At 41.5% G+C, this 57,041-nt stretch carries 69 protein-coding genes, 1 rRNA gene, 1 pseudogene and 2 other annotated features; of the genes and pseudogenes, 1 reads left to right on the top strand and 70 read right to left on the bottom strand.

Annotated elements, in window-relative coordinates; translation table 11 throughout:
• Window positions 1-314 precede the first annotated feature (314 nt).
• The gene (locus AC3WLU_RS23375) at window positions 315-845 is read right to left on the bottom strand and encodes an ECF transporter S component (protein ID WP_492598000.1); all 531 of its coding nucleotides are present in this window, start codon (window positions 843-845) and stop codon (window positions 315-317) included.
• 294 nt (window positions 846-1,139) lie between these two features.
• Window positions 1,140-1,688 (bottom strand): TetR/AcrR family transcriptional regulator, encoded by a 549-nt coding sequence (locus AC3WLU_RS23370; protein WP_411739340.1) that lies wholly within the window; start codon window positions 1,686-1,688, stop codon window positions 1,140-1,142.
• 169 nt (window positions 1,689-1,857) lie between these two features.
• On the opposite strand from AC3WLU_RS23370, the gene AC3WLU_RS23365 reads away from it, so the two are divergent.
• Complete coding sequence (locus AC3WLU_RS23365; protein ID WP_492597999.1) at window positions 1,858-3,306, top strand: DHA2 family efflux MFS transporter permease subunit; 1,449 nt, start codon at window positions 1,858-1,860, stop codon at window positions 3,304-3,306.
• A 125-nt stretch (window positions 3,307-3,431) separates the two neighbouring features.
• Here AC3WLU_RS23365 and rpsI read toward each other — a convergent pair whose 3' ends face one another.
• From rpsI to rrf, 68 genes and pseudogenes are all read right to left on the bottom strand, one after another.
• The gene (gene rpsI, locus AC3WLU_RS23360; RefSeq protein ID WP_057915234.1) at window positions 3,432-3,824 is read right to left on the bottom strand and encodes a 30S ribosomal protein S9; all 393 of its coding nucleotides are present in this window, start codon (window positions 3,822-3,824) and stop codon (window positions 3,432-3,434) included.
• A gap of 20 nt (window positions 3,825-3,844) precedes the next feature.
• A complete protein-coding gene (rplM, locus tag AC3WLU_RS23355; RefSeq protein WP_034304960.1) occupies window positions 3,845-4,282 on the bottom strand; it encodes a 50S ribosomal protein L13 in 438 nt (145 codons plus the stop codon).
• Between the two features lie 267 nt (window positions 4,283-4,549).
• Window positions 4,550-5,290 (bottom strand): tRNA pseudouridine(38-40) synthase TruA, encoded by a 741-nt coding sequence (truA, locus tag AC3WLU_RS23350; RefSeq protein WP_034304963.1) that lies wholly within the window; start codon window positions 5,288-5,290, stop codon window positions 4,550-4,552.
• A gap of 14 nt (window positions 5,291-5,304) precedes the next feature.
• Window positions 5,305-6,102, bottom strand: a complete 798-nt coding sequence (locus AC3WLU_RS23345; RefSeq protein WP_413023766.1) for an energy-coupling factor transporter transmembrane component T family protein — start codon at window positions 6,100-6,102, stop codon at window positions 5,305-5,307.
• Window positions 6,102-6,968 carry an energy-coupling factor ABC transporter ATP-binding protein gene (locus AC3WLU_RS23340; RefSeq protein ID WP_053537046.1) on the bottom strand — a complete coding sequence of 289 codons (867 nt, stop codon included), beginning with the start codon at window positions 6,966-6,968 and terminating at the stop codon, window positions 6,102-6,104. The genes AC3WLU_RS23345 and AC3WLU_RS23340 overlap by 1 nt, the downstream gene beginning before the upstream one ends.
• Entirely contained in the window at window positions 6,944-7,783 is an 840-nt protein-coding gene (locus AC3WLU_RS23335; RefSeq protein WP_034304970.1) for an energy-coupling factor ABC transporter ATP-binding protein, read from the bottom strand. The genes AC3WLU_RS23340 and AC3WLU_RS23335 overlap by 25 nt, the downstream gene beginning before the upstream one ends.
• 365 nt (window positions 7,784-8,148) lie before the next feature.
• Window positions 8,149-8,511, bottom strand: coding sequence for a 50S ribosomal protein L17 (gene rplQ, locus AC3WLU_RS23330; protein WP_034304973.1), 363 nt, complete (start codon window positions 8,509-8,511; stop codon window positions 8,149-8,151).
• 82 nt (window positions 8,512-8,593) lie between these two features.
• A complete protein-coding gene (locus tag AC3WLU_RS23325; RefSeq protein WP_034304976.1) occupies window positions 8,594-9,538 on the bottom strand; it encodes a DNA-directed RNA polymerase subunit alpha in 945 nt (314 codons plus the stop codon).
• 177 nt (window positions 9,539-9,715) lie between these two features.
• Window positions 9,716-10,105, bottom strand: a complete 390-nt coding sequence (gene rpsK, locus AC3WLU_RS23320) for a 30S ribosomal protein S11 (protein ID WP_028390438.1) — start codon at window positions 10,103-10,105, stop codon at window positions 9,716-9,718.
• Between the two features lie 22 nt (window positions 10,106-10,127).
• Window positions 10,128-10,493 carry a 30S ribosomal protein S13 gene (gene rpsM / locus AC3WLU_RS23315; RefSeq protein ID WP_034304978.1) on the bottom strand — a complete coding sequence of 122 codons (366 nt, stop codon included), beginning with the start codon at window positions 10,491-10,493 and terminating at the stop codon, window positions 10,128-10,130.
• Between the two features lie 22 nt (window positions 10,494-10,515).
• Window positions 10,516-10,629, bottom strand: a complete 114-nt coding sequence (gene rpmJ, locus AC3WLU_RS23310; protein WP_003156543.1) for a 50S ribosomal protein L36 — start codon at window positions 10,627-10,629, stop codon at window positions 10,516-10,518.
• A 40-nt stretch (window positions 10,630-10,669) separates the two neighbouring features.
• Entirely contained in the window at window positions 10,670-10,888 is a 219-nt protein-coding gene (gene infA / locus AC3WLU_RS23305; protein ID WP_028390440.1) for a translation initiation factor IF-1, read from the bottom strand.
• Between the two features lie 177 nt (window positions 10,889-11,065).
• Window positions 11,066-11,283: pseudogene (locus AC3WLU_RS23300) on the bottom strand (M24 family metallopeptidase); the annotation flags it as partial.
• A 170-nt stretch (window positions 11,284-11,453) separates the two neighbouring features.
• Window positions 11,454-12,107 (bottom strand): adenylate kinase, encoded by a 654-nt coding sequence (locus AC3WLU_RS23295; protein WP_048677894.1) that lies wholly within the window; start codon window positions 12,105-12,107, stop codon window positions 11,454-11,456.
• A 58-nt stretch (window positions 12,108-12,165) separates the two neighbouring features.
• The gene (gene secY, locus AC3WLU_RS23290; protein WP_400451107.1) at window positions 12,166-13,461 is read right to left on the bottom strand and encodes a preprotein translocase subunit SecY; all 1,296 of its coding nucleotides are present in this window, start codon (window positions 13,459-13,461) and stop codon (window positions 12,166-12,168) included.
• Window positions 13,461-13,901, bottom strand: a complete 441-nt coding sequence (gene rplO, locus AC3WLU_RS23285) for a 50S ribosomal protein L15 (protein ID WP_034304982.1) — start codon at window positions 13,899-13,901, stop codon at window positions 13,461-13,463. Before rplO ends, secY begins: the two co-directional genes overlap by 1 nt.
• Before the next feature lie 32 nt (window positions 13,902-13,933).
• The gene (gene rpmD / locus AC3WLU_RS23280) at window positions 13,934-14,116 is read right to left on the bottom strand and encodes a 50S ribosomal protein L30 (protein WP_034304984.1); all 183 of its coding nucleotides are present in this window, start codon (window positions 14,114-14,116) and stop codon (window positions 13,934-13,936) included.
• A gap of 16 nt (window positions 14,117-14,132) precedes the next feature.
• Complete coding sequence (rpsE, locus tag AC3WLU_RS23275) at window positions 14,133-14,633, bottom strand: 30S ribosomal protein S5 (protein WP_034304987.1); 501 nt, start codon at window positions 14,631-14,633, stop codon at window positions 14,133-14,135.
• Between the two features lie 22 nt (window positions 14,634-14,655).
• Window positions 14,656-15,018, bottom strand: a complete 363-nt coding sequence (gene rplR / locus AC3WLU_RS23270; protein WP_034304989.1) for a 50S ribosomal protein L18 — start codon at window positions 15,016-15,018, stop codon at window positions 14,656-14,658.
• Between the two features lie 32 nt (window positions 15,019-15,050).
• The gene (gene rplF / locus AC3WLU_RS23265; protein WP_048677892.1) at window positions 15,051-15,587 is read right to left on the bottom strand and encodes a 50S ribosomal protein L6; all 537 of its coding nucleotides are present in this window, start codon (window positions 15,585-15,587) and stop codon (window positions 15,051-15,053) included.
• Window positions 15,588-15,617: 30 nt separating this feature from the next.
• Window positions 15,618-16,016 carry a 30S ribosomal protein S8 gene (gene rpsH, locus AC3WLU_RS23260; protein ID WP_034304995.1) on the bottom strand — a complete coding sequence of 133 codons (399 nt, stop codon included), beginning with the start codon at window positions 16,014-16,016 and terminating at the stop codon, window positions 15,618-15,620.
• Between the two features lie 30 nt (window positions 16,017-16,046).
• On the bottom strand, window positions 16,047-16,232 hold the full coding sequence (locus tag AC3WLU_RS23255) for a type Z 30S ribosomal protein S14 (protein ID WP_034304998.1): 186 nt from the start codon (window positions 16,230-16,232) through the stop codon (window positions 16,047-16,049).
• Between the two features lie 25 nt (window positions 16,233-16,257).
• Window positions 16,258-16,797: a 50S ribosomal protein L5 gene (gene rplE / locus AC3WLU_RS23250; protein ID WP_063235797.1), complete on the bottom strand. Its 540-nt coding sequence runs from the start codon at window positions 16,795-16,797 to the stop codon at window positions 16,258-16,260.
• A gap of 29 nt (window positions 16,798-16,826) precedes the next feature.
• On the bottom strand, window positions 16,827-17,138 hold the full coding sequence (gene rplX / locus AC3WLU_RS23245) for a 50S ribosomal protein L24 (RefSeq protein WP_034305002.1): 312 nt from the start codon (window positions 17,136-17,138) through the stop codon (window positions 16,827-16,829).
• Between the two features lie 43 nt (window positions 17,139-17,181).
• Window positions 17,182-17,550 carry a 50S ribosomal protein L14 gene (gene rplN / locus AC3WLU_RS23240; protein WP_034305005.1) on the bottom strand — a complete coding sequence of 123 codons (369 nt, stop codon included), beginning with the start codon at window positions 17,548-17,550 and terminating at the stop codon, window positions 17,182-17,184.
• A 41-nt stretch (window positions 17,551-17,591) separates the two neighbouring features.
• Window positions 17,592-17,855, bottom strand: coding sequence for a 30S ribosomal protein S17 (rpsQ, locus tag AC3WLU_RS23235; protein WP_400451103.1), 264 nt, complete (start codon window positions 17,853-17,855; stop codon window positions 17,592-17,594).
• 18 nt (window positions 17,856-17,873) lie between these two features.
• Entirely contained in the window at window positions 17,874-18,077 is a 204-nt protein-coding gene (rpmC, locus tag AC3WLU_RS23230; protein ID WP_034305010.1) for a 50S ribosomal protein L29, read from the bottom strand.
• Window positions 18,067-18,501 carry a 50S ribosomal protein L16 gene (gene rplP / locus AC3WLU_RS23225; protein WP_034305012.1) on the bottom strand — a complete coding sequence of 145 codons (435 nt, stop codon included), beginning with the start codon at window positions 18,499-18,501 and terminating at the stop codon, window positions 18,067-18,069. Before rplP ends, rpmC begins: the two co-directional genes overlap by 11 nt.
• Before the next feature lies 1 nt (window position 18,502).
• A complete protein-coding gene (rpsC, locus tag AC3WLU_RS23220; protein WP_063235795.1) occupies window positions 18,503-19,159 on the bottom strand; it encodes a 30S ribosomal protein S3 in 657 nt (218 codons plus the stop codon).
• A 3-nt stretch (window positions 19,160-19,162) separates the two neighbouring features.
• Window positions 19,163-19,504 (bottom strand): 50S ribosomal protein L22, encoded by a 342-nt coding sequence (gene rplV / locus AC3WLU_RS23215; RefSeq protein WP_034305017.1) that lies wholly within the window; start codon window positions 19,502-19,504, stop codon window positions 19,163-19,165.
• A 17-nt stretch (window positions 19,505-19,521) separates the two neighbouring features.
• On the bottom strand, window positions 19,522-19,800 hold the full coding sequence (gene rpsS / locus AC3WLU_RS23210; RefSeq protein ID WP_034305018.1) for a 30S ribosomal protein S19: 279 nt from the start codon (window positions 19,798-19,800) through the stop codon (window positions 19,522-19,524).
• 60 nt (window positions 19,801-19,860) lie between these two features.
• Entirely contained in the window at window positions 19,861-20,691 is an 831-nt protein-coding gene (rplB, locus tag AC3WLU_RS23205) for a 50S ribosomal protein L2 (RefSeq protein ID WP_034305021.1), read from the bottom strand.
• Window positions 20,692-20,717: 26 nt separating this feature from the next.
• Window positions 20,718-21,002: a 50S ribosomal protein L23 gene (rplW, locus tag AC3WLU_RS23200; RefSeq protein WP_057915217.1), complete on the bottom strand. Its 285-nt coding sequence runs from the start codon at window positions 21,000-21,002 to the stop codon at window positions 20,718-20,720.
• Window positions 21,002-21,625 (bottom strand): 50S ribosomal protein L4, encoded by a 624-nt coding sequence (rplD, locus tag AC3WLU_RS23195; protein ID WP_034305025.1) that lies wholly within the window; start codon window positions 21,623-21,625, stop codon window positions 21,002-21,004. Before rplD ends, rplW begins: the two co-directional genes overlap by 1 nt.
• Window positions 21,626-21,651: 26 nt before the next feature.
• Complete coding sequence (rplC, locus tag AC3WLU_RS23190; protein ID WP_048677885.1) at window positions 21,652-22,281, bottom strand: 50S ribosomal protein L3; 630 nt, start codon at window positions 22,279-22,281, stop codon at window positions 21,652-21,654.
• Window positions 22,282-22,321: 40 nt separating this feature from the next.
• Window positions 22,322-22,630 (bottom strand): 30S ribosomal protein S10, encoded by a 309-nt coding sequence (gene rpsJ / locus AC3WLU_RS23185; protein ID WP_019244375.1) that lies wholly within the window; start codon window positions 22,628-22,630, stop codon window positions 22,322-22,324.
• A gap of 409 nt (window positions 22,631-23,039) precedes the next feature.
• Window positions 23,040-24,227 carry an elongation factor Tu gene (tuf, locus tag AC3WLU_RS23180; protein WP_048677883.1) on the bottom strand — a complete coding sequence of 396 codons (1,188 nt, stop codon included), beginning with the start codon at window positions 24,225-24,227 and terminating at the stop codon, window positions 23,040-23,042.
• A gap of 122 nt (window positions 24,228-24,349) precedes the next feature.
• Window positions 24,350-26,428: an elongation factor G gene (fusA, locus tag AC3WLU_RS23175; RefSeq protein ID WP_061440380.1), complete on the bottom strand. Its 2,079-nt coding sequence runs from the start codon at window positions 26,426-26,428 to the stop codon at window positions 24,350-24,352.
• Between the two features lie 44 nt (window positions 26,429-26,472).
• Complete coding sequence (gene rpsG / locus AC3WLU_RS23170) at window positions 26,473-26,943, bottom strand: 30S ribosomal protein S7 (protein ID WP_048677878.1); 471 nt, start codon at window positions 26,941-26,943, stop codon at window positions 26,473-26,475.
• 41 nt (window positions 26,944-26,984) lie between these two features.
• Window positions 26,985-27,407, bottom strand: coding sequence for a 30S ribosomal protein S12 (gene rpsL / locus AC3WLU_RS23165; protein ID WP_034305038.1), 423 nt, complete (start codon window positions 27,405-27,407; stop codon window positions 26,985-26,987).
• Between the two features lie 104 nt (window positions 27,408-27,511).
• Complete coding sequence (locus tag AC3WLU_RS23160) at window positions 27,512-27,760, bottom strand: 50S ribosomal protein L7ae-like protein (RefSeq protein ID WP_034305040.1); 249 nt, start codon at window positions 27,758-27,760, stop codon at window positions 27,512-27,514.
• A gap of 294 nt (window positions 27,761-28,054) precedes the next feature.
• The gene (gene rpoC, locus AC3WLU_RS23155; protein ID WP_328131461.1) at window positions 28,055-31,651 is read right to left on the bottom strand and encodes a DNA-directed RNA polymerase subunit beta'; all 3,597 of its coding nucleotides are present in this window, start codon (window positions 31,649-31,651) and stop codon (window positions 28,055-28,057) included.
• 185 nt (window positions 31,652-31,836) lie between these two features.
• Window positions 31,837-35,406 (bottom strand): DNA-directed RNA polymerase subunit beta, encoded by a 3,570-nt coding sequence (gene rpoB, locus AC3WLU_RS23150; RefSeq protein WP_048677874.1) that lies wholly within the window; start codon window positions 35,404-35,406, stop codon window positions 31,837-31,839.
• A gap of 238 nt (window positions 35,407-35,644) precedes the next feature.
• Complete coding sequence (locus tag AC3WLU_RS23145) at window positions 35,645-36,250, bottom strand: class I SAM-dependent methyltransferase (RefSeq protein WP_369316752.1); 606 nt, start codon at window positions 36,248-36,250, stop codon at window positions 35,645-35,647.
• Window positions 36,251-36,444: 194 nt separating this feature from the next.
• Complete coding sequence (gene rplL, locus AC3WLU_RS23140) at window positions 36,445-36,804, bottom strand: 50S ribosomal protein L7/L12 (RefSeq protein WP_048677872.1); 360 nt, start codon at window positions 36,802-36,804, stop codon at window positions 36,445-36,447.
• Between the two features lie 61 nt (window positions 36,805-36,865).
• Window positions 36,866-37,366, bottom strand: coding sequence for a 50S ribosomal protein L10 (gene rplJ, locus AC3WLU_RS23135; RefSeq protein WP_048677870.1), 501 nt, complete (start codon window positions 37,364-37,366; stop codon window positions 36,866-36,868).
• 39 nt (window positions 37,367-37,405) lie between these two features.
• Window positions 37,406-37,556: a sequence feature (ribosomal protein L10 leader region), on the bottom strand.
• A gap of 50 nt (window positions 37,557-37,606) precedes the next feature.
• Window positions 37,607-38,299, bottom strand: coding sequence for a 50S ribosomal protein L1 (rplA, locus tag AC3WLU_RS23130; RefSeq protein WP_048677868.1), 693 nt, complete (start codon window positions 38,297-38,299; stop codon window positions 37,607-37,609).
• Between the two features lie 104 nt (window positions 38,300-38,403).
• Entirely contained in the window at window positions 38,404-38,829 is a 426-nt protein-coding gene (gene rplK / locus AC3WLU_RS23125; protein WP_034305057.1) for a 50S ribosomal protein L11, read from the bottom strand.
• Between the two features lie 174 nt (window positions 38,830-39,003).
• A complete protein-coding gene (gene nusG / locus AC3WLU_RS23120) occupies window positions 39,004-39,537 on the bottom strand; it encodes a transcription termination/antitermination protein NusG (RefSeq protein ID WP_048677866.1) in 534 nt (177 codons plus the stop codon).
• A 258-nt stretch (window positions 39,538-39,795) separates the two neighbouring features.
• Window positions 39,796-39,978 (bottom strand): preprotein translocase subunit SecE, encoded by a 183-nt coding sequence (secE, locus tag AC3WLU_RS23115; protein WP_034305062.1) that lies wholly within the window; start codon window positions 39,976-39,978, stop codon window positions 39,796-39,798.
• Between the two features lie 50 nt (window positions 39,979-40,028).
• Complete coding sequence (gene rpmG / locus AC3WLU_RS23110) at window positions 40,029-40,178, bottom strand: 50S ribosomal protein L33 (RefSeq protein WP_072273931.1); 150 nt, start codon at window positions 40,176-40,178, stop codon at window positions 40,029-40,031.
• Between the two features lie 193 nt (window positions 40,179-40,371).
• Window positions 40,372-41,004, bottom strand: coding sequence for an RNA polymerase sporulation sigma factor SigH (gene sigH / locus AC3WLU_RS23105; protein WP_094246690.1), 633 nt, complete (start codon window positions 41,002-41,004; stop codon window positions 40,372-40,374).
• Window positions 41,005-41,089: 85 nt separating this feature from the next.
• The gene (locus AC3WLU_RS23100) at window positions 41,090-41,599 is read right to left on the bottom strand and encodes an NYN domain-containing protein (RefSeq protein ID WP_034305067.1); all 510 of its coding nucleotides are present in this window, start codon (window positions 41,597-41,599) and stop codon (window positions 41,090-41,092) included.
• Window positions 41,600-41,603: 4 nt separating this feature from the next.
• Window positions 41,604-42,347, bottom strand: coding sequence for a 23S rRNA (guanosine(2251)-2'-O)-methyltransferase RlmB (rlmB, locus tag AC3WLU_RS23095; RefSeq protein ID WP_034305069.1), 744 nt, complete (start codon window positions 42,345-42,347; stop codon window positions 41,604-41,606).
• Entirely contained in the window at window positions 42,344-42,766 is a 423-nt protein-coding gene (locus AC3WLU_RS23090) for a Mini-ribonuclease 3 (protein WP_034305071.1), read from the bottom strand. Before AC3WLU_RS23090 ends, rlmB begins: the two co-directional genes overlap by 4 nt.
• 3 nt (window positions 42,767-42,769) lie before the next feature.
• A complete protein-coding gene (gene cysS, locus AC3WLU_RS23085; RefSeq protein WP_057276472.1) occupies window positions 42,770-44,167 on the bottom strand; it encodes a cysteine--tRNA ligase in 1,398 nt (465 codons plus the stop codon).
• 1 nt (window position 44,168) lies between these two features.
• A complete protein-coding gene (gene cysE, locus AC3WLU_RS23080; RefSeq protein ID WP_034305073.1) occupies window positions 44,169-44,819 on the bottom strand; it encodes a serine O-acetyltransferase in 651 nt (216 codons plus the stop codon).
• A gap of 85 nt (window positions 44,820-44,904) precedes the next feature.
• Window positions 44,905-45,153: a binding site (T-box leader), on the bottom strand.
• A 42-nt stretch (window positions 45,154-45,195) separates the two neighbouring features.
• Complete coding sequence (gene gltX / locus AC3WLU_RS23075; RefSeq protein ID WP_053537039.1) at window positions 45,196-46,653, bottom strand: glutamate--tRNA ligase; 1,458 nt, start codon at window positions 46,651-46,653, stop codon at window positions 45,196-45,198.
• An 89-nt stretch (window positions 46,654-46,742) separates the two neighbouring features.
• Complete coding sequence (gene ispF / locus AC3WLU_RS23070) at window positions 46,743-47,222, bottom strand: 2-C-methyl-D-erythritol 2,4-cyclodiphosphate synthase (RefSeq protein ID WP_057276469.1); 480 nt, start codon at window positions 47,220-47,222, stop codon at window positions 46,743-46,745.
• 14 nt (window positions 47,223-47,236) lie between these two features.
• Window positions 47,237-47,926, bottom strand: a complete 690-nt coding sequence (ispD, locus tag AC3WLU_RS23065; RefSeq protein ID WP_106028123.1) for a 2-C-methyl-D-erythritol 4-phosphate cytidylyltransferase — start codon at window positions 47,924-47,926, stop codon at window positions 47,237-47,239.
• 21 nt (window positions 47,927-47,947) lie between these two features.
• Window positions 47,948-49,045: a PIN/TRAM domain-containing protein gene (locus tag AC3WLU_RS23060; protein WP_057276467.1), complete on the bottom strand. Its 1,098-nt coding sequence runs from the start codon at window positions 49,043-49,045 to the stop codon at window positions 47,948-47,950.
• A 223-nt stretch (window positions 49,046-49,268) separates the two neighbouring features.
• Window positions 49,269-50,342, bottom strand: coding sequence for a DNA integrity scanning diadenylate cyclase DisA (disA, locus tag AC3WLU_RS23055; protein ID WP_034305085.1), 1,074 nt, complete (start codon window positions 50,340-50,342; stop codon window positions 49,269-49,271).
• A 2-nt stretch (window positions 50,343-50,344) separates the two neighbouring features.
• On the bottom strand, window positions 50,345-51,733 hold the full coding sequence (gene radA, locus AC3WLU_RS23050) for a DNA repair protein RadA (RefSeq protein WP_053537036.1): 1,389 nt from the start codon (window positions 51,731-51,733) through the stop codon (window positions 50,345-50,347).
• Between the two features lie 198 nt (window positions 51,734-51,931).
• Window positions 51,932-54,373 carry an ATP-dependent protease ATP-binding subunit ClpC gene (gene clpC, locus AC3WLU_RS23045; protein WP_034305090.1) on the bottom strand — a complete coding sequence of 814 codons (2,442 nt, stop codon included), beginning with the start codon at window positions 54,371-54,373 and terminating at the stop codon, window positions 51,932-51,934.
• 130 nt (window positions 54,374-54,503) lie between these two features.
• Complete coding sequence (gene mcsB / locus AC3WLU_RS23040; protein ID WP_034305092.1) at window positions 54,504-55,580, bottom strand: protein-arginine kinase McsB; 1,077 nt, start codon at window positions 55,578-55,580, stop codon at window positions 54,504-54,506.
• Entirely contained in the window at window positions 55,577-56,128 is a 552-nt protein-coding gene (gene mcsA, locus AC3WLU_RS23035) for a protein-arginine kinase activator protein McsA (RefSeq protein WP_034305093.1), read from the bottom strand. Before mcsA ends, mcsB begins: the two co-directional genes overlap by 4 nt.
• Before the next feature lie 21 nt (window positions 56,129-56,149).
• Entirely contained in the window at window positions 56,150-56,611 is a 462-nt protein-coding gene (locus tag AC3WLU_RS23030) for a CtsR family transcriptional regulator (RefSeq protein ID WP_034305095.1), read from the bottom strand.
• Window positions 56,612-56,969: 358 nt separating this feature from the next.
• A 5S ribosomal RNA gene (gene rrf / locus AC3WLU_RS23025) occupies window positions 56,970-57,041 on the bottom strand; the annotation flags it as partial.

Raw genomic sequence — 57,041 nt, 5'->3', positions numbered from 1 at the left:
CCGTTAATTTAGGATGCTACCCGAGGCGGACCTTGCGACTTGGGCAGCTCACTGCGCATGCCTTACAGTGATCACACCTGATTATTCATGTCGTGTTCTTCCTTAAATTCAAGCAAGCTTTGTGATCTATCGATAAAAAGGACATCCGTGGTAAACGGATGTCCTTTTCTAACATGATATTACTTTTTATAATAGCGAATTTATTTAAATACATACCTACTTAGCAGGATGAACTGCCAGAGGTTCATAAAGCATATTATATCCAGTCGCCGGTACTACACAAAGTTTGAATGGCTTCCTATATTCATTTCACTTTATATCTGTCCAGCCCTCTTCTTTAATCGGCCAGCTAGAGGCACGACGATTATTCCGGCTATTACGACCTGCATTACGTTTCCGGGGATGGAGCCGAATGGCTGGATCCAGTTACCGTAAAGGATAACTTCAGTAAAATAATAGCCCACGATTTTTATGATCAATGCAACGGAAACGGCCAAAGTGTATACAAGTTCTCTTTTGCCCGGTACCTTTTCAGATATAAGGCCGGCTAGAAAGCCCATTGCTCCGACGATGACGAATGTAAACGGTGCCCATGCTGCCCAACCAGAGAATAAATCGAAGAAGGCCATACCGAAGGCGCCTGCTATCGCCCCTGTTTTTTTGCCATATACCAAGGCTGCTATAAAAAGGGGAACGTTGCCCAAATGGACCAGGCCGCCGTTACCCATTATTGGGAGCTTGATGTTGATGAACATTGTCGCTACAAGGGTTAACGCAATGAATAGTGCATTGATGACCAAGGCTTGTGTTTTAGTTGTTTCAATCGGTGAGTATGTTGAATTCATATGAAGTCCTCTTTCTTTTTTTAAGTATTATCATACTCCTAAACAGAGACTTAATAAATATCGATTTTACAAATAATTCTGTATTCCACAAATAAACTCATGTGTAAACAAATGGGACCTACCATCCCCAATATCCGAAGCACCCTCCCCACGGCGTTAAATCGCTTTGTGGCTGGAGGCTGGGAAGGATTTATATCATGACGCAGAAGGGTTCATGGAGCGTGATGTGGGTCATATTATCCCGGTCATTAAAAGGACTTAATGAAATTCGAATTCATTCTAACGGATTAAGAATCATTGCACTCTGTACATTAAATAAATTTGATTGGCAATATAATCCGAACTAAAATGAAGCCCCTTTCTTAACCACCATATTATAATGCCTACCAATGAGGCCGTTTTAATGTCAATATCAACATAATCAGCAGGTAAATCCTTCTTGGTATTCTTCCTTCTTATTTCTACTAATTGTTTTAATAATGAAAACAATTGTTCTTCAAACTGATTCGTTTTAAATAAAATAAGTAAATAATTTCGATGGATATATAAATAATCAAGCAATTGTGTAAGCTGTTGTTTTTCCGATAAGTCTTTTGCATGTATTAAAGCAAAAATTTTCTCAGATAGCTCATTCAGAATCTCATCGGTGATTTGCGTTAATAAATCATGAATATCCTGATAATGCAGGTAAAAAGTTGTCCGATTCAGCCCTGCTTTGGCTGCGATTTCCCGGACCGTTAAATTCGAAATAATGGGGTCCTCGCATAAGAGAGCAATGACAGCGTCTTTAAACATTTCCCTTGAGCGAATTGTACGAGGATCTTCTTTTTTAGGTATGGACATTTTAATCTCCTTTATAGATTTTCTTTAACTTTCTCAACAGCATATATTTCTATGTCGATTAGTGAACATTTTCAAGAAAACTGTTCATGGTAAGTAACATATATTTTTGTTACCATCGATTTTATCGACACGGTGTTGAGAATGCAAGTCAAAAATGAAGGGGTTTACGATGGACATTACTGAAAGAAATAAAAAAGTTTTATTAATTGTACTGATTGCCGGCTGTTTTTTATCAACATTAAATCAGACTTTATTAAATGTTGCATTGAGTGGATTAATGGAAGTATTTGATGTAACGCCTGCAACTGTACAATGGTTATCTACAGGGTTTATGCTAGTGAACGGTGTTTTAGTGCCAATCACTGCCTTTTTAATGCAACGGTTTACAACAAGGCAGCTTTTTATTAGCTCGATGTTCTTTTTGTTCATCGGTTCTGTACTTTGCGCATGTGCGGGGAATTTTGGCGTGCTGTTAACGGGCAGAATGATTCAAGCAATCGGTGCCGGGATTATTATACCTCTAATGATGACGGTTATTTTATATTTATATCCTAGCGAAAAGCGCGGAAGCATCATGGGGACAATCGGCTTTGCGATAATTTTTGCCCCGGCCATAGGCCCGACCTTATCTGGTTTTATCATGGAATATGTTTCATGGAGATGGCTATTCATTGGGTTAATCCCATTCTTACTAATCGTCATCGTTCTAGCGTTCAAATATTTAGTGAATGTTGCAGAGACAACAAAAGCAAAATTGGATATCACAAGTGTCATTTTATCAACGATTGGTTTCGGCTGTATATTATTTGGATTTAGTAGCGCAGGAAGCAAGGGATGGGATGATCCGGTTGTCATCACTGCAATAATCGTCGGAATGATCGTGTCGACTCTATTCTGTTTACGTCAAATGAAATCGAGCGATCCACTATTAAATTTAACTGTATTCAAGTATAAAGTTTTCACACTTACATCCTTCATCAATGCACTAATTACGATGATCATGTATGCGGATTTAATCCTTTTACCAATCTACTTGCAAAATGGACGAGGTTTTACAGCATTTGAAGCAGGTTTACTGCTATTACCCGGAGCTGTGATTAATGCCTTCTTATCCCCTGTCACAGGTAAAATGTTTGATAAATACGGTGCTAAACCTCTCTTTATTACAGGTTTGGTATTCATCATTGTTGCGATGTGGGGAGTCATAGATATAAGCGAATCAACGACGTATATCTATATCATGATTCGTACCATAATATTACGAATTGGTTTGAGCTTCATTACCATGCCATTAAATACAGCAGGGTTGAATGCTTTACCAAGAGAATTGGGTTCCCATGGTTCAGCTATAAATAATACCATTCGCCAATTGTCAGGTGCCATCGGAACAGCAGTTATCATCACAGTATATACAATGCAGGCAACATCACACGCCACTGAGCTATCAATGGAAAATGAAAACATTACAGCTATACGACTAGAGGCATTAGCTTCCATCCTTGGCTCAAGTGATGCCTATGTTTTCATGCTAGCCTTATCTTTTGTGGCATTAATAATTACATGCTTCATGCCGAAAAAAGCCAGAATCAAAAAAAGTGAAGGTGAATCTCAAAACTAAGATTGTTAACTGAAATATTTAAAATAAAGCATATCCGGGAGATCACGGATATGCTTTATTAATATTTCGGTCAAAAAAAGACCCCCAACCAATATGGTTGAGAGCCTTTCGAAACGGTAATAGAATTAACGTTTTGAGAACTGAGGTGCACGACGTGCGCCTTTAAGACCGTATTTTTTACGTTCTTTCATACGCGGGTCACGAGTTAGTAAACCAGCAGTTTTAAGAGATGGACGGTATTCTGGATCAACTTGTAGCAATGCACGAGCGATACCGTGACGGATTGCTCCAGCTTGACCAGTATATCCACCACCGCTAACGTTTACTAGAATGTCGTAATTTCCAGTAGTTTCTGTTGCAACTAGTGGTTGGTTAACAACTTCACGTAATGCTGCAAAAGGAATATATTCATTGATGTCACGACCGTTAATAACGATGCGACCTTCGCCTGGTACTAAACGTACACGAGCTACTGAGCTCTTACGGCGACCAGTACCATAATATTGAACTTGTGCCAAGATAGTAACCTCCTTAGTAATTATCCGCGTAATTCGTATACTTCTGGTTGTTGAGCAGCGTGTGGGTGCTCAGCTCCAGCGTATACGTGTAATTTTTTGTAGATTTGACGACCAAGAGAATTCTTTGGAAGCATACCTTTGATAGCAAGTTCAAGCATTCTCTCAGGGTAGTTTGTACGCATTTCAAGAGCAGTTCTAGTTTTAAGGCCGCCTGGATGCATAGTGTGACGGTAATAAATTTTGTCAGTCAATTTTTTACCAGTCAAATGGATTTTTTCAACATTGATAAGAATTACATGATCACCAGTGTCAATGTTCGGTGTAAAAGTTGGTTTATGTTTACCACGTAAGATGGATGCTACTTCAGTAGAAAGGCGACCCAAAGTTTTGCCTTCAGCGTCAATCACATACCATTTACGTTCTACTTCATTAGCTTTCGCCATAAATGTCGTACGCATGGTTAACCTCCTAAAAAACTTTTTAATTTTTTATATTTATTTTCAATCACAATAAACTTCCGGGGCTTATCGTGGGATTAAAATACATACCATATTATATTAACTTCTCCCATATTCATTGTCAAGGGAATGTTACACTAGGATAAGTTGTCTATAAAACCCTTTCTGCAACTCCAGGAAAAGGTCAGTATCGCATCAAACCGCTCCATTACTGAGTTCATCTCGTTTTCCAGTTGTAAAAAAACTGGTATCACTTCGAAAATAATTTTATTTGTAAAATACTTTCCATAAATATAGGCCTTGGGCTGGTGCTGTTTTCCCTGCAAAGCTGCGGTCCTTCTTGTCCAAAATCCCGCTCATATCATGGGGTGACATCTTGCCGCTGCCGACATCCAGGAGCGTCCCAACCAAGATACGCACCATATTATATAAAAAGCCTTCGCCAACGAAGCGGAAAACCAGGAAATCATCGCTCTCTTCAAAATCCATTTCTTTTATGGTTCGAACTTTATCGACCACTTCCGTTTTTGCCGAACAAAAACTTGTAAAGTCATGTGTCCCTATCAAATAGGAGATTGCTTCCCTCATCGCCTCCACATTTAAAGGGTATGGATAATGATAGGCGTAATTCCGCTTAAACGGATCCCGCAGTTTCGAACGGGCTACGATATAACGGTACTCTTTCCCAGTAGTATGGAACCTCGCATGAAAATCGTCAGGCACGATATCGACCTCCAGAGCGATGATATCGGTCGGGAGAAGCGCGCTGAACGCCTTTATCCAATTTTCAGTAGGGAATGTAAGTGGAGACTCAAAGTGAAGTACCTGCCCCTTTGCATGGACCCCTGAGTCTGTCCTGCCTGAAGCAGTCACTTTTATAATTGTGCCTTTATGCATTTGGGCCAAGACTGCCTCGAATTCACTTTGTATGGTGCGTTTCTCAGGCTGCACCTGATAGCCAGCAAAATCCGTGCCGTCATAAGCGATCACACATTTATATTTTGGCATAGTTCTCTTCCTTATTATGAACGTAATAAAAATAACATGATCGTTAGAACACCAATTGAGACCATCAAAAGACTATCACTCGTCTTCCAGTTCAATTGGCGATATTTCGTGCGGCCTTCCCCGCCACGGTATCCTCTTGATTCCATGGCAGTTGCCAATTCCTCGGCCCGTTTGAACGAACTGACAAATAAAGGAACCAGCAGAGGTACAATCGATTTAACCCTGTCCTTTATCGGGCCAGATGAAAAGTCAACGCCCCTTGCAGTTTGGGCCTTCATGATTTTTTCCGTTTCCTCCATTAGCGTCGGGATGAATCGAAGGGCAATGGACATCATCAATGCCAGTTCATGTACAGGCATCTTCCACTTTTTCAAAGGTCCCAACAGCTCTTCCATCCCGTCTGTAATGGATATCGGGGATGTCGTCAAAGTTAAAAGTGACGTAACAAGGATTAGTAAAGTAAATCTAATGGATATGAAAAAACCTTGAATCAAACCGCCTTCATAGATTTCAAACCAACCGTATTCAAAAAGCAATTCCCCTTCCTTCGTAAACAATATATGGAGAAGGAATGTAAATACGATCAAGAAAAAGATTGGCTTCAACCCATTATAAAGATAGCGAAGCGGTATTTTGGAAAGACTGATCATAAGGATGGTGAATACAGCAAGCAAACCGTAAGAAACGACATTATTCGCCAAAAAGACGACACAAACAAACAGGAACACGAGGAGCAGTTTAGCCCTTGGGTCCATCTTGTGCATCAATGAATTTGCAGGGACATAACGCCCGATAATCATTTTATCCAGCATCAGCGGTTCCCCCGTTTCATGGCTTTATCTATTTCTATCGCTAAATCACCGATATTAAGACATGGATGATCAAATCGAACACCAAGTTCCTTCTGGAGCTTTAGCTGAAAGCGGACCGTATCAGGAACATCCAGGCCTAGCTCCATTAATTGTTCCGGCTCTGAGAAAATTTCCTGGGGGGTTCCTTTTTTGAACACCGTACCCTTATGCATGATGATGATGTCATCCGCGTACTTGGCTGCATCCTCCATGCTATGGGTCACCAGAATTGTTGAAATGCCCCTTGCTTTATGCAGATCATAAAACATATCCATGATTTCTTTGCGTCCTCGCGGATCCAATCCCGCTGTGGGCTCATCAAGCACCAATACTTCCGGCTCCATGGCAAGTACCCCAGCGATGGCCACCCGTCGCATCTGCCCGCCGGATAAGTCGAATGGAGACTTTTCAAGAACTTCCTCATTCAATCCGACTTGCGCGATGGCTTTCCTGGCCAGTTTCTTTGCATCGATTTCAGAAACGCCAAAATTCATAGGACCGAAACATATATCCTTTTCAACCGTTTCATCAAATAACTGATGTTCCGGAAACTGAAAAACAATTCCGACCTTTTGTCTTATGGGCCGCAAAGCCTTTTCTTTTCTTCCTGCTTCAATCGTCCGATCCCCAATGAAAACCCGACCCTTCGTCGGTTTTAAAAGAGCATTCAAATGCTGCAGTAGCGTGGATTTCCCGGACCCTGTATGCCCGATGATTGCGGTATAGGTTCCCGGCTCCATTGAAATATTGACATCATGAAGGGCTAGATGTTCAAAAGGAGTATTCACCTGATAGCGGTATTCTACATCATCGAGTGTAATTCGCATAAATCCTTCACCAACTCTTCCTCTGTCAAATGCCCATCAACTACACGAACACCATTTTTTTGTAACTCCTTGGTTAGTTTCACTGAAAAGGGAATATCCAGACCAAGAGCAATCAATTCTTCCTCTAACTCAAAAATATCCTGAGGCGAACCTTCACGATATAACCGACCTTGGTTCATGACTATCATTCGATCAGCTTTCGCAGCTTCCTCAAGATCATGGGTGATTGATATTACAGTGATCTCGTTTTCCTGTTTTAATTCCCTAACTGTTTCAAGCACTTCTTCACGGCCTCTTGGGTCAAGCATGGAGGTTGCTTCATCTAAGATGATTATGTCTGGCTGCAAGGCTATTACACCTGCAATGGCCACTCTTTGCTTTTGACCGCCGGATAGATGGTGCGGCTCTTGATTAAGAAAGGCATTCATCTTAACCTTATTTAACGCACCATGAACACGCTCCACCATAACCTGCTGAGAAACACCGGCGTTTTCTAAACCAAAAGCCACATCATCCTGAACTGTAGTGCCTACAAATTGATTATCTGGGTTTTGAAAAACCATGCCAATTTTCTGGCGTACATCCCAAACGGATTCTTCTGTCAAAAGTTGATCATTAATCGTAATGGTACCTGAGTTAGCGAACTGAAGGCCATTCAATAACTTCGCTAATGTCGACTTGCCAGAACCATTATGTCCGACAATCGCTAGCCACTCCCCTTGATGAATATCAAAAGAAACATCATCCAAGGCGTTTCGAGACTGACCCTCATATTTAAAAACAATATTATTTAAAGAAACCAGCTTCTTCACCATGTGGCCCTCCTCATCCTCGACTGCACTCGCCTAAACTATGCTCTGCTCACTCAATATAAATATAGTAGTTTTTACTTCTGAAAATATAAAAAAACGCTGCACCCCTTCCACCGAAAGAATTTTCGGTAAATTAAGAGCAGCTAACAGCGGGCCTGTTACGAAAAACAGGTTATCTTATAATCGCTTATCAAAAGCGGGAAGGGGTGCTTGAGCTAGACGTGAAGGCTCCCCGTATGTACAGGTTCCGCCAGCCATCGTAACACTCAATGCGAATTTCTAAAGTACAGAATTTCTATTTAAAAAAAGAAAAAGGGCATAGAACAAGTGAGTATATTCATTTGTCCCGCCCTTTTTCATCGTTGTTATTAAACTAATTCAATAACCACGACTGGTGCACCGTCACCGCGGCGTGGACCAACTTTCATGATACGAGTGTATCCACCTTGACGTTCTTCATAACGTGGAGCCACGTCACTGAATAGTTTTTGAAGGGCATCTGTGCCATTCTCAGCGTCAGCGATTTCGTTACGGATGAAAGATGCAGCTTGACGGCGTGCATGCAAGTCACCACGTTTACCAAGAGTGATCATTTTATCTACTACAGAACGTAATTCTTTTGCACGTGCTTCAGTAGTTTCAATGCGCTCATGGATAATAAGATCCGTAGCTAAATCACGAAGTAATGCTTTACGTTGTGCGCTAGTGCGTCCTAACTTTCTGTAACCCATTAGAGATTCCCTCCTTTGTTGAAGTTCTATATTGTGTGTCAATAACAAGGCTCACAACATAATGGATGATTCCGCCATGTTATCAGTCGTCTTTACGAAGACCTAAGCCTAATTCTTCTAGTTTCGCTTTCACTTCTTCAAGTGATTTACGACCTAGATTACGTACTTTCATCATATCTTCTTCCGTTTTGTGAGCTAGCTCTTGAACGGTATTGATTCCAGCACGTTTCAAGCAATTGTAAGAACGAACAGAAAGGTCTAATTCTTCGATCGTCATCTCAAGAACTTTTTCTTTTTGATCTTCTTCTTTTTCAACCATGATTTCAGCATTTTGAGCTTCATCGGTTAAACCAACAAAGATATTTAAATGCTCTGTTAAAATCTTAGCTCCAAGTGCTACCGCTTCTTGCGGACCAGTACTGCCATCAGTCCAAACATCAAACGTTAACTTGTCAAAGTTAGACAACTGTCCAACACGTGTATTTTCAACTTGGAAAGATACGCGTGAAACCGGAGTGTAAAGAGCATCGATTGGAATTACACCAATTGGCTGGTCTTCTCTCTTGTTTTGAACAGCAGGAGTGTAGCCGCGGCCGCGACGTGCAGATAAACGCATACGCATATGACCGTTTTTACCAATTGTAGCAATATATAAATCCGGATTAAGAATTTCTACATCACTATCATGAGTGATATCAGCAGCCGTGATGACTCCGTCACCCTGAACGTCAATTTCCAGCGTCTTCTCTTCATCAGAGTAAATCTTAAGAGCTAGTTTTTTCACATTAAGAATGATAGATGTTACATCTTCCACGACGCCTTCAATTGTTGAGAACTCATGTAGCACTCCATCAATTTGTATAGCTGTGACAGCAGCACCTGGGAGTGAGGATAAAAGAATACGACGTAAGGAGTTACCCAATGTAGTACCATACCCACGCTCTAGTGGCTCTACGACGAATTTACCGTACTTGGTATCGTCGTTGATTTCAACCGTTTCGATTTTTGGTTTTTCTATTTCGATCATCAATAAACCCTCCTTCAAAACGTCAAAACCCCGGCAAGTAAACAAAGTCACTTAAACCGAAATTCCCCATGTATACGTTCCCGCTGTGCGCAACAACTGAAAATTAATCCTCTGTAAGAACGCAAACTCAGTATTATATCCCATTATTGACAGGAATACAAAATCTATACAGAAAAATTAAACACGGCGACGTTTTGGTGGACGGCATCCGTTATGTGGAACTGGAGTTACATCTTTAATTGCAGTTACTTCTAGGCCAGCAGCTTGAAGTGCACGAATGGCAGCCTCACGTCCAGCACCAGGTCCTTTAACTGTAACTTCAAGAGTTTTCATACCATGTTCAATTGATGTTTTAGCAGCTGTTTCAGCAGCCATTTGTGCAGCAAATGGAGTGGATTTACGAGATCCACGGAATCCTAGAGCTCCAGCACTTGACCAAGAAATAGCATTACCATGAGAGTCAGTGATCGTAACGATAGTGTTATTGAATGTTGAACGAATATGTGCAATACCAGTTTCTATATTCTTTTTCACACGACGTTTACGTGTATTAGTTTTACGTGCCATGAAAAGTAACCTCCTTTACTAATTATTTTTTCTTGTTAGCTACAGTACGACGAGGTCCTTTACGCGTACGAGCATTGTTTTTTGTATTTTGACCGCGAACAGGAAGACCACGACGGTGACGTAAACCACGGTAAGAACCGATTTCCATTAAACGTTTGATGTTTAGGGAGATTTCACGACGAAGGTCGCCTTCTACTTTAAGCTTGTCAATGATATCACGAATTTTGTTCAATTCGTCTTCCGTTAAGTCACGAACGCGAGTTTCTTCAGAAACGCCTGCTTCTGCAAGAATCTTGATCGCTGTTTGTTTTCCAATACCATATATATATGTTAATGAGATAACAATACGTTTGTCACGGGGAATATCTACTCCAGCAATACGTGCCATGCTTGAGTGCACCTCCTTCTATTTAGCCTTGTTTTTGTTTATGTTTAGGGTTTTCGCAAATAACCATTACTTTACCTTTTCTGCGGATAACTTTACACTTTTCGCAGATTGGTTTGACTGATGGTCTGACTTTCATTGCTATCTAACCTCCTTATACAGATCGGAGCGTAACCGGATTATTTGAACCGGTATGTGATTCTGCCGCGAGTTAGATCATACGGGGAAAGCTCAACCGTAACTTTATCTCCAGGCAAAATGCGAATAAAGTGCATACGAATTTTACCGGATACATGAGCTAAAACAGTATGACCATTTTCTAATTCTACCTTAAACATTGCATTTGGCAAAGTCTCTTGTACTGTGCCTTCTACTTCAATTACATCATCTTTCGCCATTAAAGTGATTCTCCCTTCTCTATGCGTGAACCTATTAAAGGTGCACATCTTTCCGTCAACATTACTACAGTCCAATTATCCTCATAAGTCATACAATTCTGCATCAAGTATTCACCATTTTGTAGAACCAGGCTTTAACTGAGGACCTTTATCAGTTGGACCGAAATGAGGATTTTATGGGTCCTCATGTAAGTCTTGACCGATTCCGTGACCGACATACTCTCGAAATAGAGAAGCAATTAGTCTCGACATAGGTTTGAATAGCATGGGAGATGTTTGAAAGGCGCACGCCTGACATAGCTTCTTTCAACCCTCTATATCACGACTCTTTAGGAATCCCAATAGAGTCACTGCATTTCTTCATCAATTTTGCCGACCGGATATGTCCATGAAGATCACTTAAAAAGTAATCGCCCAATTCAGGGAATACCAAGTACAAGAACCTGATTAATAAATGTGCGAATGCTCTCGCGAAATCCATTATACCCTTTGTATTATAGGAATGCACCAAGTTTAACTAGTAAGTTATAAAAATGGTATGAATTTCATAAATCAATACATATGATTAATTTTGTAAAGCACCAAGCAACACATCGATATCTTCAAATACCTTATTAATATCTTGCTGTCCGTTAATGTTGACCAAGTAACCTTTGTCTCCGTAGAAATCAAGAAGTGGCTTGGTTTGTTTCAAATTCACATCTAAGCGATTTTGAACCGTTTCAGCATTATCGTCGGCACGTTGATATAATTCTCCGCCGCAGCGGTCGCATACATCATCTTTAGCAGGAGGATTGAATACAAGATGGTATGTCGCACCACATGATTTGCAAATACGACGTCCTGTCAATCTTTCCATTAAGATGCTTTTATCAACATCGATATTAATGACAAAATTCATATTGCGATCTAAATCAGTTAGAATGCTTTCAAGTGCCTCTGCCTGTGCCACAGTACGTGGAAATCCATCAAGCAAAAATCCTCTTAGGCAGTCTTCCTTGCTTAAACGCTCACGTACGATGCCAATGGTAACTTCATCAGGTACCAATTCGCCTTTGTCCATGAATGATTTCGCCTTTAGACCTAGGTCTGTTCCATCTTTGATAGCTGTTCGGAACATATCTCCAGTAGAGATATGAGGGATATTATATTTTTCTACGATTTGTTCAGCTTGAGTGCCTTTACCAGCACCCGGCAGACCCATTAACACTAGATTCAATTTTCTTCCCCCTCAAACTCTATAATGGGTAAAGGGAACAAGCCGTTCCCAAAACTCATTACTTTATAAAGCCTTTATAGTGTCTCTTCACAAGTTGTGATTCCAGCTGCTTCATCGTATCAAGGGCAACCCCGACTATGATCAGCAAACTGGTACCACCAATCTGTGCAGATTGAGGTAGATCAGCAAGCTTAATGAAAAATACCGGTAAAACGGCAATGATGGCCAGGAATATCGAGCCTACAAACGTCAAACGGTATAAAACACGTGTTAAATATTCTTGTGTACTCTTACCTGGACGAATCCCCGGCACATAGCCACCTTGCTTTTTCAAATTCTCAGCCATTTGTTCAGGATTAACCTGAATGAAAGCATAAAAATACGCAAAAGCAATGATAAGAGCAACATATATGATCATACCAATTGGTTTGGTGTAATCAAGATTTGTTGATATCCAGCTAGTCACGCTGTTCTTTCCAAAGAAAGAAGCGATTGTAGTGGGAGTAATAATAAATGCCATTGCAAAGATTACCGGAATAACCCCCGCAGCATTTACTTTCAATGGTAAATGAGTAGACTGGCCACCCATTTGCGTACGACCTACCGCAGCACGTTTCGCATACTGAATAGGAATTTTACGTAATGCCTGCTGAATGAAGATAACAGCAACCACGATTGCTAATACTGCTAAAACTATGAGGATAATCGTTATGATTCGTAAGAATAATTGATCACCGGCATTTTCAAATTGCTGTGCGTAAATCTGATTTGCCGTATTTGGCAAACTAGCAACGATACCAGCAAAGATAATGATGGAAATCCCATTACCCACACCCTTAGCAGTGATCAGCTCCCCTAACCACAAAAGAAAAGCTGTTCCTGCCGTTAAGACAGTCGCAATAAGCAAGTATGTTGCAATTCCAGGATTTTCAATCAACTGTCCACCTGACATATTATTGAACCCATAGGACATTCCAACTGCTTGGATAAATCCTAGGATAATAGTGAAGTAACGAGTGAATTGCGCTAATTTACGGCGCCCTGCTTCCCCTTGTTTAGACCATTCAGTGAACTTAGGAACAACATCCATCTGTAGCAGCTGAACGATAATGGATGCCGTGATGTACGGCATGATACCCATCGCTAAAATTGAAAAGTTTTGCAGTGCCCCGCCGCCAAAGGTATTTAAAAGCCCGATGACGCTAAGCTGGTCCTGTTCAGCGAGAAAATCGGCATTCACATGCGGTACAGGTATAAATGTACCGATGCGATAGACGATTAACATTAGAAGGGTAAAAATAATCTTATTCCTTATTTCACCCACGCGCATAAAATTGGAGATCGTGCGAAACATTAGATCACCTCTGTATTACCGCCAGCAGCTTCGATAGCTTCTTTAGCAGTAGACGAGAATTTGTGAGCTTTAACAGTAAGCTTTTTCTCAATGCTTCCTTTGGCAAGAATCTTGATTCCTGCTTTTTCTTTACTTACAACGCCAGTCTCAAGTAGAAGAGCTGGTGTTACTTCAGTACCGTCTTCGAAAAGATTTAACGTATCAAGGTTCACGATAGCATAGTCTTTACGGTTGATGTTGGTAAATCCACGTTTAGGTAAACGTCTGAATAGAGGAGTTTGACCCCCTTCAAATCCAAGACGCACACCGCCGCCGGAGCGAGCGTTTTGTCCTTTGTGTCCTTTACCTGCTGTTTTACCGTTACCAGATCCAATACCGCGACCTTTACGTTTACGTTCTTTACGAGAACCTTCTGCAGCTTTTAACTCATGAAGTTTCATGTTGGCACCTCCTTGTTAAGTTAAAAATTATTTTATTGTTCTTTTACAGTAACAAGATGAGCAACTTTGGTAATCATACCGCGAATCGCAGGGTTATCTTCTTGAACAACCGTTTGATGCATTTTGCGTAAACCCAAAGTGTTAACTGTAACACGTTGATCTTCAGGACGACCAATCAAGCTGCGAGTGAGGGTGATTTCTAATTTATTAGCCATAATTCGATTTCCCTCCTTATCCTAACAGTTCTTGTACTGATTTTCCACGTAACTTAGCTACGTCTTCAGCACGTTTCAATTGCTTCAATCCTTCAATTGTTGCGCGAACCATATTAATAGGTGTATTAGTACCTAGTGATTTAGACAAGATATCGCTAACTCCGCCTAATTCAAGTACCGCACGAACAGGACCACCAGCAATTACTCCTGTACCTTCAGAAGCTGGTTTCAATAGAATGTGACCTGCGCCATAGCGACCGTTCACAAGGTGAGGAATAGTAGTACCAACCATTGGTACAGTAATTAGATTTTTCTTAGCATCCTCAATAGCTTTACGGATAGCATCCGGAACTTCTTGAGCTTTACCAGTACCAAATCCAACATGACCATTTTTATCACCAACAACAACTAGTGCAGTGAAACGGAAACGACGTCCGCCTTTAACAACTTTAGCTACACGATTTACTGTAACTACGCGTTCTTCAAGTTCTAATTTATTAGGATCAATGCTACGCATCTGTTATGTCCCTCCTTATCCATTAAAATTCTAAGCCGTTTTCACGAGCAGCGTCAGCCAATGCTTTAACACGACCATGGAAGAGGTAACCACCGCGGTCAAAAACCACAGCTTTGAAACCTTTTTCAACAGCACGTTTCGCAATAAGTTCGCCAACTTTTTGAGCTGCTTCAGCATTGCTACCTGCTTCGATACCGATCTCTTTATCAAGAGTTGAAGCACTTGCCAATGTTACGCCTTTTGCATCGTCAATTAATTGTGCGTAAATGTGTTTGTTTGAACGAAACACATTTAAACGAGGACGAGCTTCTGTTCCAGAAAGCTTAGCACGTACACGCGCATGTCTTTTCTGACGAGTAGCATTTTTATCAAGCTTCGTAATCATTTACGTCACTCCTTTCGTTTACTTATGCGGCATTACTTACCTGTTTTACCTTCTTTACGACGAACGAATTCGCCTTCGTAACGGATACCTTTACCTTTATACGGTTCAGGCGGGCGAACATCACGGATATTAGCTGCTAGAGCTCCTACACGTTCTTTGCTTGCACCTTTTACGATTACTTTTGTATTAGAAGGAACTTCGACTTCAACGCCAGCTTCTGGTTCTATTTCTACAGGGTGGGAATATCCTACGTTAAGGATAAGCTTGTTACCTTGCTTTTGTGCACGGTACCCAACCCCAATAAGTTCAAGTGATTTTACGAAACCTGTTGATACACCTTCAATCATGTTAGAGATAAGCGCGCGAGTAGTACCGTGTAAAGAACGGTGAGTCTTCTCGTCAGACGGGCGTGTTACAGTTAACACGTTCTCTTCAACAACGATCGAAAGGTCAGGACTGAATGATCTAGATAATTCACCTTTAGGTCCTTTAACAGTTACTTCACTTCCAGTAACAGTAACTGTTACGCCTGCAGGGATTTCAATAGGTTTTTTACCTATACGAGACATAATGTGCACCTCCATTCTTGTGAAAATGTATTACCAAACGTATGCTAAAACTTCTCCGCCAACTTGTTTAGAGCGAGCTTCTTTGTCTGTTAAAACTCCGTGAGAAGTAGAAACAATTGCGATACCTAAACCGTTAAGAACGCGTGGTACCTCTCCAGTTTTTGCATATACACGCAAACCAGGTTTGCTGATACGTTTTAGACCAGTGATAACACGTTCGTTGTTTGCACCGTATTTTAAGAAGATACGGATGATACCTTGTTTGTTGTCTTCGATTAATTCAAAGTCACGTACGAAGCCTTCACTTTTTAAGATCTCAGCAATTTCCTTTTTGATCTTTGAAGCAGGAACTTCCAGTTTTTCGTGACGAACCATATTCGCATTACGGATGCGAGTAAGCATATCTGCAATAGGATCTGTCATGACCATTATATTTTACCTCCTTCCCAAACTCGGGTTTTACCAGCTAGCTTTTTTAACGCCAGGAATTTGTCCTTTATATGCAAGTTCGCGGAAACAAATACGACAAAGTTTAAATTTACGTAATACAGAATGTGGACGTCCGCAACGTTCGCAACGTGTATATTCTTGTACTTTAAACTTCTGTTCGCGTTTTTGCTTTACGATCATAGACTTTTTAGCCACGATTTCGCCTCCCTTTATTTAGAGATTACTTTTGGAACGGCATTCCAACTTGAGTAAGTAGTTCACGAGCTTCTTCGTCAGTGTTGGCAGTCGTTACGATAACGATGTCCATACCACGAACTTTGCTCACTTTATCGTAATCAATCTCAGGGAAGATAAGTTGTTCTTTAACGCCTAATGTATAGTTCCCACGTCCGTCAAAGGATTTCTTTGAAACGCCGCGGAAATCACGTACACGCGGTAAAGATACAGATACTAGCTTATCAAGGAATTGATACATACGCTCTCCACGTAATGTAACTTTCGCTCCGATAGGCATACCTTCACGCAAACGGAAACCTGCGATTGATTTTTTTGCTTTTGTTATAACTGGTTTTTGACCAGTGATCAATGTAAGTTCTTCAACAGCTGTATCTAAAGCTTTCGAGTTAGAAACTGCGTCACCCACACCCATGTTAATAACGATTTTCTCAATGTTTGGTACTTGCATTACTGATTGATAGTTGAATTTACCCATCAATGACGGTGTAATTTCACTTTTTAATTTTTCTTTAAGGCGGCTCATTGCTTAGTGTACCTCCCTTCATTTATGACTTATTTATCTAAAGATTCACCTGAAATTTTAGCTACGCGTACTTTTTTACCATTTTCGATCTTATATCCAACACGAGTCGGTTTACCTGATTTAGGATCAAGTGGCATTACATTGGATACGTGAATAGCAGCTTCTTTACTGATAATTCCACCTTGTGGATTAAGTTGAGATGGCTTGGAATGCTTTTTCACGATGTTAATTCCTTCAACAAGCACACGATTTTGTTTCGGATATGCAGAAAGAATTGTTCCTTGTTTGCCTTTGTCCTTACCAGAGATGACTACGACTTTGTCACCTTTTTTAACATGCATTAGCTTGGCACCTCCTTGAAAGGCTTTATACAAAATTTACATATTATAGAACTTCTGGAGCAAGAGAAACGATCTTCATGAAACTATTGTCACGTAATTCACGAGCAACAGGTCCAAAAATACGAGTTCCACGTGGGCTCTTATCGTCACGGATAATTACACATGCGTTTTCATCGAAACGAATGTAAGAACCGTCAGGACGACGCATACCACGTTTTGTACGGACAACAACAGCCTTAACGACTTCACCTTTTTTAACAACGCCTCCTGGTGTTGCCTGTTTAACTGTACAAACGATGATATCACCGATGTTTGCAGTCTTACGGCCTGAACCACCTAGGACTTTAATTGTTAGCACTTCACGAGCACCTGAATTGTCAGCGACTTTTAAACGAGATTCTTGTTGAATCATGTACGGTACCTCCCTTCGGAATTAGCTTAATCCGAACTAGATTAAATGATTACTGCTTTTTCTACTACTTCTACAAGACGGAAGCGTTTTGTAGCTGAAAGTGGACGAGTTTCCATGATACGTACTACGTCGCCTGCTTTAGCTACGTTTAGCTCGTCATGAGCTTTTAACTTTTTAGAGTATTTCACGCGTTTACCGTATAAAGAATGCTTTTTATAGGTTTCTACAACTACTGTAACTGTTTTATCCATTTTGTCGGATACTACGCGTCCAGTGTAGATTTTGCGTTGGTTGCGTTCGCTCATTCTGCAAACCTCCATTCATTATCGATTAGTGACACCGATCTCTCTTTGACGAACAACTGTTTTCATACGAGCAATCGATTTGCGAACTTCACGGATGCGAGCTGTATTTTCAAGTTGTCCAGTAGCTAACTGGAAACGAAGATTAAATAGTTCTTCTTTAAGAGATTTTAGTTTTTGTTCAATTTCAGCAGTGGTTAGATCTTTGATTTCATTAGCTTTCATTTGTTTCACCACCAATTTCCTCTCTTTTTACAAACTTGCATTTGATTGGAAGTTTGTGTGCTGCAAGGCGCAATGCTTCTCTTGCCACCTCTTCAGATACACCAGAGATTTCAAACATAACTTTGCCCGGTTTAACTACTGCTACCCAACCTTCAGGAGCACCTTTACCGGAACCCATCCGTACTTCAAGCGGCTTAGCTGTGTAAGGTTTGCTTGGGAAGATTTTGATCCAAACTTTCCCTCCACGTTTCATATAACGAGTCATCGCAATACGAGCTGCTTCGATTTGACGGTTCGTGATCCAGGAAGCTTCTTGAGCTTGAAGTCCAAATTCTCCGAAATGAACTTCAGTGCCGCCCTTAGCCATCCCTCTCATCTTACCGCGGTGTTCACGACGGTATTTTACGCGTTTTGGCAATAACATATTATTTTCCTCCTTCCTCAGATTTCTTCTTAGTAGGAAGAACTTCTCCACGGTAGATCCAAACTTTCACGCCTAGCTTACCGTAAGTAGTATCTGCTTCAGCATGAGCATAATCTATGTCAGCACGAAGTGTGTGAAGTGGAACTGTTCCTTCGCTGTAATGTTCAGCACGAGCAATATCAGCACCGCCAAGACGACCAGAAACTTGAGTTTTGATTCCTTTTGCTCCAGAACGCATAGTACGTTGGATAGCTTGCTTTTGAGCGCGTCGGAATGAAACCCGGTTTTCTAATTGACGAGCGATGTTTTCAGCAACCAATTTTGCATCAAGATCTGCTCTTTTAATTTCAATGATATTAATATGAACTCTTTTGCCAGTCAGTTGGTTCAAAGCTTTACGAAGTGCTTCGACTTCAGTACCACCTTTACCGATAACCATTCCTGGTTTAGCAGTGTGGACAGATACATTGATACGGTTAGCTGCACGTTCGATTTCAACCTTGGATACAGAAGCATCATTTAAGCGTTTCGCAATATATTCACGAACTTTAATGTCTTCATGCAAAAGAGTAGCGTAGTCTTTATCAGCGTACCATTTGGATTCCCAATCACGGATGATCCCGATACGCATACCGATAGGATTTACCTTTTGACCCACAGATTACCCCTCCTTCTTTTCTGATACAACGATTGTAATATGACTAGTACGTTTGTTTATTGCACTCGCACGACCTTGAGCGCGAGGACGGAAACGTTTTAATGTTGGTCCTTCGTTAACGTATGCCTCTGAAACGACTAGGTTATTAATATCCATTTCGTAGTTGTGTTCTGCATTTGCGATAGCAGATTTCAGAATTTTTTCTACGACTGGAGAAGCAGATTTTGGTGTTAAGCGAAGAATCGCTACTGCTTCACCTACTTGTTTTCCTCGAATTAAATCTGCGACTAAACGCACTTTACGAGGAGCAATACGAACTGTTTTAGCGACAGCTTTAGCTTGCATGAGATGCCCTCCTCTCATTAACGTCTTGTTTTCTTGTCATCACTTGCGTGACCTTTATAAGTGCGTGTAGGCGCGAATTCGCCTAGTTTGTGACCTACCATATCTTCTGTTACATAAACCGGCACATGCTTACGACCGTCATAAACGGCGATTGTGTGTCCGATGAATTGCGGGAAGATTGTTGAGCGACGAGACCAAGTTTTTACTACCTGTTTCTTGTCAGCTTCATTTAATTTTTCAACTTTTACCAATAAATGATCATCAACAAAAGGCCCTTTTTTTAAGCTACGACCCATGCGAGTACCTCCCTTCGTGACTGTTCTACGGTTCTATATATGAACCGTAGCTCAATCCCGTTATTTTTTACGACGACGTACGATAAATTTATCGGATTTATTTTTCTTCTTACGAGTTTTGAATCCAAGAGTAGGTTTACCCCATGGAGACATTGGTGATTTACGTCCGATTGGCGCTTTACCTTCACCACCACCGTGTGGGTGATCATTCGGGTTCATTACAGATCCACGAACTGTTGGGCGTTTACCTAACCAACGGTTACGGCCAGCTTTACCAATGTTGATAAGTTCATGTTGTTCATTACCGACTTGACCGATTGAAGCACGGCAAGTAGCAAGAATCATACGAACCTCACCTGAGTTTAAACGTACAAGTACATAACGACCTTCTTTACCAAGTACTTGAGCAGATGTTCCTGCTGAACGGACTAATTGTCCACCTTTTCCTGGTTTAAGTTCGATGTTATGAATTACTGTACCAACTGGGATGTTAATAAGAGGAAGAGCGTTACCCACTTTAATGTCAGCTTCTGGACCTGACATAACTTCCAAACCTACTTCTAGGTTTTTCGGAGCTAGGATATAACGTTTTTCTCCATCAACGTAATTAATTAATGCAATGTTTGCAGAACGATTTGGATCGTACTCAATAGTAGCAACGCGTCCTGGTATACCATCTTTATTCCGTTTGAAATCGATGATACGGTATTGACGCTTGTGGCCGCCACCTTGATGACGAACTGTTAACTTACCTTGGTTATTACGGCCGCCTTTGCTGTGTAAAGGAGCAAGTAATGATTTTTCCGGTTTGTCTGTAGTGATCTCAGCAAAATCCGAAGTTGTCATATTACGTCGACCGTTAGAGGTAGGTTTATACTTCTTAATCGCCATTTGTATTTCCCTCCTTCTCTAATGAATTAAGCTTCGAATAGCTCGATTTCTTTGCTGTCAGCAGTTAATTTAACAATAGCTTTACGGCGCTTGTTAGTATAGCCTGCATGTTTGCCCATGCGTTTGAATTTACCTTTGTAGTTCATGATGTTTACTTTCTCAACTTTAACGCCGAAAATTTCTTGAACAGCATCTTTAACTTGAGTTTTATTAGCTCTAACATCAACTTCAAAAGTATATTTCTTTTCAGCCATTACGTCTGAAGAGCGTTCAGTGATTACGGGGCGCTTAATGATATCGCGTGCATCCATTATGCAAGCACCTCCTCTACTTTTTCGACAGCTGATTTAGTCAAGATCAATTTGTTGTGTGAAACAACATCAAGAACGTTAAGACCATCAGCTTCAACTACAGTAACACCAGGGATGTTACGTGCAGAAAGAGCAACTTTCTCATCTAAACCGTCAGTAACCACTAACGTTTTAGTATCTACAGAAAGGTTTTTAAGTACCGCTACAAACTCTTTTGTTTTTGGAGCTTCGAAAGACAAGCTTTCAAGTACCAAAATGTTCTCTTCCAATGCCTTTGCAGACAATGCAGATTTAATAGCTAAACGACGTACCTTTTTTGGTAGCTTGTAAGCGTAAGATCTTGGAGTTGGTCCAAAAACAACGCCACCGCCACGCCATTGTGGAGAACGGATAGAACCTTGACGCGCACGTCCAGTTCCTTTTTGTTTCCAAGGTTTACGTCCACCGCCTGCAACTTCAGAACGGTTTTTAACTTTATGAGTTCCTTGACGTAAGGAAGCTCGTTGCATGATGATTGCTTCAAATAATACGTGATTATTAGGTTCGATACCAAAGATGGATTCATTTAGTTCGATGTCGCCAACTTGTGAACCTGTTTGGTTGAACAATGTAACTTTTGGCATTCTATTGCTCCTCCTTTCTCAAAAAATTACTTTGCTTTAACAGCAGATTTAACTTTGATCAATGCTTTTCTAGCACCAGGTACATTACCTTTGATCAATAGTAGGTTACGTTCAACATCAACTTTAACGATAGCTAAGTTTTGAACAGTGATTTGATCTCCACCCATACGTCCTGGTAAAAGTTTACCTTTGAATACGCGGTTTGGAGCTACAGGACCCATTGAACCTGGGCGACGGTGGTAACGAGAACCATGAGACATAGGTCCGCGAGATTGTCCATGACGCTTGATAGAGCCTTGGAAACCTTTACCTTTTGAAATTCCTGATACATCTACTAAATCGCCTTCAGCGAAAATACTAACATTGACTTCTTGACCGATCTCATATTCAGTAAGATCCGTTCCGCGGAATTCGCGAATGAAGCGCTTAGGAGTAGTATTTGCTTTTTCAACATGGCCCTTTTCAGGTTTGTTAGAAAGCTTTTCACGTTTGTTTTCAAAACCAACTTGAACTGCTTCATAGCCATCAGTTTCAACAGTTTTCTTTTGAAGAACCACGTTATTAGCAGCTTCGATAACTGTTACCGGAATAAGTTCACCGTTTTCAGCAAAAACTTGAGTCATACCGATTTTTCTTCCTAAGATTCCTTTGGTCATAAGTCACACCTCCTAGAGTAATTGTTCATATTTATATGAATTATAATTTGATTTCAATGTCAACGCCTGATGGTAAATCTAAACGCATCAATGAGTCAACTGTTTGTGGAGTTGGGTTAACGATGTCGATTAGACGTTTATGCGTACGCATTTCGAATTGTTCACGAGAATCTTTGTATTTATGAACCGCACGTAGGATCGTGTATACCGATCTTTCAGTAGGTAATGGAATCGGACCAGATACAGCCGCACCAGAACGTTTTGCAGTTTCAACAATTTTCTCAGCAGATTGATCAAGGATTCTGTGATCATATGCTTTTAAACGGATACGAATTTTTTGTTTTGCCATAATTTTCCCTCCTTTTCGCCTATTTTAAAATAGACCTTCTCAATGGAAATTTCCCACACACTCGCCATGGCAAAGCGGCCGGGTGTGTCAGCAACCTTCCATATCATCGCAGTCAAAGACCAACATTGTCTATTATACATATAACACAAGTGAAATGCAAGTCAAACTTATATTTTTCTTGTGCAACACACTTTTATTATTATACATAATATCACAAGTATTTACAAGTACATTCTACGAGGTCTTTCGTATCCATTTTCTTCATTTGAAATTATCAAGAAACCCATTAAATAAACTCCAGTTATTATAGAAGAAAGTATGAATATTCTTTACAAATAAAAAAGAAGCAGATGGCGTCCCATCTGCTTCTTCCGGAAGGCGTCCCTTCCAATATTGTTTTATCAATCAATTATTCTTGGATTGTAGCAACTACGCCAGCGCCTACAGTACGTCCACCCTCACGGATAGAGAATTTAGTACCTTCTTCGATAGCGATTGGAGCGATAAGTTCTACAGTCATTTCGATGTTATCTCCAGGCATAACCATTTCTACGCCTTCAGGAAGGTTACAAATACCAGTTACGTCAGTTGTACGGAAGTAGAACTGAGGACGGTAGTTTGTAAAGAATGGAGTGTGACGTCCACCTTCTTCTTTAGAAAGAACATAAACTTCAGCTTTGAACTTTGTGTGTGGAGTGATAGTGCTTGGTTTAGCAAGAACTTGTCCACGTTGGATATCTTCACGGGATACACCACGAAGAAGTGCACCGATGTTGTCACCAGCTTCAGCATAGTCAAGAAGTTTACGGAACATTTCAACACCAGTTACAGTTGTTGGTTTAGACTCTTCGTTGAAACCGATGATGTCAACAACGTCACCGACTTTAACTTGTCCACGCTCAACACGACCAGTTGCAACTGTTCCACGACCAGTGATTGAGAATACATCCTCAACTGGCATCATGAATGGCTTGTCAGTGTCACGAGTTGGTTCTGGGATGTACTCGTCAACAGCTGTCATTAATTCATGAATTTTTTCTTCCCAAGCAGCGTCTCCTTGAAGAGCTTTTAGGGCAGATCCTTTGATAACTGGAATGTCATCGCCAGGGAATTCGTATTCAGATAGTAGATCACGGATTTCCATTTCTACTAATTCAAGAAGTTCTTCGTCATCTACCATGTCGCATTTGTTCATGAATACTACTAGGTATGGTACACCTACTTGACGAGAAAGAAGGATGTGCTCACGAGTTTGTGGCATTGGGCCATCAGCAGCAGATACTACTAGGATTCCGCCGTCCATTTGTGCAGCACCTGTGATCATGTTTTTAACATAGTCAGCATGTCCTGGGCAGTCAACGTGTGCATAGTGACGAGTAGCTGTTTCGTACTCAACGTGTGCAGTAGAGATTGTGATACCACGTTCTCTTTCTTCTGGAGCACCATCGATTTGGTCATAAGCGCGAGCTTCAGCTCCACCAGATTTAGCAAGTACAGTTGTGATTGCAGCAGTTAGAGTTGTTTTACCATGGTCAACGTGACCAATTGTTCCAACGTTAACGTGCGGTTTTGAACGATCAAATTTAGCTTTTCCCATTAGGAATTCCTCCTTAAAATTATAAATAAAAAAATTAAGTATATAGGGGCTGTGAAAGAAGACTAATTCTTCCATCACAGCTTACATAAGATAGTTATACTTTAATAAGAGATGAAAATCAATTATTCACCTTTATTTTTTTTGATGATTTCTTCAGAAATGCTCTTAGGTACTTCTTCATAATGATCGAAGTGCATAGAGAATGTTCCGCGTCCTTGTGTGTTAGAACGTAGAGATGTAGCATATCCGAACATTTCAGATAGTGGAACCATCGCTTTAACCATTTGTGTGTTACCGCGAGCTTCCATACCTTCTACACGACCACGACGAGATGTGATATCTCCCATGATGTCGCCTAGGTAATCTTCTGGAATTACTACTTCCACTTTCATGATTGGTTCAAGGATAACCGGCTTACATTTAGATGCAGCATTTTTAAGTGCCATTGATGCAGCAATTTTAAATGCCATTTCGTTGGAGTCAACGTCATGGTAAGAACCGTCGAATAATTTAGCTTTGATGTCGACTAGCGGGTAACCAGCAAGTACACCACGGTCAAGTGAATCAACTAATCCAGCTTGTACAGCAGGGATGTATTCACGTGGTACTACACCACCGACGATAGCATTTTCAAATTCGAATCCTTTACCTTCTTCGTTTGGACCAAATTCGATCCATACGTGTCCGAATTGTCCACGACCACCTGATTGGCGAACGAATTTACCTTCAACTTTAGCTGAACCACGGAAAGTTTCACGGTATGCTACTTGAGGAGCACCAACGTTAGCTTCCACTTTAAATTCGCGACGCATACGGTCAACAAGGATGTCCAAGTGAAGTTCACCCATACCAGCGATAATCGTTTGACCAGTTTCTTGGTCAGTATGCGCACGGAATGTTGGATCTTCATCTTGTAGCTTTTGTAAAGCTTGACCCATTTTGTCTTGGTCTGCTTTTGATTTCGGCTCAACTGATAGAGAGATAACTGGCTCTGGGAATACCATGGACTCAAGAATTACTTGGTTCTTGTCATCACATAGAGTATCTCCAGTTGTAGTATCTTTCAAACCAACGGCTGCTGCGATATCTCCTGCATATACAGTTGAGATTTCTTCACGGCTGTTTGCATGCATTTGAAGGATACGTCCAATACGTTCACGCTTACCTTTTGTTGAGTTGATTACATAAGATCCTGATTCTAATGTACCTGAGTACACGCGGAAGAATGTAAGTTTACCAACGTAAGGGTCAGTCATAACTTTAAACGCTAAAGCGGAGAACGGTTCAGAATCATCTGAATGGCGTTCCACTTCATCTTCTGTATCCGGTAGAGTACCTTTAATAGCCGGCACGTCTAATGGAGATGGAAGGAAGTCGATAACGTTATCAAGCATTAATTGAACACCTTTGTTTTTGAAAGCTGATCCACAGATAACTGGGAAGAATTCAACGTTAACAGTTGCTGTACGAATAGCTGCTTTTAATTCAGCAATGCTGATTTCTTCGCCGCCAAGGTATTTTTCCATTAAGTCTTCATTAACTTCTGCTACTGCTTCAATTAACTTTTCACGGTATTCTTCAGCTAATTCCCTATGTTCTTCAGGAATTTCACCAACAGTGATATCAGTTCCTAGATCATTAGCATAGAAATGAGCTTTCATTTCAATAAGGTCAATGATTGCAGAGAATTGATCTTCAGCACCGATTGGTAACTGAACCGGGTGAGCATTAGCTTGTAGACGATCGTGGATTGTTCCAACTGAATATAGGAAATCCGCACCGATTTTGTCCATTTTATTTACGAATACGACACGTGGTACACCATAAGTTGTAGCTTGGCGCCAAACTGTTTCAGTTTGAGGCTCAACACCTGATTGGGCATCAAGTACAGCTACAGCTCCATCAAGTACACGCAAAGAACGTTCAACTTCAACTGTGAAATCTACGTGTCCCGGTGTATCGATGATGTTTACACGGTGACCTTTCCACTGCGCAGTTGTTGCAGCGGAAGTGATCGTGATTCCGCGTTCTTGTTCCTGTTCCATCCAGTCCATTTGTGAAGCACCTTCGTGCGTTTCACCGATTTTGTGAATTTTACCAGTGTAATAAAGAACACGTTCTGTTGTTGTCGTTTTACCAGCATCGATGTGAGCCATGATACCGATATTACGAGTGTTTGCTAAGGAGAACTCTCTTGCCATTTGTCTTTCTCCTTCCTTCTATAAGGATTTTATAGTGTTTAATCTTACCAGCGATAATGTGCGAAAGCTTTGTTGGCTTCAGCCATTTTGTGTGTATCTTCACGTTTCTTAACTGCTGCTCCAGTATTGTTGGCAGCATCCATGATTTCATAAGCTAAACGCTCTTCCATCGTTTTTTCTCCACGAAGGCGAGAGTAGTTTACTAACCAACGAAGTCCTAGAGTCGATTTACGGTCTGGACGCACCTCAACTGGTACTTGGTAGTTAGCTCCACCCACACGGCGTGCTTTTACTTCTAGTACAGGCATGATGTTTTTAAGTGCTTGATCGAAAACTTCGATCGGCTCATTGCCAGTACGTTCTTTGATTAAATCAAATGCAGAGTAAAGAATTTTTTGTGATTTACCTCTTTGTCCATCAACCATTAATTTGTTGATTAAGCGAGTCACAAGTTTTGAATTATATATTGGATCTGGTAATACGTCTCTTTTCGTTACAGGTCCTTTACGAGGCATTATATTTCCTCCTTTCAAGAAAGTTCAATTTTGGTTTTAGTTTATTTTTTTGCTGCTTTCGGACGCTTAGTACCGTATTTAGAACGGCCTTGCATACGATTGTTAACTCCAGCTGTATCAAGAGCACCACGTACGATATGGTAACGTACCCCTGGTAAATCTTTTACACGTCCGCCACGGATAAGAACCACGCTGTGTTCTTGTAGGTTGTGACCGATACCTGGGATATAAGCTGTTACCTCGATACCGTTTGTTAGACGTACACGCGCATATTTACGTAACGCGGAGTTTGGTTTTTTCGGTGTCATAGTACCCACACGAGTGCAAACACCACGTTTTTGCGGAGATGATACGTTAGTTTGTGCTTTTTTAAAGCTGTTGTAGCCTTTGTTAAGTGCTGGAGATTTTGAATTAACCTCTTTAGACTCGCGTCCTTTACGCACTAATTGATTAATAGTAGGCATTACATTTTTCCTCCCTTCACGTTTTCATTTCTAGTACCACACATCCAGGTGGTTCATAAATGGGTAAAAACAAAGTCTTTGCAAATATTATTGCAAAAACATTTTTACTTTTTAATGGCAACAGTTGCTGCTCCGACATCAATACCACATGCTTTGCCAAGCATTCTCATCGAATCAACATATGTGATAGGAACATCCAATTCTTTGGCGGTCTCAACGACACGCCCAGTCAAGTATATATCTGCATCATCAGCGATGATAACTTCTTGAATTAAATTGTTTTTAAGAGCTCTAACTGCTTGCTTCGTCCCTATAATCACTGACTTTGCCTGTATTACTTTTTCATAAGACATGGTCCATATCCTCCAAAGTTACAGGGTAACATAGGAGCACCTTTGCTATAGTATCATTATAAGTCGGATACTGTCAACTTCTTTCAAAAAAATAATTCAAGCAAAAGGTTTTCCTTACATAATTCTATTAAGATTTTCAATTTGCCCAAACGGAAATTATCAAATTCTCATAGGCTTTTCAGCCGGCCATGAGTAATAAGAGAGACCAGCTCAATATATTCTGATCCTTCATCTCCTTCAATAGGAACGGGAGTGGGGTTTTCAGTTTAAATTATTGAGCTGGTCCTTTTTCCATTAATCCACTGTTACTGTATCGGCACTTTCGTCAACAACGACAGGGTTTGCTTTTCTGTACCTAAGCATCCCCGTTCCTGCAGGGACAAGTTTACCGATGATGACATTTTCTTTAAGTCCAAGCAATTCATCACGTTTTCCTTTTATTGCTGCATCAGTCAAGACTCTAGTTGTTTCTTGGAATGACGCGGCGGACAAGAAGGAATCCGTTTCTAGAGATGCTTTTGTGATACCTAGCAATACAGGGCGGCCCGTAGCCGGTAATTTGTTAGTCAGCAATGCATCTGTGTTTGCAGTAGTGAACTGGTTAACATCCAACAATGTTCCTGGAAGCACTTCAGTTTCGCCTGCATCAAGCACACGGACTTTACGCATCATTTGTCTAACCATTACCTCGATATGTTTATCACCGATCTCAACACCTTGCATACGGTATACTTTTTGAACTTCATGAAGCAGGTATTCCTGAACAGTAAGCACGTCTGTAACCTTCAGCAATTCTTTCGGATCGATGGAACCCTCTGTTAACTCTTCACCACGCCGGACAGGAGTATCAACAGTTACTCTTAAACGCGCAGTGTATGGCGCAGTATATGTGCGTGATTCAACTGCACCTTGAACAACGATTTCCTGTTGTTTATCCCGAATTTCATTGATGGAAACAATCGTTCCTTCAATTTCGGAAATGACAGCTTGACCTTTAGGATTTCTCGCTTCAAATATTTCTTGGATACGAGGAAGACCTTGAGTGATATCGTCCCCGGCAACCCCACCTGTATGGAATGTACGCATCGTCAACTGTGTACCAGGTTCTCCGATTGATTGAGCGGCAATAATACCGACTGCTTCGCCCACTTCAACTTCTTGACCGGTAGCCAAGTTGCGTCCATAACATTTTTTACATACACCATGGCTGGTATTACATGTAAAGGCGGAACGGATCCATGCTGTTTCAATTCCAAGTGATTCAATATAGTTCGCAAGATCTTCAGTAATAAGGTCGTTTTCAGCCACGATTACTTCATTTGTTTCTGGATGTCTGATCGCTTTTCTTGCATAACGGCCAATTAGGCGCTCTTCAAGATGCTCAATTATTTCAGTGCCCTCTCTCAAGGCTGAAATTTTCAAGCCGCGGTCCGTTCCACAATCGTCATCACGGATGATGACATCTTGGGCAACGTCAACAAGTCGACGAGTAAGGTAACCGGAATCGGCTGTTTTAAGTGCTGTATCGGCAAGACCTTTACGCGCACCATGTGTAGAGATGAAGTACTCCAACACTGTTAAACCTTCACGGAAACTTGATTTGATCGGTAATTCAATGATACGTCCAGCCGGGTTGGCCATCAAACCACGCATACCCGCAAGCTGCGTAAAGTTGGAAGCATTACCACGGGCACCGGAGTCACTCATCATGAAGATTGGGTTGCGTCGGTCCAGTGAGTCCATAAGTTTGGACTGAATGGTATCCTTGGCAGCACTCCAAATCGAAATGACGCGATCATAACGCTCATCCTCAGTAATAAGACCACGTCTGAATTGTTTCAAGACATTATCCACTTTGGTTTGAGCCTCAGTAATGATTCCTTGTTTTTCTTTTAAAACGACAATATCAGCCACACCAACGGTAATACCAGCTTTTGTCGAATATTTGAATCCAAGATCTTTCATCCGGTCAAGCATTTTGGATGTTTCGGTAATTTTAAAGCGTTTAAAGACTTCCGCAATGATATTTCCAAGAATTTTTTTCTTGAAAGGATCGATAGCAGGTTGGGACTTAATCAATTCAGGGATATTAGCGCCCTTTTCCACAAAATATTTCTCTGGAGTTTTGGTTTCCAGATTATAACGTGTCGGTTCGTTAATATACGGGAATGATTTAGGTAAAATTTCATTGAAGATCAATTTTCCAACAGTCGTAATTAGAAGTTGGCCGTTTTGTTCTTCAGTGAATGTTTCATTATTTAGTGACGATGCATGTACGGCACAACGGGAATGTAAGTGTACATATCCGTTTTGGTATGCAAGTAATGCTTCACTTGTATCTTTAAAGATCATACCCTCACCGATAGCGCCTTCTCTTTCCAACGTTAAGTAATAGTTACCTAATACCATATCTTGAGAAGGTGTAACGACAGGTTTACCATCTTTAGGGTTCAAAATGTTCTGTGCTGCAAGCATAAGCATGCGTGCTTCGGCTTGTGCTTCAGAAGATAGAGGAACGTGGACCGCCATTTGGTCACCGTCAAAGTCAGCGTTGTAAGCTGTACATACGAGCGGATGCAAACGAATTGCGCGACCTTCAACCAACGTTGGTTCAAATGCTTGGATCCCAAGTCTATGAAGAGTCGGTGCACGGTTCAATAGTACTGGGTGTTCTCTAATAACTTCTTCTAGGACATCCCATATTTCAGGAGATAAACGTTCAATTTTGCGCTTAGCGGATTTGATGTTATGCGCCAGACCTCTTTGAACAAGCTCCTTCATTACGAATGGTTTGAATAATTCAATCGCCATTTCTTTCGGAAGACCACATTGGTACATCTTTAAGTTTGGTCCGACTACGATAACGGAACGGCCAGAGTAATCAACACGTTTACCAAGAAGGTTTTGACGGAAACGACCTTGTTTACCTTTTAACATGTGAGATAAAGATTTTAACGGACGGTTACCTGGTCCAGTTACCGGACGGCCACGACGGCCATTATCGATAAGAGCATCGACAGCTTCTTGCAGCATACGCTTCTCATTTTGAACGATAATGCTTGGTGCTCCAAGGTCCAGTAATCTTTTCAACCGATTATTACGGTTGATAACACGGCGATATAAATCATTTAAATCAGATGTGGCAAAACGTCCTCCATCAAGTTGAACCATAGGACGAAGCTCCGGTGGAATGACCGGAAGCACGTCAAGGATCATCCATGAAGGCTCATTTCCGGAGTTACGGAATGCTTCAAGCACTTCCAAGCGTTTGATTGCACGGGTTCTACGTTGTCCTTGGGCTGTTTTAAGCTCCTCTTTCAACGACTCTACTTCCTTTTCCGTATCAATATCTTGTAAAAGTTTTTTAATAGCTTCCGCACCCATGGCAGCTTGGAATTTCTTACCGTATTTTTCACGGTATGTACGATATTCCTTTTCAGAAAGAAGCTGTTTCTTTTCTAAAGTCGTATCGCCCGTTTCAGTTACTACGTAAGATGCAAAGTAAATAACTTCTTCCAAAGCCCGTGGAGACATATCAAGAACAAGTCCCATACGGCTAGGAATTCCTTTAAAATACCATATGTGTGAAACTGGTGCTGCCAGCTCAATATGACCCATACGCTCACGACGCACCTTAGCACGGGTGACTTCAACGCCACAACGGTCACAGACTACGCCTTTATAACGAACACGTTTATATTTTCCGCAATGACATTCCCAGTCCTTTTGAGGTCCAAAAATTCTCTCACAGAATAAACCGTCTTTTTCTGGCTTTAACGTACGATAGTTGATTGTTTCTGGTTTTTTGACTTCTCCATGGGACCAAGAACGAATCTTGTCTGGTGAAGCAAGACCAATTTTCATATACTCAAAATTATTAACGTCTAACAAGGGGCCTACCTCCCTTTTAATCTCCAGGTTTAACCCTTGATTGCCGTCACGTTATGAGGCAATCTTACACCGGATGATGGTTGATTGAATCAATAAGGCTCTAACAAGGCAGCATGATTTTCTAATGAACATCTCGCTGCCAGTCAGAGCAGGTAATATATAACTGGATATGTTTATATTTAATTTTATTCTTTGACAGGTGCCCCTACTTCGGAAGCAACCATATCTTTAGTTTCTGAATCAAGGCTTAATTTGTCTGCTTGGTTGGCTTCATCTTCATCTTCCAAATCACGCATTTCGATTTCACGATCTTCGGCATTGAGGATTTTAACATCCAATCCTAAACTTTGAAGCTCCTTAATCAATACTTTGAATGACTCAGGAACGCCTGGTTCAGGGACATTTTCACCTTTGACAATCGCTTCGTACGTTTTAACACGACCCACGACATCATCTGATTTAACGGTTAGGATTTCTTGTAATGTATAAGCGGCACCATAAGCTTCAAGTGCCCATACTTCCATCTCACCGAAACGCTGTCCACCAAATTGCGCTTTACCACCAAGTGGCTGCTGCGTAACAAGGGAGTAAGGTCCAGTTGAACGTGCATGAAGTTTATCATCGACCATATGCGCCAGTTTGATCATGTACATGACACCAACTGATACACGGTTATCGAATGCTTCACCTGAACGGCCATCATAAAGGACAGTTTTTGCATCACGGGACATCCCGGCTTCTTCAATCGTACCCCAAACGTCTTCCTCAGTGGCACCATCGAATACAGGAGATGCTACATGAATGCCAAGTGCGCGTGCAGCCATACCCAAGTGTAGCTCCAACACCTGACCGATGTTCATACGTGAAGGTACACCCAATGGGTTTAACATGATGTCGACTGGAGTGCCGTCCGGTAGATAAGGCATATCTTCTTCAGGAAGAATCCTGGAGATTACCCCTTTGTTACCATGTCGTCCGGCCATTTTATCGCCTTCATGGATTTTACGTTTTTGAACGATATATACACGTGCGAGTTGGTTTACACCAGGAGGCAGTTCATCGCCGTCTTCTCTGTTAAATACTTTAACATCAAGAACGATTCCGCCGCCGCCGTGAGGTACACGAAGTGATGTATCCCTTACTTCACGTGCTTTTTCACCGAAGATTGCATGTAATAGACGTTCCTCAGCAGTCAGTTCCGTTACACCTTTAGGCGTGACTTTACCAACGAGAAGGTCTCCGTCTTTCACTTCAGCACCCACACGGATAATTCCGCGCTCATCAAGATTACGAAGCGCATCTTCCCCTACGTTAGGGATGTCACGGGTGATTTCTTCAGGCCCTAATTTTGTATCGCGTGATTCAGATTCATATTCTTCAATATGAATGGAAGTGTACACATCATCTTTAACCAATCGTTCACTCATGATGATGGCATCTTCATAGTTATATCCATCCCATGTCATGAAGGCTACCAATACGTTACGTCCAAGTGCCAACTCACCTTTTTCCATTGAAGGACCATCAGCAAGAATTTCACCTTTTACGACATTGTCGCCAACACTTACGATAGGGCGTTGATTATAGCACGTTCCTTGGTTGGAACGAATGAATTTTAATAGACGATATTTATCAAGATTTCCTTTTACTTGCTGCCCGTCTACTTCACTTACCCTACGTACCCATACTTCACGTGATTCAACGTGCTCTACGATACCAGGGTGTTTACAGATTACGGCAGCACCGGAGTCTTTCGCTGAAACATACTCCATACCCGTTCCTACCCGAGGGGCTTCCGGTTGAAGCAAAGGAACTGCTTGACGTTGCATGTTCGCTCCCATAAGGGCACGGTTGGAGTCATCGTTTTCCAAGAAAGGAATACATGCAGTCGCGGCAGATACAACCTGTTTAGGAGATACATCCATGTAATCTACGCGGTCACGCGGAACAACGGTATTTTCACCGCGGAAACGTGCAACAACATCGTTATCAAGGAATGAGCCGTCATCCGACAGTCGTACATTCGCTTGGGCAACTACATAGTTATCTTCCTCATCAGCTGTTAAGTAATCGATTTGGCTTGTAATTTTACCTGTTTCAGGGTCCACACGGCGGTATGGTGTTTCAATGAAGCCATATGGGTTAACCTTTGCAAAACTGGATAACGAGTTAATCAAACCAATATTCGGTCCCTCAGGCGTTTCAATCGGACACATGCGGCCATAGTGGGAATAATGAACGTCACGTACTTCAAAGCCAGCACGCTCACGTGTCAGACCACCAGGTCCCAATGCAGATAGACGACGTTTATGCGTCAACTCAGCCAACGGGTTCGTTTGATCCATGAACTGGGAAAGCTGTGAACTTCCAAAGAACTCTTTAATGGATGCAATGACCGGGCGAATGTTGATTAGTTGTTGTGGAGTGATTGTGTTCGTATCCTGAATGGACATTCTTTCACGGACAACACGCTCCATACGGGATAAACCAATTCTGAATTGGTTTTGCAGCAATTCACCAACGGAACGCAGACGACGGTTACCTAAATGGTCAATGTCATCCGTGATTCCCACACCATGCAATAAATTAAAGAAATAACTGATGGAAGAAATGATATCAGCCGGTGTAATGTTTTTGACCTGGTCGGTCACATAAGCATTACCGATGATATTGATCACTTTTTCGCCTTCAGCATCGTTTGGTGCAAACACTTTAATAGGTTGAAGAAGAGTTTCTTCCTCTACTACACCACCTGATGGATGGAATGTTTTGAATCCTATTCCACCTTCGATATGAGGCAGAATCCTATCAAGAGTCCGGCGATCAAGCATTGTACCTTTTTCAACAATGATTTCTCCCGTTTCAGGATCAATCAAAGTCTCTGCAATACGTTGTCCGAATAAACGGTTCTTAATATGCAGTTTTTTGTTTATTTTATAACGGCCTACATTAGCTAAATCATAACGTTTCGGATCAAAAAAGCGTGATACTAAAAGACTTTTCGCGTTTTCGACAGTAGGCGGTTCACCTGGGCGTAGACGCTCATAGATTTCTAGTAATGCTTTTTCCACACTCTCGGTGTTATCCTTTTCAAGAGTGTTGCGAAGGTATTCGTTGTCACCGATCAAATCGATGATTTCTTGATCTGTTCCGAATCCAAGGGCACGCATCAATACCGTTATCGGTAATTTCCTGGTGCGGTCGATTCGAACATACACAACATCCTTGGCGTCTGTTTCGTATTCGAGCCATGCGCCACGGTTAGGAATAACGGTCGCAGAGAACCCAAGCTTACCGTTTTTATCCATTTTCCCATTGTAGTAAACACTCGGTGAGCGCACTAATTGGGATACAATTACCCGTTCAGCACCATTGATGACAAATGTACCTGTTTCAGTCATCAGCGGGAAGTCGCCCATAAATACATCTTGGTCTTTTACTTCCCCTGTTTCTTTGTTAACAAGGCGCACTTTCACACGAAGTGGTGCAGAATACGTAACATCGCGTTCTTTTGTTTCTTCCACAGAATACTTCGGCTCAGCTAAGCTGTAATCGATGAATTCTAACGATAAATTACCTGTAAAATCCTCAATAGGAGAAATATCCTGGAACATTTCCTTTAAACCTACATCTAGAAACCATTGATAAGAAGCTGTTTGAATTTCAATCAGATTCGGAAGGTCCAAAACCTCACTGATTCTTGCATAACTTCTACGTTGGCGGTGTCGTCCATACTGAACAAGTTGACCTGTCAACTGATTCACCCCTTAAATCAAGCGTTATAAGGATCCATTTGCCTCGGAAAAGGAATCATTTCCATAGACAAAAAGAAAATGGTTTTTATTTTAAAAACCACTATTTCTCATAAAACGAACTATTATTTATATATTTTTCCCATATTATCCATTGATTATACACCAATGGTATAAAAATTGCATAGTTACGGAATTATATATATGCATTTTATAATACTAACATAGCGAAAATTTAGAGTCAAACCTTTTTGGATAATAGTATATAGTAACCTTTTTTCTTAACAGGCACTTCAACATTTCCAAATAATTGCTCCATTTTATCCATTGCGGATGGAGCCCCTTGTTTTTTTTGAATGACAACCCATAATTCTCCACCAGCTACCAAACTGCGATAGCTTTCTTCTAAAATTTCGTGGACTACACTTTTACCTGCGCGAATGGGAGGGTTCGTAAGAATCGCAGCGAATTGATTGGAGGCAACTTTGTCAAAACGATCGCTTTCGTAAATCTTCACATTCGCGATCCCATTAGAAGCAGCATTCTCTTTTGACAATTCAACTGCCCGGCTATTTATATCAATCATTTCTATCGTTCTATCGGGATAAGCTGCCGCAATCGATATTCCGATCGGTCCATACCCGCAACCAACATCGAGAATATTTCCTTCCACAGCTTCACTAAGGTTGAAACTCTCAACCAAAAGACGCGATCCGAAATCAACTTCCTTTTTCGAAAAAACACCATTATCACTTTTGAAGCGAAATGTACGTCCCTTTAAATTGAAATCCCAAAATTTCGGATTGCTTACGACATCCGGTTTATGTGAGTAGTAATGCTCTGTCAGAGTCATCTCCCCCTATCAGAAAGGAATATTGAAGATTTAATGAGAGAAGAGAATTGAAGAATGGATGCTTGCACGCCGAAATGTTCCGTAACGATATCCCCGTTACCAAACCATTAACGGCCAGTTCCCGTCATTTCTTTAAAAATGAAGAAAAAAAGCCCGCCAATGATAGCGAGCTTTTTGTTTATGCAAGATTACTTAACTTCAACGCCAGCTCCAACTTCTTCAAGTTTAGCTTTGATTTCTTCAGCTTCTTCTTTAGAAGCGCCTTCTTTGATTGCTTTTGGAGTGTTGTCAACAAGTTCTTTTGCTTCTTTAAGTCCAAGACCTGTAACTTCACGTACAGCTTTGATAACTTTGATTTTTTGATCTCCAGCAGATGTAAGAACTACATCAAACTCAGTTTTTTCTTCAGCAGCAGCGCCACCAGCAGCAGCTACAGCTACAGGTGCAGCAGCAGTTACGCCAAATTCTTCTTCGATTGCTTTTACAAGGTCGTTTAATTCTAAAACAGTCATGTTTTTAACTGCTTCAATGATTTGATCTTTAGTCATTTTTATTTCCTCCTCGAAATGGTTGGTTTTTTTGATTCAGCAGGCTAAATAAGCGGTTAGCTTACGCGCCTTGTTCTTCTTTTTGCTCTGCAACAGCTTTTGTAGCAAGAGCAAGTCCGCGCATAGGTGCTTGTAGCACGCTGAGTAGCATTGAAAGTAGGCCTTCGCGTGAAGGTAGTTCTGCAAGAGCTTTAATTTCTTCAGCAGTTGCAACATTTCCTTCGATAACTCCAGCTTTGATTTCTAACGCTTCATGTTTTTTCGCAAAATCGTTAAGGATTTTTGCTGGCGCAATAACATCTTCAGTTGAGAATGCAATTGCGTTTGGACCTGTTAATGATTCGTTCAAAGCGCTAAGCTCAGCACTTTCAGCAGCACGGCGAGTCATAGAGTTTTTGTAAACTTTAAACTCAACGCCAGCTTCACGAAGTTGCTTACGAAGTTCTGTTACTTCAGCAACAGTCAATCCACGGTAGTCAACAACTACTGTTGATTGGCTTGAAGTTAACTTTTCAGAAATCTCAGCAACGATTTTTTGCTTTTGTTCAATAATTGCGTTCATCCTTACACCTCCTGTAGATTTGCTTGAAAACATTTATACCGTTTCAAAGAAAAAGCCTTCATCTCTATTGCAGACATGAAGGCAGTAATTTCAAAAGTCATAGTCAAGGACTATTATTATCGAATTACCTCGGCAGGGAATTAAGCTCGTAATGAGCACCTACTGTCTACGGTACAAATAGTATTCATTTATTCACAACAAAACTTATTATAACAATAATAGTTTTGGTATGTCAATTATTTATTTGAAAGAAGAAGGATCAACTTTCACGCCAGGGCCCATTGTAGTTGTTACAGAAACGTTTTTCATGTAAGTTCCTTTAGCAGCCGCAGGTTTAACTTTCAATAATGTATCATAGATAGTAGTGAAGTTTTCCACTAGTTTAGCATCTTCGAAAGATACTTTACCGATTGGAGCATGGATGTTACCAGCTTTATCTACGCGGTATTCAACTTTACCAGCTTTGATTTCATTAACAGCTTTCGTTACATCGAAAGTTACTGTGCCAGTTTTAGGGTTAGGCATTAAACCTTTAGGTCCTAATACACGGCCAAGTTTACCAACTTCACCCATCATGTCTGGAGTCGCAACGATTACATCGAATTCGAACCATCCTTGTTGGATTTTGTTGATGTAGTCAGATTCGCCAACGTAGTCAGCACCAGCAGCTTCCGCTTCTTTTGCTTTTTCGCCTTTTGCGAATACTAATACGCGTTGAGTTTTACCAGTACCATTCGGAAGAACAACAGCTCCACGAATTTGTTGGTCAGCTTTCTTAGGGTCTACGCCTAAACGGAAAGCAACTTCAACAGTCGCATCGAATTTTGCGAAGTTTGCTTTTTTAGCAACTTCGATTGCTTCAGTTACAGCATAAGCCTTAGAAACTTCTACAAGCTTAGCTGCTTCAAGATACTTTTTACCTTTTTTCGCCATGATATAAATCCTCCTAAATTGTGGTTTTAACGGAATGACCTCCCACGAATAAAGGTTGCGAGTATCAATCGCAACCCCGTAGAAACAAATAGCAATTACATGGATTAGTCTTCGATGACAATACCCATGCTGCGAGCAGTACCTTCAACCATACGCATTGCAGCTTCAACACTTGCAGCGTTTAGGTCAGGCATTTTAGTTTCAGCAATCTCGCGCACTTGATCACGCTTGACTGTAGCAACTTTATTACGGTTAGGTTCACCAGAACCAGACTCGATACCAGCTACTTTCTTAAGCAATACTGCAGCCGGTGGAGTTTTTGTAATGAATGTAAATGAACGGTCTTCAAATACCGTGATTTCAACAGGAATAATTAGACCAGCTTGATCTGCTGTACGAGCGTTGAACTCCTTACAGAATCCCATGATGTTTACACCAGCTTGACCTAATGCAGGACCGACTGGCGGTGCCGGATTCGCTTTACCAGCAGGAATTTGCAATTTAACCATTTTAATTACTTTTTTAGCCACGAGACACACCTCCTTATAAGTCCGTGATGTGGTAATAGGGTAATACCCTCCCACTCATCTTGAATTCTTTATCTATTAATAAAGAATGCTTGTATCGTTGAGGCCTAAAAATTGAAACATACTGACCTTTGAAATTTTACCACTTTCAAAAGGTAATTTCAAGTTTTTTTCCGTTTATAATTTTTCCACTTGATTAAAATCAAGTTCTACCGGTGTATCACGGCCGAACATATTGACTAGGACCCTTACTTTCCCTTTGTCTTTATCAAGTTCTTCAATCGGTCCTGCAAAAGTTGCAAATGGTCCTTCTTTAACTTGAACCGTATCACCGATTTCAAAATCAACTTCGATTTTGCTTTCATCTACGCCCATACGTTTAAGAACGACTTCAATTTCCTCCGGAAGCAATGCAGTCGGTTTTGACCCAGCTCCAGATGAACCCACGAAACCTGTTACCCCAGGCGTATTACGGACAACATACCATGAATCATCCGTCATGATGATCTCAACCAACACATAACCTGGAAACACTTTCTTTTTGGTCACTTTCTTTTTGCCATCTTTCACTTCTGTTTCTTCTTCTTCTGGAACTACAACGCGAAAGATCTTGTCTTCCATCCCCATAGTTTCAACACGTTTTTCCAAGTTAGCTTTAACCTTGTTCTCATAACCTGAATAGGTGTGAACTACATACCAATTCTTTTCCATGTGTTAGGACTTTAACGTCCTTCCCTCCCTGCAATCGATCATTTTCTTTATTAATCTTTATCTTTGAACGTTTTAGCCAAAAAACCATACAGGCGTCATCCCGAACTTAACTAGAATATATTGTGATGATTCGTATTACAGCAGCACTCGTTTTTGAACTTCTTCACTTATTAAAAAAGACAAATTAAAAAACCCGTTTCCGGGCTTTTCTGCTGACACATATTATTCTATCACTATTATACCTTATTTTCGAATCTCTTATTCAATAACTAAGCGAATTAATTCGGAAATACCCAAATCGACCACTGTAAAGAATAAAGCCATAAATACTACAGTCGTTACCACCACGATTGTATATTTGGTAAGCTCCTTGCGTTTCGGCCAGCTTACCTTTTGCATTTCGCGAGCGACTCCGCTGAAAAATTCGGTAAAACGTTTCATGAATGTACCTCCAAGCATTAGAAGCTTCTGTCAATCTATTTATAAAACGGTTATTTCGTTTCTTTGTGAATCGAGTGTGAGTTGCACGTACTGCAAAATTTCTTGATTTCCAGCCGTTCGCCGCTTGTCGATTGTTTGCTCTCATAACTATAATTTCTTGAACCGCAATCGTTGCAGGCAAGAACTATTTTTTTTCGCATTAGATACACCTATCCTATCTACTATATCCATAAAACCTTATCACGACTGTTTTTTATTGTCAATATCAAAGCGGGTTCCACCCATTATGGACAACGTAAATCAAAACATCGGCTTGCATCTAAAAATCTTAGTGAATAAAAAACTTCCATGTGGAGAAGGGACAGATGAAATTAAGCGGAAAAAGCGGAGGGATTATAAACTGATTTCCCTTACTTCCAGATAGCGCTCGAGCTTTCTTTTCACCCGCTGAAGGGCGTTGTCGATTGACTTAACATGCCGGTTCAACTCTTCCGAAATTTCTTGGTAGGTTTGTCCATCCAGGTAAAGAGCTAACACTTTTCTCTCAAGATCACTCAGGAGCTCGGCCATCTTTAATTCGATATCGTCAAACTCTTCCTGGTTGATGATCAGTTCTTCCGGGTCCAAAACCTTCGTACCCGATATGATATCCATTAGAGTTCGGTCCGATTCCTCATCATAAATTGGCTTGTCCAGGGAAACATAGGAATTGAGCGGAATATGTTTTTGACGTGTTGCTGTTTTGATAGCTGTAATGATCTGCCTCGTAATGCATAGTTCTGCAAATGCTTTAAAAGAAGATAACTTATCCCCTTTAAAATCACGGACGGCTTTATATAAACCAATCATACCTTCTTGCACGATGTCTTCCTTATCGGCACCAATCAAGAAATAAGTCCTTGCCTTCGCTCTTACAAAATTACGATACTTTTGGATCAAATAATCAAGCGCTTCACTGTCTCCAGTGTGCACCAACCCTATCAATTCATCATCCTCAAACTGAAGATACTTTTCGTTCAGCTTCATTCCGAATTTGAGACCCACATTATATCCCCCTGACCTGACTCAGATAGAAATATTATACAGCAGGTAAATTTTACCCGTCAATGGTTCAAATTTTCCCCCGGCGCCATTTTTCGAAAATTTCTGCCACTTCTTCACTTAAAGGAATTTTAGCAACGGGTCTTATCGTTGTTGTTTTTCTTACATCTTTCTTGATTTCGCCTTGAATTTCTTCCATTTCAATTAGCAGTTCACGAGCGGATTTCCTTAGGGCCCCTTGGCCAAAGATCACCCACTGTTCCGTGAAGTCAGAGGTTGCCACTTGAATTTGCGTTTTGACATTATTCAGTTCGATGGCCATCTTTTCTATTCTTTCATCCGCAGTTTCATTTTCTTTTGTAAAAATTACGTCAACTTTGTGATTTTTGAATATGCGGGCAATTCCCTGAACATATTGAGCATCAAATACGACAATTACACGGTATCCGGTAAATGCTTGATATTCCGCCATCATTTCTATCAATCGGTCCCTTGCAGCAGCAAGATCCCGTTCTTTTAATTCTCTCAGTTCCGGCCAAGCTCCAATAATGTTATAACCGTCCACCAACAGAATATTCATTTCGTCATTGCCCTAGGGGATTTCTTTTTCTATAAACCTCATACATCAATAAACCGGCTGCTACCGATGCATTTAACGAAGTTACTTTTCCTGCCATTGGAAGACGGATGAGAAAATCACATTTCTCCTTCATTAACCGGGCCATGCCTTTTCCTTCGCTGCCGATAACAAGTCCGATAGGCATCTTTCCGTCCATGTTACGGTAATCATCGCTGCCTTTCGCATCGGTACCGACTATCCATACCCCTCGCTCTTTCAATTCTTCCACCGCTCTTGCCAGATTTGTAACGCGAGCTACAGGAATATATTCGATTGCACCCGTCGAAGCTTTTGCCACTGTTGCCGTCAAGCCCACCGCTCTTCTTTTTGGTATGATGATTCCATGTGCCCCGACTGCATCGGCCGTCCTCATGATCGAACCTAAATTATGCGGATCTTCAACCTCATCAAGGATCATGAAAAAAGGTGCTTCGTCCCGTTCAGCCGCTTTAGCGAATAAGTCATCCAGCTCCACATATTCATATGCAGCCACTTGTGCGATAACGCCTTGATGGATGCCTTCTACCATTTGGTCAATTTTTTTCTTCGGTACGATTTGCACGAGAACCTTCTTTTCCTTCGCGAGACCGATAAGTGGTTGCATGGAGCCTTTTTGCGAGCCCTCGGCTATCCAAATTTTATTAACTTCCCGTTCGGAGCGAAGTGCTTCCAATACGGGGTTTCTGCCAATGATATATTCTTCGCTCATGGGTTACTCCCCTTTTCTTCTTCAATGTATTCAATGGATTTTTTGATGAGTTCTTCCATTCTTTCTATTCGACCGGATAAATACAAAAATCCCATAAGAGCCTCGAAGGCTGTACTGTAGCGATACGTTTGCACATCTGTATTCTTCGGTACCGTACCGGATTTCGCATTTCGGCCGCGCCGAACGACAGCGGATTCCTCTTCCGATAGCCAATCTGACTCCAGAAAGAAGTGGATGATTTTATTTTGCGCTTTAGCAGCTACAAAAGATGTAGCTTTTTTGTGAAGTAGATTGGGCTTGACCGCCCCTTTTTGAATGAGGTGATGCCGTATATACGTTTCGTATACAGCATCACCTATATATGCTAAAGCAAGACTGTTCAGCATTTTTGCATCTACCTTACTATCGTAATGAAGCATTAATTACCCTCTTTTCCATCTTGTACCTTGAGGGGTATCCTCTAATATGATATTCATGTTTTTCAAGCGATCGCGAATTTCATCAGATAATCCAAAATTGCGGTCTTTCCGCGCTTGAATCCTTTGCTGTATCAACCCTTCAATTTCCTCATCCAGAAGCCCCTCTTCTTCAAGGGACAAACCGAGGACAGAAAATAAGGTGTTGAATTTATCAAGGAAAGCATCAATTACTTCCTTGTCTGTGTTTTTCTCCATCAAGTAATAATTTGCCTGTTTGGAAAGTTCAAAAAGCATGGATATTGCATTAGCTGTGTTGAAATCATCGTCCATTTCCTTAATGAATTGTTCATGTAAATCATTCAGCTTCTCCAACCAAACATCATTATTCTCAGTCAATCCGTCACTTACTTGAAGGCGATGCTTTAAATTTTGATATGATGTCCTTAAGCGTTCAAGGGACGCTTTTACATTTTCAAGCACTTCTTCACTATAATTGATCGGATGACGGTAATGTACTGATAACATGAAGAAGCGTAACACTTGTGGATCATGCTTCTGAATGATGTCATGCACAAGGACGAAATTGCCTAAGGACTTAGACATTTTTTCATTCTCAATATTTATATACCCATTATGCATCCAATAATTCGCAAAGGTCTTACCCGTCAATGCTTCGGATTGTGCAATTTCATTTTCATGATGCGGGAATGCCAGATCTTGACCTCCTGCATGAATATCGATGGTATCCCCCAAATACTTTTTGACCATTGCGGAGCATTCGATATGCCAGCCAGGACGCCCCTTACCCCATGGGCTCTCCCATGATATTTCATCATCCTTGGCCGCTTTCCAAAGGGCAAAATCAAGGGCATCTTGTTTTTTCTCCCCTATTTCAATACGTGCCCCCACTCGAAGCTCATCGATGGACTGATGTGAAAGCTTGCCATATCCCTCAAACTTACGAGTGCGGTAGTACACATCCCCTTCCGATTCATAAGCGAATCCTTTCTCGATTAGCGCCGAGATGAATTCAATGATTGCATCCATGTTCTCCATTACGGTCGGGTGAGCATCCGCTTTTTTGCAGCCCAATGCCGACACGTCTTCAAAATACGCCTTGATGAAACGCTCAGATATGGTCGGGACATCTTCCCCCAATTCTTTTGCCGCGCGAATCAGCTTATCATCCACATCCGTGAAGTTAGAAACGAATTGCACATCATATCCACGGTAATCCAAATACCTACGAACGGTATCGAATACGATTGCCGGTCTTGCATTGCCAATATGAATGTAATTATAGACAGTGGGTCCGCATACATACATCTTCACCTTTCCCTCTTCAATCGGGACGAAGGTTTCCTTTTTTCTTGTTGCTGTGTTATATATTTTAATCGCCATATTATAGACTCCTTTCTTCCTGCTTCTGTTCGGCCAACCTTGCTCTTAAGGCTCTGATTTCACTATCCAATTCCTTAAAGCGATCAGCGATTGGATCAGGAAGATCACAATGATTTAGGTCTTTATTGATTTTGATGCCATCTTGAATGACCACTTTACCTGGAATGCCCACCACTGTAGAATTAGGTGGCACTTCCTTTAGAACGACCGATCCCGCACCGATTTTCGAGTTTTCCCCAACAGTGATGGAACCCAGCACTTTTGCTCCTGTAGCTATCAAAACATTATCCTTTATCGTAGGATGACGTTTTCCCTTTTCTTTTCCGGTCCCCCCAAGTGTTACACCTTGAAAGACGGATACATTGTCGCCAATTTCACAAGTTTCGCCAATGACAATCCCCATTCCATGGTCAATGAAGAAACGACGGCCAATCGTAGCCCCTGGATGAATTTCAATTCCGGTAAAAAACCGGCTGATTTGAGATATGCTTCTCGCCAGGAAAAAGAATTTCCTCTTAAATAGTGCATGAGCCATCCTATGACTCCAAATCGCATGTAAACCAGCGTACGTCAATATGACTTCCAAATAGCTGCGCGCAGCAGGATCTTGATCAAAAACCACTTCGATATCTTCTTTAAACATCTTTAACAAAATGATTCCCCCCTATGTTCCGTCCTTTTCCAACATCCCCTTTTGAAGCTTTTAAAGCATATAAAAAAGCGTCTCTGTCCAAATAGACAGAGACGCTTGAAGCGCGGTTCCACTCTGTTTGGAATGTACGAACCAGGTAAAGCTTTTTCCTGTTTTTTCATCCCCAACTTTAATCCCTGTAACGGAGGACATTCCGCCTGTGCCTACTATAGGTTAGTTCAGCAAAGGACTCAAGGGTGCATTTCAGAAAACGAGAGGCCTGAACCACTTTCAGCAGGTTATGGTTCTCTCTAAAAAGCTTCGTTTACTTACTTCTCCCCATCTACGCGTTCTTTTGTAAGATTATTAAATACTATATTACATTTTCGACAAATTGTTAATATAAAATACTCTGAATACGCTGTTTAATTTTTTCTTTGCCCAGTAATGAAATTGCCTTAGGCAAGTCAGGACCATGTGTTTGACCCGTGACGGCAGCCCTTATCGGCATGAATAATTTTTTCCCTTTATGCCCTGTGCTTTTTTGTACGGCTTTAATCGACTTCTTGATTTCATCCGCATTAAATTCTTCAAGCCCTTCGATCTCCTGAAGGAAAGCTTTCATGACTTCAGGTACCTGTTCTTCAGCCAGCACTTCCTTAGCTTCTTGCTCGAACTCGACCTCATCCTTGAAAAACAGTTCAGAAAGCTCGACTATTTCCGCTCCATAGCTCATCTGTTCTTGAAAAAGTGAAACAAGCCCATGTACCCACTCTTCTTCTTCGGCGGTCAGTGTCTCTGAAACCTTCCCGGCTTTAATTAAGTGAGGCAATGACAATTCCACTGCACGATTGACGTCCAATTGCTTCACATATTGGTTATTCATCCATGTAAGCTTCTGCTTATCGAAAAGTGCAGGTGATTTAGACAGACGGTCAGCATCGAAAAGATTAATGAATTCTTCCTTCGTGAATATCTCTTCCTCCCCGACCGGAGACCATCCTAGTAATGTAATGAAATTGAATAAAGCTTCAGGTACATAACCCAGCTCTTCATATTGTTCAATGAATTGAATGATCGACTCATCACGTTTACTCAGTTTCTTCCTGCTTTCGTTTACAATCAGCGTCATATGTCCGAATACCGGCGGTTCCCAGCCGAAAGCTTCATAAATCATCAATTGTTTTGGAGTATTGGAGATATGATCATCACCGCGAAGGACATGGGAAATCTTCATCAAGTGATCATCGACGGCCACTGCAAAGTTATACGTTGGAATGCCATCCTTTTTAACGATGACAAAATCACCAAAGCCATCTGTTTCAAATGAAACCTCATCCTTGACCATATCTTTGAAAGTAAGGACCTTCCCAGCTGGAACGGCAAAGCGAATGCTCGGTTTTCTTCCTTGTGCCACTAGTTCCGCTTGCTCTTCCTCAGTTAAATGCTTGCACTTCCCGGAATATTTTGGCGTTTCATTGCGTTCGACCTGTCCTTCACGCTCTGCTTCAAGCTCTTCTTCCGTACAATAGCATTTATATGCTAAACCCTTATCCAAAAGCTCTTGATACAATTCCTGATAAAGGTCGTTCCTTTCGGATTGACGGTATGGACCGTATTCACCGCCAACATCAACACCTTCATCCCAATCCATGCCAAGCCATTTCAAATATTTAAGCTGACTTTCCTCTCCGCCTTCAATATTTCTCTTTTGGTCGGTATCTTCAATACGGATGATGAATTTCCCGCCTTTATTTCGTGCGTATAAATAATTAAATAAAGCAGTCCGTGCATTACCAATATGTAAATGTCCAGTCGGACTCGGTGCATAGCGAACTCGAATATCGCTGCTCATGTTATATATAGACCTCCCAGTCGTTCTATTCTATTGTTTATATTATCATTTAAATACATTGGGATAAAGGCATCCACTCTAAAAACGATTTAGTTTGATTTGACCAATAAAACAACAGCCTGTGCAGCGATTCCTTCGCCCCTGCCTGTAAATCCAAGTTTCTCCGTTGTGGTCGCCTTTACATTAATCCTGTCTATCGAGGAATCTAAAAGTTCTGCAATCCTGCCTCGCATTTCCTCGATATACGGTGCCATTTTCGGGCTTTGTGCAATGATTGTACAATCCGCATTGCCTAGGGAATATCCTTCTTTTTTTACGATCGCCCAAATATACTGCAGCAGTTTTGCCGAATCGGCATCTTTAAATTCAGGGTCGGTATCCGGAAAATGCTTACCGATATCCCCTGCACCAATTGCCCCCAAGCAGGCATCGGCAACAGTATGCAGAAGGACATCCGCATCCGAATGACCCAGCAGTCCTTTCTCATACGGAATCGTAATCCCGCCAATTATCAAAGGCCTGCCTTCCACAAGCTGATGAACGTCATATCCTTGTCCTATTCTAAACATATCATTCTCCCCAATCATCGTTTTCCATGTTGTTGTTTATGTAAAATCGCTTCTGCAAAATAAAGGTCTTCCTGAGTCGTAATCTTAATATTATCATAATTGCCCTCAATAATAACTACCTGTTCATTGATCCGCTCTAGTAAACTTGCATCGTCCGTCCCTAAAAATTCTTCAGCTTCTGCCTGTTCATACGCCCTTTTTAATATGGATACACGAAAAGCTTGTGGAGTTTGCACCGCCCACAAGCTTGATCGTTCCACTGTTTCCAATACCTTTTTGTTTGCCGCTTTTTTAATCGTATCCTTAACGGGCACTGCAATTACGGCACCTCCATGAAGGGAGGCAGCAGTAGTCAATTCACTGATTTGCCCTAGGGTAATAAAAGGGCGGGCACCGTCATGGACCAGGACGATGTCTTCTTCTGCATGTTGCAGTCCATTATAAACGCTTTGTTGGCGCTCCTTGCCACCCATGACCAGTTTCTTGACCTTTTTAAGCCCATTCGCTGCTATCAATTGATTGAAATAATCCTTTTCTGCCGGGTTTATCGAAAGGATAATCCCTCGACAGTCAGGATCTTCTTCGAAGACACGCAGTGTATAAACAATGATCGGGATACCCGATAGTTCAATAAAAAGTTTATTCTTGCCCGCTTTCATTCTTTTGCCTTGTCCAGCTGCAGGTATCACTACTTCATAAAACATAACGGTTTCTCCTACTCTTCTTTATAATGCTTTTTCTAATAGTTTCGGTTTAGCGAATATCATCCGGCCTGCAGAGGTTTGCAATACACTTGTGACAAGTACATCGATCCGTTTCCCGATATGGTCACGGCCACCCTCGACAACGATCATGGTTCCATCGTCCAAATAAGCGATGCCCTGGTTCTGCTCTTTCCCGTCCTTTATGACCTGAACGTTCATCTCTTCCCCAGGAAGTACAACTGGTTTTACGGCATTGGCCAGGTCATTGATATTAAGTACCGCCACATTTTGAAACTCGCATACTTTGTTTAAATTGAAATCATTGGTAACGACCATTCCGCCCGATATTTTGGCAAGCTTCACCAGTTTACTGTCCACTTCCTGAATGTCTTCAAAATCCCCCTCGTACATCTCCACTTTAATCGGCAGGTCTTTTTGAATCCGATTCAGGATATCCAAACCGCGCCTTCCACGATTCCTTTTCAATGCATCAGATGAATCGGCAATGTGCTGCAATTCGTTTAATACGAATTGAGGAATGACGATGGTACCCTCCAGAAAGCCCGTCTGACAAATATCCGCAATTCTGCCATCAATGATGACGCTTGTATCGAGAATCTTCAGGCGCTTGCTATACCCCTCTTCATCCTCTTCGCTTGCTTCACCATCCGAGTTCTTTTTCTTATTGCTTTTCGTGAATAAACTCAATAGCTCATCACGTTTTTTAAAGCCCACCTGAAAACCAAGATATCCAAATAAAAGCGTAAGGATGATAGGAACCACTGTATTCAAAATGGGAACCTTGATGGCACTGAATGCGGATCCAACCAAGAACGCTGCCAGCAATCCAACTAAAAGACCTACGCTGCCAAAGATTATATCCGTAATCGGTATCTTTACAAGCTGTTCCTCCAGCCATTTCATAAAGTAGATCACATGATCTACTGCCCAAAAAGTTATAAGATAAAAGATAATGGCACCCAACAGTACACTTACATAAGGATTGTTTAATAAAGCAATATCGTCTGCATGTAAAACAGTTAATAATTCCGGAATAAGCAACATACCAAGTGTTCCGCCGACTATTAAGAAGCATGCTTGTATAATGCGTTTTAACATCCCTTTCACCTCCTTCTACTCATTATTGACCAATAAAATAAAATGAAACCTTGAAAATTCGTTTTCACTATATACATTAAATTCACTTAAGGATAATGGATTTACAAATATGAATTCTTCTCTTTTTCGTAATATTAGCCTAGCACCCCGAGTTTTGAGTGTCAAAAATAAACACCAATCAATTTCAAGCCCGTTCAGGAGTTTTTTAAAAGCCGGCTGCACCTTACATCCTTCTATTTGTGACCAGCTGATTTTTCAAAATTCGGAGTCCTTCTTTAATTTTATTTGCCCGGACTTCACCTATACCCTCCACATCGTCAAGGTTTTCAACCGTAGCTTTATTGACTTCACTAAAGCTTCCGAACTGTTTCACTAAATTTTCGATGATCAAACCCGGCAAGCGTGGGATTTTATGAAGAATACGGTAACCACGGGGATGTACTGACTCATCAAGATGAATGTATCCATGATAGCCCAGCACCTTAAGAAGAATGCTTTCATCCAGTTTTTCCTGCATGGCCAACTCTTGAAGCCTAAAAATGATTTCCTCGGGATTTTCATCATTACTGGAGGTATAATCCTTGATAAGCCATTTCCCTTCCGTTTCAATATCTGCCAGGATTTCATTCATTTGCAAACGGATCAGCCTTCCTTCCGTACCAAGCTCATTTAGGTACGTCAGCAGCTCTGCCTTGATCCTGAGCACCATCACATAACGGTGAAATACCTGCAAAAGATCGGCATAGGTCACGATTTCCTCAAACTCGAGCGCTCCTAAAACCGATATGCTCTGCTGCAGGACCACCTTGTATTTTTCCAAGGTCTGGATGGCTAAATTAGCCTTGGCAAGTATGACTCCTATATCTTTAAGGGCATACCGGAAATTGCCCTGATATAAAGTGATGACATTCCGGCGTTGTGAGATTGCGATGACCAACGACTTGGTCTCCCTAGCCACCCGTTCCGCTGTCCTATGCCTCATTCCCGTTTCAGTGGAAGGTGTACTGTTATCAGGCACTAATTGGGCATTTGCAAAAATGATCTTATCGGCGGTTTCATTTAAAATGATGGCCCCGTCCATCTTCGCCAACTCATATAATGTACTGGGGGTACAGCTGCAGTTGATTTCGAAGCCGCCATCCACGATCGTTCGCACCTTCTCATTATATCCGGCCACTATCAAACCGCCCGTGTTTGCCCTCAGGACATTTTCAATACCCTCCCGAAGCGGGGTACCCGGTGCTACGATTTGCAGGATTTCCAATTTTGTTTTCTCATACCCTTTTTTATCTGTCATGCTTAACCCCCTAACGATTGTTTAAGAGCCTCCGAAACCGATGAAACACCAATGATCTTAATACCTTTCGGCGCGGTCCACCCTCCTATATTATTAGCCGGTATGATAACCCGCTCAAACCCTAATTTCGCTGCTTCCTGCACCCTTTGTTCAATTCGTGACACCCTTCTCACTTCACCAGTCAGCCCCACTTCACCAATGATGCAATCGGCAGGGTTTGTTGGTTTATCACGGAAGCTTGATGCAATGCTTATTGCGACAGCGAGGTCAATTGCCGGTTCATCCAGCTTGACACCGCCAGCAACCTTTAAATACGCATCTTGGTTTTGGAGCAGCAAGCCCACTCTCTTTTCCAGGACAGCCATTAAAAGCGAAACTCGATTGTGGTCAATTCCTGTGGCCATCCGCCTCGGATTGCCAAAACTCGTAGGAGAAATCAATGCTTGAATTTCAACAAGCACCGGCCTTGTGCCCTCCATGGATGCGACGACTGTGGACCCCGAAGCTCCTTGCGACCGTTCTTCAAGGAAAATTTCCGATGGATTCGCCACCTCTTCCAATCCATGTTCCTTCATTTCAAAAATACCCATCTCATTCGTCGAACCAAAGCGATTTTTAACCGCACGTATAATTCGATATGTATGGTGTCTTTCCCCTTCAAAATATAATACGGTGTCCACCATGTGCTCAAGCAGCCGTGGTCCCGCAATGGCCCCTTCTTTTGTAACGTGACCGACGATAAAAATCGCAATCCCGTTCGTTTTAGCAATGCGCATGAGTGAGGCTGTGCATTCCCTCACTTGTGAAACGCTTCCCGGGGCAGATGTAACCTCAGAATGGTAAACCGTTTGAATCGAGTCAATTATGACCAAATCCGGTTTAACGTCTGTAATTGCCTGTTGGATATAGTCCATATCGGTTTCAGAATAAACGAATAGATTTTCCGACATGGTCCCAAGCCGGTCCGCTCTCAATTTGGTTTGCTTGACTGATTCTTCACCTGATATATAAAGCACTTTTTTCTGTTTATGCGCCAATTGGGATGATACCTGTAGAAGCAGGGTGGACTTACCGATACCCGGGTCCCCTCCGATCAATACAAGTGATCCCTGTACGATCCCGCCCCCAAGAGCACGATTCAATTCCATTAGATCCGTCTTAATGCGTGGTTCTTTTTCTGACTGAATGGTCGTTATGGGTGCTGCCTTCTCCCGTTCCCCGGAAACTCTAACCTCTGAATGGGTAAAAGCGCCTTTTCTTGCAGGTTTAACGATTTCGGTTTCCTCGACCATTTTGTTCCATTCACCGCAGCCTGGGCATTTCCCCATCCATTTCGCGGACTCATACCCACAAGACTGACACATAAATTTTGTTTTCTTTTTTACAGCCATAAATTACTCCTCTTCCTTTGGAAAAAATATCTATATTAAGGATATTATATCTCTGTTTTATTTAAACCTTCTTAAGGCTAAGTTTTTTTAAAAAAATATTCACTTTGCTTTTCCCGTTTATACTCATATCTACCTATAGATAAAAAACAGAGGTACACTGCAAAAGAATCTGCGTGTACCTCGAAGTTTAGGATCAGGTTATTCACTTACATTAACAGGCTCGCCTTGTCGGATTGCAAACTCATTATTCACGACATCCATTACGACCGTTTGCCCTTTTTTCACGTTGCCTTTAAGCAACTCTTCGGATAGATAATCTTCTACATGCTTCTGAAGCGCCCTGCGGATTGGCCTTGCCCCATATTCCGGATCAAAACCTTCCGTGGCAATTTTTTCTCTAGCCGCATCTGTCAGCTCCAAGTATATCTCCTGTTCTTTCAAACGGGTAGTAAGCTGATTTGACATTAATGTAACGATTTGTTTCAAGTGATCCTTCTCTAATGAGTGGAACACGATAGTTTCATCAATACGATTCAGGAATTCCGGACGGAATGCACGTTTGAGTTCTTCCATCACTTTCCCTTTCATATTTTTATAGTCCTGCCCAGTATCCTGGATGTTAAAGCCGACATACTTATCAGTTTTCAAGGCAGACGCCCCTACATTCGATGTCATGATCAGAATGGTATTCCTGAAATCGACAGTACGCCCCTTGGAATCTGTCAGTCTTCCGTCTTCCAACACTTGAAGAAGAATATTGAAGACATCCGGATGCGCCTTTTCTATTTCATCAAGCAGAACGACGGAGTATGGTTTCCTCCGCACTTTTTCCGTTAACTGACCGCCTTCTTCGTACCCAACATATCCTGGAGGCGATCCAACAAGACGTGAAGTCGAATGTTTCTCCATATATTCGGACATATCGATGCGGATCATGGCATCTTCATCACCAAAAATGGATTCAGCCAAAGCACGGGCTAGCTCGGTTTTACCGACCCCTGTAGGCCCCAGGAAGATGAAGGAACCAATTGGACGCTTAGGATCTTTCAAACCTGCCCTTGCACGCCGTACTGCTTTAGAAACCGCAATGACGGCCTCTTCCTGCCCAATTACACGATCATGGAGGATTGACTCCATATTAAGCAGTTTGTCTGACTCCGTTTGCGCCAATTTAGTAACCGGCACTCCCGTCCAGCTGGATACGACGTGTGCAATGTCATCCACAGTCACTTCACTGTTTTCCTGCCCTTGTTTTTCTTTCCAAGTTTTTTTCGTTTCTTCCAATTGTTCTCTTAAGCGTTGTTCTGTATCGCGAAGCGAAGCAGCTTTTTCAAATTCCTGACTCTGAACGGAAGCATCCTTTTCCTTGCGAACATCATCTAGTTTCACTTCAAGTTCCTTTAGGTTAGGTGGCGTTGTGTATGAGCGCAGCCTAACTTTGGAACCAGCTTCATCAATCAAGTCAATCGCTTTATCAGGTAAAAAGCGATCGGAAATATAACGGTCTGATAATTTGACTGCAGCATCAATCGCTTCGTCAGTGATCGATACGCGGTGATGTGCCTCATAACGGTCACGAAGACCTTTGAGAATTTGGATGGATTCCTCAATTGTCGGCTCATCGACTTGGATTGGCTGGAAGCGACGTTCAAGGGCAGCATCCTTTTCAATATACTTACGGTACTCATCCAAAGTTGTAGCACCGATACATTGTAATTCACCACGGGCCAATGATGGTTTAAGGATATTGGAGGCATCGATGGCACCTTCTGCACCACCTGCACCAATCAATGTATGCAATTCATCGATGAATAGGATGATATTACCCGCCTGACGTATTTCATCCATGACTTTCTTCAACCGGTCCTCAAATTCACCCCGGTATTTAGTGCCAGCCACAACAGTACCCATATCAAGTGTCATGACGCGTTTATCACGTAAAATCTCAGGTACCTCGTTATTGATAATCTGTTGGGCAAGCCCTTCAGCAATGGCTGTTTTACCAACGCCAGGTTCACCGATCAATACTGGGTTATTTTTTGTACGACGGCTTAATACCTCAATGACACGCTGTATTTCCTTACTTCTACCGATAACCGGATCCAAGCTTCCTTCCCTTGCAATCGCCGTTAAATCACGGGCAAGGCCATCTAGTGTCGGCGTGCTTGCATTTGCAGCGGCTGAACCTTGATGACCACCTGATTCATTGCTGCCCAAAAGTTGTAATACTTGTTGTCGGGCTTTATTTAAACTTACTCCCAGATTATTCAATACGCGGGCAGCGACACCCTCCCCTTCTCGTATAAGACCTAGAAGGACATGCTCTGTCCCAACATATGAGTGACCTAATTTTCTTGCTTCATCCATGGAAAGCTCAATGACCTTCTTGGCTCTTGGGGTATAATGTATCGTTTGGGCCGTATCCTGTCCACGGCCAATTAAATTTTCCACTTCTTTCTGAATCTTCTCCGGACCCAATCCAAGAGCATATAACGCTTTGGCTGCAATACCATCACCCTCTCGGACCAGGCCCAGTAAAATATGTTCCGTGCCAATATTATTATGACCTAAACGGATTGCTTCTTCTTGGGCTAATGCTAATACTTTCTGGGCTCTTTCAGTAAAACGACCAAACATCATAGGGAATTCCTCCTTAAGAATTTTCGTTTTGAATAAAATTGCTGGCAATTCTCTAAGTAATGGCAGAAGCTTATTCTTGCTCCATATCTATTACATGAAATTTAATTCTCCCTAAAGGGGTCAATAACCTCTATGAGGAGGAAGATTCCGTGAAATTCAAGCGTTCCCGGATGAGTGCTGCTCTACGGATATCCCTTTCATGGGGTCTTAAAGGGCCGCCTGCGTACTTTTGTAAAAATCCCGACTGCGTCAAAATCATCAATTCATTTAGAATGCTTTTGGAAATACTCTTTATATACCCAAGATCTATCCCTAATCTAACATCTGAGATACATGTAGCTGCTTCCTTTGTCTCGATTATTCGAGCATTGGACAAAACCCCATATGAACGGAAAATTCTATCTTCTAATTGTATGTGGGAAGTCCTCGCTAATGCATCCCTCGCTGACCGTTCCTGGGCTATGATTTGTTGCACTACGCTCGTTAGATCTTCAACGATATCCCTTTCCGATTTTCCAAGAGTGATTTGATTGGAAATTTGAAAAATATTCCCCAACGCTTGACTGCCCTCTCCATAAATCCCTCGAACCACCAACCCCAATTGGTTGATAGCCGGTATGATATTATTCATCTGCTGTGTAAGGACCAGACCCGGCAGATGCATCATGACTGAAGCCCTTAACCCTGTTCCCACATTAGTCGGACAACTAGTCAGGTATCCTCTTTCTTCATCATATGCATAGTCTATGGATTCTTCAATCCAATCGTCAAGAACATTTGCAATCTTTAAGGTTTCCTTTAGCTGCAACCCCGACATTAAACATTGAATACGGAGATGGTCCTCTTCGTTTATCATGATACTTATTTCTTCATTTTCCGAAAGGAGACACGCGCTTTTCGCTGAATCTTCAACTAAATGAGGACTGATTAAATGTTTTTCAACCAGAACGCGCTTTTCCAGTGGCTGCAATTGGTCAATCTCTAACAGCTCCAATTTCCCAATCTCTGGGGTTACTTCCTCTTCGATTCTTTTTTTAATCAATTCAATGATTTTATTAGCTTCTTCGTTCGAAAAGGAGGTTGGGAAGGTAAAGTCTTTGAAATTCCTGGCCAGCCGAATCCGCGAACTCAATACAATATCGATTTCCGGACCTTCGGCACTCATCCAGGAACTCAAGGCGTTTTCTACAAACTTTTCCAAGCTCATAATTCCTCGCCTCCCTCTTGTGCTTCATACCTTTTTTCAAGGGAACGAACCTTATCTCTTACTTCTGCCGCCTTCTCAAACTCCTCTTGATCAATGTGGACCTTTAAAACTTCTTTCAAATCCAAAATTTGCTTTCGAAGATATATGGCGCCGCCAATCCTTTTTGGAATTTTCCCTATGTGTGCTGTATTGCCGCTATGAACCCTCTTTAAAATGGGATTTAACTGTTCATTGAACGTTTTATAACATTCGGCACAGCCAAACTTGCCAATATGGACAAATTCTTTATAAGATCGATGACAATGCGGGCAGCGCCTCTCTTCCGTTTTCGGAAATGCATTTGCCTTTGTCTGTTGAATATTCGACTCCATATTCAACAATCCTGCTAATAAATTATTTATTGAAAAACCAGGTCCACCTGCCTCCATGAACATTTCACCTTTTTCCTGAGCACATTTCTCACAAATCATGACTTCAGTCTTTTTTCCATTGATGATTTTGGTGAAGTGCAGGGTAGCAGGCCTTTGATGACATTCTTGGCAAATCAACGTTCATCACCTCTGCCAGTTTCATTTATATTTTAAAGTAGTAAGCATCGCTGTTAAAATTCTTGCCCTAAGCTCATCGCGGTCAGGCAGGTCGATATAAATCACCGATCTATCTATGACGCTCATCATAATCTTTGCTTCTCTTTCATTAATGACGTCTTCATTCATCAGCCGTGAAATTACTCCTTCAGCCATCGATTGAGTTACCCTGGAACCAATAAGCGATAATAAGTGGTTGATAAGTTGCACGGAATCCTGTGATTCCACTTTCATGATGCGTATATAACCGCCGCCTCCACGCTTACTCTCTACAACATAACCTCTCTCGATGGTAAACCTGGTATTTATTACGTAATTGATTTGAGAAGGAACACACTGAAATTTATCCGCTATTTCACTTCTTTTTATCTCCAAGATATCTTTTTGACTTATTTCAAGTACTTGCTTCAAATAAGTTTCGATAACATCAGATATGTTTCTCACTCAGCCTCCTCCATTCTGACTTTGACTATATTTGACTATTATTATACAAGGAATAATGCATTTTGCAACTTAAACGCATTTTCTTTCTGTAATATCCATTTTCTCCAAATTATATGTAGTTACATACCCCATTGAACATTAAAGTTGAAATATCTTATATAAATACCCTATATAAATGGATGTAAAACCTGAAATTTTTCTTCTCCTTAAGAATTCTGCCCCATTTCCCCAGCTCATCCATTCCTCCTCATGATAAGGCAACCAATTCAAATAAGGCCAGCCCGGACTGTCCCTGAAAACGGAAATTTTTTTTAATTACAAAAAAAAAGACCAGCCGGATGGCTGATCTTTTAAAATGGCTTGGCGGCGTCCTACTCTCACAGGGGGAAACCCCCAACTACCATCGGCGCTGAAGAGCTTAACTGCCGTG

This window comes from Peribacillus sp. FW305-BF15, from assembly GCF_058783805.1.
The sequence above is the reverse complement of the archived record's forward strand: the minus strand, read 5'-3'. Positions and strand labels throughout refer to the sequence as shown.

Coding starts and splice junctions, on each gene's coding strand:
- rplO (WP_034304982.1), bottom strand. CDS start 13,901: ATGAAACTTCATGAGTTAAAAGCTGCAGAAGGTTCTCGTAAAGAACGT.
- rplP (WP_034305012.1), bottom strand. CDS start 18,501: ATGTTATTGCCAAAACGCGTAAAATACCGTCGTGAACACCGCGGTAAG.
- rpsM (WP_034304978.1), bottom strand. CDS start 10,493: ATGGCACGTATTGCTGGAGTAGATATTCCCCGTGACAAACGTATTGTT.
- AC3WLU_RS23345 (WP_413023766.1), bottom strand. CDS start 6,102: ATGCTGGATAAAATGATTATCGGGCGTTATGTCCCTGCAAATTCATTG.
- rpmD (WP_034304984.1), bottom strand. CDS start 14,116: ATGGCTAATAAATTAGAAATCACCCTCACTCGCAGCTTGATTGGTCGT.
- secY (WP_400451107.1), bottom strand. CDS start 13,461: ATGTTTCGCACGATCTCCAATTTTATGCGCGTGGGTGAAATAAGGAAT.
- AC3WLU_RS23090 (WP_034305071.1), bottom strand. CDS start 42,766: ATGCTTCATTACGATAGTAAGGTAGATGCAAAAATGCTGAACAGTCTT.
- rpsK (WP_028390438.1), bottom strand. CDS start 10,105: ATGGCACGTAAAACTAATACACGTAAACGTCGTGTGAAAAAGAATATA.
- AC3WLU_RS23340 (WP_053537046.1), bottom strand. CDS start 6,968: ATGCGAATTACACTCGATGATGTAGAATACCGCTATCAGGTGAATACT.
- rplX (WP_034305002.1), bottom strand. CDS start 17,138: ATGCATGTTAAAAAAGGTGACAAAGTCGTAGTCATCTCTGGTAAGGAC.
- rplA (WP_048677868.1), bottom strand. CDS start 38,299: ATGGCGAAAAAAGGTAAAAAGTATCTTGAAGCAGCTAAGCTTGTAGAA.
- rpmC (WP_034305010.1), bottom strand. CDS start 18,077: ATGAAAGCTAATGAAATCAAAGATCTAACCACTGCTGAAATTGAACAA.
- rplF (WP_048677892.1), bottom strand. CDS start 15,587: ATGTCTCGTATAGGTAAAAAACCTATTGAAATCCCTGCAGGCGTAACA.
- AC3WLU_RS23365 (WP_492597999.1), top strand. CDS start 1,858: ATGGACATTACTGAAAGAAATAAAAAAGTTTTATTAATTGTACTGATT.
- rlmB (WP_034305069.1), bottom strand. CDS start 42,347: ATGAGCGAAGAATATATCATTGGCAGAAACCCCGTATTGGAAGCACTT.
- disA (WP_034305085.1), bottom strand. CDS start 50,342: ATGACAGATAAAAAAGGGTATGAGAAAACAAAATTGGAAATCCTGCAA.
- AC3WLU_RS23370 (WP_411739340.1), bottom strand. CDS start 1,688: ATGTCCATACCTAAAAAAGAAGATCCTCGTACAATTCGCTCAAGGGAA.
- rplD (WP_034305025.1), bottom strand. CDS start 21,625: ATGCCAAAAGTTACATTGTTCAACCAAACAGGTTCACAAGTTGGCGAC.
- AC3WLU_RS23100 (WP_034305067.1), bottom strand. CDS start 41,599: ATGAATATTCTGTTGGTGGACGGTTATAACATTATTGGAGCTTGGCCG.
- mcsB (WP_034305092.1), bottom strand. CDS start 55,580: ATGAGCTTGGAAAAGTTTGTAGAAAACGCCTTGAGTTCCTGGATGAGT.
- rplQ (WP_034304973.1), bottom strand. CDS start 8,511: ATGGGTTACAGAAAGTTAGGACGCACTAGCGCACAACGTAAAGCATTA.
- ispD (WP_106028123.1), bottom strand. CDS start 47,926: ATGTTTTATGAAGTAGTGATACCTGCAGCTGGACAAGGCAAAAGAATG.
- cysS (WP_057276472.1), bottom strand. CDS start 44,167: ATGGCGATTAAAATATATAACACAGCAACAAGAAAAAAGGAAACCTTC.
- rplC (WP_048677885.1), bottom strand. CDS start 22,281: ATGACCAAAGGAATCTTAGGAAGAAAAATCGGTATGACTCAAGTTTTT.
- AC3WLU_RS23375 (WP_492598000.1), bottom strand. CDS start 845: ATGAATTCAACATACTCACCGATTGAAACAACTAAAACACAAGCCTTG.
- rplJ (WP_048677870.1), bottom strand. CDS start 37,366: ATGAACGCAATTATTGAACAAAAGCAAAAAATCGTTGCTGAGATTTCT.
- ispF (WP_057276469.1), bottom strand. CDS start 47,222: ATGTTTAGAATAGGACAAGGATATGACGTTCATCAGCTTGTGGAAGGC.
- sigH (WP_094246690.1), bottom strand. CDS start 41,004: ATGAAGCTGAACGAAAAGTATCTTCAGTTTGAGGATGATGAATTGATA.
- rpmG (WP_072273931.1), bottom strand. CDS start 40,178: ATGCGAAAAAAAATAGTTCTTGCCTGCAACGATTGCGGTTCAAGAAAT.
- infA (WP_028390440.1), bottom strand. CDS start 10,888: ATGGCGAAAGATGATGTAATTGAAGTAGAAGGCACAGTACAAGAGACT.
- rpsL (WP_034305038.1), bottom strand. CDS start 27,407: ATGCCTACTATTAATCAATTAGTGCGTAAAGGACGCGAGTCTAAAGAG.
- AC3WLU_RS23160 (WP_034305040.1), bottom strand. CDS start 27,760: ATGTCTTATGAAAAAGTAATACAGGCAAAGTCAGTGATTATAGGGACG.
- rplN (WP_034305005.1), bottom strand. CDS start 17,550: ATGATTCAACAAGAATCTCGTTTAAAAGTCGCTGACAATTCAGGTGCT.
- rpsE (WP_034304987.1), bottom strand. CDS start 14,633: ATGCGTAGCATTGATCCTAATAAATTAGAACTTGAAGAACGCGTAGTT.
- tuf (WP_048677883.1), bottom strand. CDS start 24,227: ATGGGAAAAGCTAAATTTGATCGTTCAAAACCGCACGTTAACGTTGGA.
- rpsS (WP_034305018.1), bottom strand. CDS start 19,800: ATGGGTCGTAGCTTAAAAAAAGGGCCTTTTGTTGATGATCATTTATTG.
- rplV (WP_034305017.1), bottom strand. CDS start 19,504: ATGCAAGCTAAAGCTGTCGCTAAAACAGTTCGTATTGCTCCTCGTAAA.
- nusG (WP_048677866.1), bottom strand. CDS start 39,537: ATGGAAAAGAATTGGTATGTAGTTCACACCTATTCAGGTTATGAGAAC.
- rpsJ (WP_019244375.1), bottom strand. CDS start 22,630: ATGGCAAAACAAAAAATTCGTATCCGTTTAAAAGCATATGATCACAGA.
- rplL (WP_048677872.1), bottom strand. CDS start 36,804: ATGACTAAAGATCAAATCATTGAAGCAGTTAAAAACATGACTGTTTTA.
- AC3WLU_RS23335 (WP_034304970.1), bottom strand. CDS start 7,783: ATGGTGAAGAAGCTGGTTTCTTTAAATAATATTGTTTTTAAATATGAG.
- rplB (WP_034305021.1), bottom strand. CDS start 20,691: ATGGCGATTAAGAAGTATAAACCTACCTCTAACGGTCGACGTAATATG.
- AC3WLU_RS23060 (WP_057276467.1), bottom strand. CDS start 49,045: ATGTTAAAACGCATTATACAAGCATGCTTCTTAATAGTCGGCGGAACA.
- rplR (WP_034304989.1), bottom strand. CDS start 15,018: ATGATTACGAAGCTTGATAAAAATGCTACTCGTCAGAAAAGACATGCG.
- rplE (WP_063235797.1), bottom strand. CDS start 16,797: ATGAGCCGCCTTAAAGAAAAATTAAAAAGTGAAATTACACCGTCATTG.
- rpmJ (WP_003156543.1), bottom strand. CDS start 10,629: ATGAAAGTCAGACCATCAGTCAAACCAATCTGCGAAAAGTGTAAAGTT.
- rplW (WP_057915217.1), bottom strand. CDS start 21,002: ATGGATGCACGCGATATCATTAAGCGCCCCGTAATCACTGAACGCTCT.
- rpsG (WP_048677878.1), bottom strand. CDS start 26,943: ATGCCTCGTAAAGGACCTGTAACGAAAAGAGACGTATTACCAGATCCA.
- rpsQ (WP_400451103.1), bottom strand. CDS start 17,855: ATGAGCGAACGCAACCAACGCAAAATCTACACTGGACGCGTAGTATCC.
- secE (WP_034305062.1), bottom strand. CDS start 39,978: ATGAAACGTTTTACCGAATTTTTCAGCGGAGTCGCTCGCGAAATGCAA.
- radA (WP_053537036.1), bottom strand. CDS start 51,733: ATGGCTGTAAAAAAGAAAACAAAATTTATGTGTCAGTCTTGTGGGTAT.
- rplM (WP_034304960.1), bottom strand. CDS start 4,282: ATGCGTACGACATTTATGGCGAAAGCTAATGAAGTAGAACGTAAATGG.
- clpC (WP_034305090.1), bottom strand. CDS start 54,373: ATGATGTTTGGTCGTTTTACTGAAAGAGCCCAGAAAGTATTAGCATTA.
- AC3WLU_RS23325 (WP_034304976.1), bottom strand. CDS start 9,538: ATGATCGAAATAGAAAAACCAAAAATCGAAACGGTTGAAATCAACGAC.
- rpsH (WP_034304995.1), bottom strand. CDS start 16,016: ATGGTCATGACAGATCCTATTGCAGATATGCTTACTCGCATCCGTAAT.
- fusA (WP_061440380.1), bottom strand. CDS start 26,428: ATGGCAAGAGAGTTCTCCTTAGCAAACACTCGTAATATCGGTATCATG.
- gltX (WP_053537039.1), bottom strand. CDS start 46,653: ATGAGCAGCGATATTCGAGTTCGCTATGCACCGAGTCCGACTGGACAT.
- truA (WP_034304963.1), bottom strand. CDS start 5,290: ATGCCAAAATATAAATGTGTGATCGCTTATGACGGCACGGATTTTGCT.